Annotated in this window: 26 protein-coding genes (1 of these 26 running past the window's edge); 17 read left to right on the forward strand and 9 right to left on the reverse strand. The window is 51.1% G+C overall.

From position 1 onward, the window contains the following. Positions 1-617 precede the first annotated feature (617 nt). From glmU to TW77_RS06230, 8 genes are all read left to right on the forward strand, one after another. Positions 618-1979: a bifunctional UDP-N-acetylglucosamine diphosphorylase/glucosamine-1-phosphate N-acetyltransferase GlmU gene (glmU, locus tag TW77_RS06195; RefSeq protein ID WP_046004169.1), complete on the forward strand. Its 1362-nt coding sequence runs from the start codon at positions 618-620 to the stop codon at positions 1977-1979. 157 nt (positions 1980-2136) lie between these two features. Beyond that, positions 2137-3381 (forward strand): HlyD family secretion protein, encoded by a 1245-nt coding sequence (locus TW77_RS06200; RefSeq protein ID WP_046004105.1) that lies wholly within the window; start codon positions 2137-2139, stop codon positions 3379-3381. A 30-nt stretch (positions 3382-3411) separates the two neighbouring features. Beyond that, positions 3412-5556, forward strand: coding sequence for a peptidase domain-containing ABC transporter (locus TW77_RS06205; protein ID WP_046004106.1), 2145 nt, complete (start codon positions 3412-3414; stop codon positions 5554-5556). Positions 5557-5739: 183 nt separating this feature from the next. Beyond that, positions 5740-6954, forward strand: coding sequence for a lanthionine synthetase C family protein (locus tag TW77_RS06210; RefSeq protein WP_046004107.1), 1215 nt, complete (start codon positions 5740-5742; stop codon positions 6952-6954). A 10-nt stretch (positions 6955-6964) separates the two neighbouring features. Next, on the forward strand, positions 6965-10111 hold the full coding sequence (locus tag TW77_RS06215; protein WP_046004108.1) for a lantibiotic dehydratase: 3147 nt from the start codon (positions 6965-6967) through the stop codon (positions 10109-10111). 97 nt (positions 10112-10208) lie between these two features. Further along, the gene (locus tag TW77_RS06220) at positions 10209-10751 is read left to right on the forward strand and encodes a hypothetical protein (protein ID WP_205623849.1); all 543 of its coding nucleotides are present in this window, start codon (positions 10209-10211) and stop codon (positions 10749-10751) included. Positions 10752-10802: 51 nt separating this feature from the next. Further along, a complete protein-coding gene (locus TW77_RS06225) occupies positions 10803-11849 on the forward strand; it encodes a helix-turn-helix domain-containing protein (RefSeq protein WP_046004109.1) in 1047 nt (348 codons plus the stop codon). A gap of 94 nt (positions 11850-11943) precedes the next feature. After that, on the forward strand, positions 11944-13710 hold the full coding sequence (locus TW77_RS06230) for a hypothetical protein (RefSeq protein ID WP_052713067.1): 1767 nt from the start codon (positions 11944-11946) through the stop codon (positions 13708-13710). Here the strand turns inward: TW77_RS06230 and TW77_RS06235 are convergent. Continuing rightward, a complete protein-coding gene (locus TW77_RS06235) occupies positions 13644-14948 on the reverse strand; it encodes a serine hydrolase domain-containing protein (RefSeq protein ID WP_046004110.1) in 1305 nt (434 codons plus the stop codon). The two genes, TW77_RS06230 and TW77_RS06235, sit on opposite strands and share 67 nt — an antisense overlap. Before the next feature lie 162 nt (positions 14949-15110). Here TW77_RS06235 and thpR point away from each other — a divergent pair, with 162 nt between their 5' ends. Then, positions 15111-15632, forward strand: coding sequence for an RNA 2',3'-cyclic phosphodiesterase (thpR, locus tag TW77_RS06240; RefSeq protein WP_046004111.1), 522 nt, complete (start codon positions 15111-15113; stop codon positions 15630-15632). Here thpR and TW77_RS24160 read toward each other — a convergent pair. From TW77_RS24160 to TW77_RS06260, 4 genes are read right to left on the reverse strand one after another with little or no spacing between them, the layout of a single operon-like run. Further along, a complete protein-coding gene (locus TW77_RS24160; protein WP_052713068.1) occupies positions 15599-16666 on the reverse strand; it encodes an AraC family transcriptional regulator in 1068 nt (355 codons plus the stop codon). The genes thpR and TW77_RS24160 overlap by 34 nt on opposite strands. Beyond that, positions 16657-17310, reverse strand: coding sequence for a glycoside hydrolase family protein (locus TW77_RS06250; protein WP_052713069.1), 654 nt, complete (start codon positions 17308-17310; stop codon positions 16657-16659). The genes TW77_RS24160 and TW77_RS06250 overlap by 10 nt, the downstream gene beginning before the upstream one ends. 5 nt (positions 17311-17315) lie before the next feature. Continuing rightward, a complete protein-coding gene (locus TW77_RS06255; protein WP_046004112.1) occupies positions 17316-18110 on the reverse strand; it encodes a hypothetical protein in 795 nt (264 codons plus the stop codon). A gap of 24 nt (positions 18111-18134) precedes the next feature. Next, positions 18135-19403, reverse strand: a complete 1269-nt coding sequence (locus TW77_RS06260) for a LysM peptidoglycan-binding domain-containing protein (RefSeq protein WP_046004113.1) — start codon at positions 19401-19403, stop codon at positions 18135-18137. A 174-nt stretch (positions 19404-19577) separates the two neighbouring features. Here TW77_RS06260 and TW77_RS06265 point away from each other — a divergent pair, with 174 nt between their 5' ends. After that, complete coding sequence (locus tag TW77_RS06265) at positions 19578-19883, forward strand: DUF6482 family protein (RefSeq protein WP_046004114.1); 306 nt, start codon at positions 19578-19580, stop codon at positions 19881-19883. A gap of 133 nt (positions 19884-20016) precedes the next feature. Here TW77_RS06265 and TW77_RS06270 read toward each other — a convergent pair whose 3' ends face one another. From TW77_RS06270 to TW77_RS06285, 4 genes are all read right to left on the reverse strand, one after another. Continuing rightward, on the reverse strand, positions 20017-20490 hold the full coding sequence (locus TW77_RS06270) for an aminoacyl-tRNA deacylase (RefSeq protein WP_046004115.1): 474 nt from the start codon (positions 20488-20490) through the stop codon (positions 20017-20019). A 73-nt stretch (positions 20491-20563) separates the two neighbouring features. Continuing rightward, positions 20564-21460 carry an aspartyl protease family protein gene (locus tag TW77_RS06275; protein WP_046004116.1) on the reverse strand — a complete coding sequence of 299 codons (897 nt, stop codon included), beginning with the start codon at positions 21458-21460 and terminating at the stop codon, positions 20564-20566. An 86-nt stretch (positions 21461-21546) separates the two neighbouring features. Continuing rightward, on the reverse strand, positions 21547-23514 hold the full coding sequence (locus TW77_RS06280; protein ID WP_046004117.1) for a TonB-dependent receptor plug domain-containing protein: 1968 nt from the start codon (positions 23512-23514) through the stop codon (positions 21547-21549). A 147-nt stretch (positions 23515-23661) separates the two neighbouring features. Continuing rightward, a complete protein-coding gene (locus TW77_RS06285) occupies positions 23662-24414 on the reverse strand; it encodes a LytTR family DNA-binding domain-containing protein (RefSeq protein WP_240479462.1) in 753 nt (250 codons plus the stop codon). A 587-nt stretch (positions 24415-25001) separates the two neighbouring features. Between TW77_RS06285 and TW77_RS06290 the strand changes: the two genes are divergently transcribed. The 7 genes from TW77_RS06290 to TW77_RS06325 form a co-directional block, all read left to right on the forward strand. Then, positions 25002-25772, forward strand: a complete 771-nt coding sequence (locus TW77_RS06290) for a DeoR/GlpR family DNA-binding transcription regulator (protein WP_046004119.1) — start codon at positions 25002-25004, stop codon at positions 25770-25772. A gap of 31 nt (positions 25773-25803) precedes the next feature. Beyond that, a complete protein-coding gene (glmS, locus tag TW77_RS06295) occupies positions 25804-27624 on the forward strand; it encodes a glutamine--fructose-6-phosphate transaminase (isomerizing) (RefSeq protein WP_046004120.1) in 1821 nt (606 codons plus the stop codon). Positions 27625-29086: 1462 nt separating this feature from the next. Further along, positions 29087-32281 carry a non-ribosomal peptide synthetase gene (locus TW77_RS06305; protein WP_046004122.1) on the forward strand — a complete coding sequence of 1065 codons (3195 nt, stop codon included), beginning with the start codon at positions 29087-29089 and terminating at the stop codon, positions 32279-32281. Further along, positions 32278-40308: a non-ribosomal peptide synthetase gene (locus TW77_RS06310; protein ID WP_046004123.1), complete on the forward strand. Its 8031-nt coding sequence runs from the start codon at positions 32278-32280 to the stop codon at positions 40306-40308. The genes TW77_RS06305 and TW77_RS06310 overlap by 4 nt, the downstream gene beginning before the upstream one ends. Positions 40309-40347: 39 nt before the next feature. Then, positions 40348-46998, forward strand: a complete 6651-nt coding sequence (locus TW77_RS06315) for a non-ribosomal peptide synthetase (RefSeq protein WP_046004124.1) — start codon at positions 40348-40350, stop codon at positions 46996-46998. Next, entirely contained in the window at positions 46995-53654 is a 6660-nt protein-coding gene (locus TW77_RS06320) for a non-ribosomal peptide synthetase (RefSeq protein WP_052713070.1), read from the forward strand. Before TW77_RS06315 ends, TW77_RS06320 begins: the two co-directional genes overlap by 4 nt. Beyond that, positions 53655-57671, forward strand: the 5' portion of a protein-coding gene (locus TW77_RS06325; RefSeq protein ID WP_046004125.1) for a non-ribosomal peptide synthetase. 717 nt of this gene lie beyond the right edge of the window; the window shows 4017 of its 4734 coding nt (coding positions 1-4017); its start codon is at positions 53655-53657; its stop codon lies off the right edge, out of view. It abuts the gene before it with no gap.

Raw genomic sequence — 57671 nt, forward strand, 5'->3', positions numbered from 1 at the left:
GTGGTTAGAAATAGTGCTCCAGTCCTGGATTTCACCGTTGTTGTTGCCAGACTGAACTGCTTGAAGTTTTAATACGTTATTCATAATGATTCTCCGTTTATTAAATTGCTCTGTTTACTCTGGTTTCACAAAAATGGCTTGATAATGTTGCTGTTTTATCAAAGCTCAAGCCGTCATTAATTGTTTCATCTTTTTTAATGTTGCTTGATATATTCATCTTTATCTCCAGGGTGATGTTTTGTAACAAACTAGGTTTTATCTTCTTGGCGTTGGCCAGTGATTAAACAATAGCAATAATCGGTTTTTTTATAAGCTGGCTTTTATTACAGGTTTCATTTGTTTGTTAGTTTTTTATTTGCTACCCATATAATACTTTTTCCTAGCTGTATAGTATGACAGGTCGCATTGTCTTAATTCTGTGGGAAGGGAGATGTGTACCTGCTATCGTATGCTGGACACTCTGGCACTGTCACAATAAGAAAGAGCGCATTCGTTACTGACAATACGCAGAGTTAAGCGTTACAATATAGCCACTTAAATGGAGCGGGTTGCCCACGCAATGGAAAGGCACTCCTATGCTCTTCGTGGTAGACAACAGATTAGAAGAGAATAATGTTATGGCACTGACTACAGTTATACTTGCCGCGGGTAAAGGCACTCGCATGCGTTCAAAATTACCTAAGGTATTGCACCCTGTTGCAGGTCGCCCGATGGTACAGCATGTGATTGACAATGCGAGTGCGTTAGGTGCCAGTACCACAAACCTTGTTTACGGTCACGGTGCGGAGCAATTACAGGCAGCATTGCAGCATAATCAAGTAAACTGGGTACATCAGGCAGAGCAGCTGGGTACCGGCCATGCGGTTGCCGTTGCAAAAGAACACATCGCTGACGATGATACTGTGTTGATTCTATATGGTGATGTACCGTTAACGCGCTTATCCACCTTGCAGCGCTTGCTGGATGTAACGCCTGACCACGGGCTGGCTGTACTAACCGTAAACCTTGATAACCCTATGGGCTATGGCCGCATGTTGCGTGACAATGGCAAACTGGTCGGCATCGTTGAACAAAAGGATGCAACAGCCGAGCAGCTGGCAATCCAGGAGATCAACACAGGTATCATGGCGGCTAATGGTGGCTTGTTAAAAAAATGGCTGGGTCAGCTGTCCAATAATAACGCACAGGGCGAGTACTACCTTACCGATATCGTTGCGATGGCACACCACGATGGCGTTGAGATAACCTCTGCACAGCCGGATGACGCGATGGAAGTGGAAGGGGCTAACAACCGTGTCCAGCTTGCCGGTTTAGAACGTGCCTATCAGGCGTGGCAGGCAGAAACCCTGATGCTCAATGGTGCCAGCCTGGCTGATCCGCAACGTATTGATGTGCGTGGTGAAGTGACAACCGGTCAGGACGTTCAGATAGATGTGAACGTGATTTTTGAAGGCCAGGTCGAATTGGGTGATGATGTGGTGATTGGTCCAAACTGCGTCCTGAAAAACTGTAAGATTGGCAATGGGGTGATGATTAAAGCCAACACCCTGATAGAAGAAGCGACCGTCGGTGATGCTTGTACTTTGGGTCCATTTGCCAGACTGCGCCCTGGGGCCGTGATGGAAACTGATTCGCACATAGGTAACTTTGTTGAGATGAAAAAGTCGCGTCTGGGTAAAGGGTCTAAAGCGAATCACTTAACTTACCTGGGCGATGCTGAGATTGGTGAAAAAGTGAATATTGGCGCAGGTACCATCACCTGTAATTATGATGGCGTCAATAAATCCAAAACCATTATCGGGGATGGCGCTTTTATCGGGTCAAACTCGTCGCTGGTAGCACCGGTTGAAATTGGCAAAACAGCGACTGTGGGCGCCGGGTCGGTGATCACCACCACTGTGGACGATGCAACGCTGGCGGTTGCCAGAGGCAAGCAGCGAAACATTGGTAATTGGCAACGGCCGACAAAGAAAAATTAATTAAAACGGGAGCTTGCGCTCCCGTTTTTCATTCTGATGCGAGGGAAATTTGCGCTACCATCTCGTGAGTTCCTTTCTGCACGTCAAAGTGGTACATTACTCGGGGTTAATTAAAATTTAACAATAAAAAACGCAACCAATCGGGTGTTAGGAAATTATGGAAAATCTCTTTAGAAAAGAAGTATTAGAGAGTAAAAGACACCGACTAGAAGGAGCTGTAAGTTTAGTTCAACCACCGGTGTTCAGGACACTGGCTTTACTTATCCTAATCGTCGTTGTTATTAGTATCATCTTTCTGGCAAGTGGCAGTTACGCGCGCAAAGAGCGCGTCTCTGGTGTTATTGAACCTAATACCGGCGTGTTAAAGCTGGTTGCCCCACAAACGGGGATCATTGCTGAGGTGCTGGTGTCTGAGGGGGACTATGTCGAAGCCGATCAGCCCCTGTTGCGCGTTGCTTCCGCCAAGCACAGTACCCAGTCACTGGAATTAAACCAGGCGTTGCTCAATCAATATGGTTTTCAGCTGCGTAATTTGCAGCAACAAATTAGCCAACAAAAACGCCAGCATATCCTTGAGCTGACAGAGCTGCGGCAGCAAAAAGCCACCGCAAAAGCACGCCTGAAAGAGCTAGATAACCAGGCCAGCACGTTCGAAAAGCGACTTAAGTTAAATCAGCAAATGGTGGGGCAGATCAGCACGCTCAAAGGGACCGGCTATATTTCTGAACTCGAATTGCAACGTCAAAAAGACACCCTGCTGTCTTTGCAGCAACAGGCGTCCAGTATTCAGTCGGAACGGCTGACGCTGGCTTCGCAAATTCAGCAATACGACACTGAGCTGGAAAAACTGCCACTGCAACACGATGACCGCCTCAGTCAGCTGGAATCTCAGCAGGCCGATCTGCAGATCCAGCTATCTTCTGTGGAGCAACAACGTCTTGGGGAATTGCGCGCACCAAAAGCGGGTGTGGTGACCGGGCTACTGGGCAAGGTTGGTAAAAGCGTGAATGCGGGGCAAAACCTGCTGAGTATCTTGCCGCAGGGCAGTCAGATGCAGGCGATTATCTATGTACCGACCTCTTCGTTTGGGTTTATCAACCTCGGTCAGGAAACCAAGTTGCGCTACCACGCTTTCCCTTATGAGAAATTTGGTATTTATAACGGCACCATAGAGCAGGTCAGTAACAGTGTGATCCTGCCAGACGAAACCAGCACCCCAGGGGTCATTCAGGAACCTGCTTATCGGGTCGTCGTGGCGCTGCAGGAGCAGCAGATCTCCGCCTATGGCAAAGCAACGCCGCTGCGCGCCGGGATGAGGCTGGATGCCGATATTATTGTCGAAGAACGCTCTTTATTGCGTTGGTTATTTGATCCCGTGTTTAGTATTAAAGGACAGCTGTAGGCTGCAACTACAAGAATAAAAAGGCTTTTTATGCACGTTGAAGACGAATCTCCGGTACAGCAGTTACAGTTCTGGTCAACAAAGTCACTGCCTGTTATTTTGCAATCTGAGGCCGCCGAATGTGGCCTTGCCAGTCTCGCCATGGTGGCGGCTTATCATGGTTATCACAGTGATCTCACCACGCTAAGGCAAAAGTTCAGTATTTCCATCGAAGGGGCAACCTTGCTGGATATTATGCACTTTGCCGAGAAACTGGAAATGAGCTCACGGCCATTGCGCATTGAATTAGAAGATCTCGATGCCCTGCAAACACCCTGTATCCTGCATTGGGATATGAATCACTTTGTGGTGCTGAAAAAGGCCAATGAAAAACGCATCGTGATCCACGACCCGGCGTCGGGCGAGAAAACCTTCACCATGGCGGAGGCCTCCAAACACTTTACCGGGGTGGCGCTTGAGCTGACCCCCACCAAGAGCTTTGAAAAGAAAGAAAAGAAACCCAGCTTACATTTCTCGGATTTCTGGAGCCGCATTACCGGGCTGAAACGCTCGCTGACCCTGATTTTTCTGCTATCTATCATATTGCAGGTGTTTACCCTCGCCGCGCCCTATTATATTCAGTTGGTGATCGACGATGTGATCCTGACCGGGGATACCAACCTGTTGACGGTGCTCGCCACCGGCTTCTTCCTGGTGCTGGTGTTTGAAATCGCCACCAATGCGCTGCGGGGCTTTACCTTGCTGCACTTTGGTAACCAGATGAACATTCAGCTCGGCGCCAACTTATTCCATCATCTGGTGCGTTTGCCCATCTCTTATTTTGAAAAACGCCACATGGGTGACGTGGTATCCCGCTTTGGCTCACTCCAGCAGGTCAAGCAAATTCTCACCACCGGGGTGATTGAAGCAATCATTGACGGGCTGATGGCGGTGATCACTTTGGCGATGATCTTCTTTTACAGCCCCACGCTGTCGGCCGTGGTGTTAGCGGCGGTGGTGGCCTACGCCATTGTCCGGATTGCGATGTACAGACCATTTCGCAATATCAGTGAGCAGGAGATCATGGCGCGTGCGGAGGAGAATTCCAACTTTATGGAAACCGTGCGGGGCATTCAGACCATTAAACTGTTTGGTTCAGAAGTAAAGCGCGAAGGCCAGTGGCAAAACCGCTACGCCAATGCTATCAACCAGAGTATTCGCCTTGGTAACTTTCAGATTGGCTATGACGCCATCAACCGTGCGCTGTTTGGCATTGAGAATATTTTGGTGGTGTATCTGGCGGCGCACTTAGTGCTCGATGGTGGTTTTAGTACCGGGATGCTGTTTGCCTTTATGTCGTATAAACGCCAGTTTATGGACAAAACAGCCAATCTGATCGAAAAGCTAATTGAATTTAAAATGGTGGGGCTGCACTTTGATCGTATTGCCGACATTGCATTGACCGACAAAGAGACTTTGCAACCGGATCAGGTGAAGCAGCATCAGGTGAAGGGTCAGATTGAGCTACGCAATATTAGCTTTGCTTACTCAGATGCCACACCTAACGTACTGAATGAGCTGAACCTGACTATCGAAGCGGGTGAGTCTGTGGCGATCACCGGGCCTTCTGGCTGTGGTAAGTCGACCTTGCTGAAAATTATGCTGGGTCTGAACCAGCCAAAAAGCGGTGAAGTGCTGATCGACGGTGTACCTATGGAGCAGATAGGTGCGCGTCAGTATCGTCAGCAAATTGCCGCGGTGATGCAGGATGATGAGTTACTGTCTGGCTCCGTGGCCGATAATATCGCCTTTTTTGACACCCCGATTGATATGGAGCGAGTCGTCTACTGTGCACAGCTGGCCGCCATTCACGATGACATCAGTCAGATGCCGATGAATTACGACAGCCTGATAGGCGACATGGGCTCGAGCCTGTCTGGTGGTCAGAAGCAGCGTATTATTCTGGCGCGTGCCTTGTATAAACAGCCCAAAATTTTATTTATGGATGAGGCAACCAGCCACCTGGATACCAACCTGGAGTCAGATATCAATGAGGCGGTATCGCGTCTTGATATCACCCGGGTGATCATTGCACACCGTAAAGAGACCATCGCGTCGGCGGACAGGGAAGTGCGTCTGAAAAAAGCGGATGTGCCTGACCCATATACGCAAGAGGAAGAATCTGTGTGTGAATAACGCCTCAGCCCATTGTTTTAATTTTGTAAAGTTTGTGACTTTTTGCGGTTGAGTCAGTAGGTGTTTTAGGTTAACGTCAATTTAGATCATTCAGGTACAGATAACACAGCGTGCATCAGTGATGCACGCGAGTCGCCAATATTATGATAACAATAACGAAAGACGATTAGATTAAGGATGAACATGCCAGAGCAAATTTCATTGTCGACGCAGCAGCGTGACACCATCAGGACTCTTCTGAAGATTATCACTGACAAGGTCAGTACCAATATACAAGATGCCCAGTTACCCAATGGGCTGCTAAGTGGGTTAGCAGGTCAGCTGCTGTTTTTATATAAAGCCTATGAATACGATGCGAGTCTGGTCGACGAGGCCCTGTTCAGTGAGAAACTTGAAGCCTTGCAGGAGGGCTTGGATCAGCAAACCTTTGAGCTGAGCAATGGCCTGGCCGGGCAAGCCTGGATGCTGGAGTATCTGAATCAGGCGGACCCCGAAAACTACGACCCTGAACTGCTAGAAGAAGTAGACGAGTTGTTCCGCGCCTCTCTGGATATTCAGCCCTGGCAGGGTGAAATCGAAATGGTACTGGGGTTGTCCGGGTTTGCACCCTATGCGTCTCGCCGTGCCAAACAATCTGATCAGGCTGCTTTGTATGAGGTCATTGTCAGCGGCCTGGAAAGTACCGCCACGCGCTTGGATAATGGCCATATAACCTGGTCGCAACCACAAGAGTCGGTTTACCGGTTTAATAAAGATGAGCCCACAGAGCCCGAGTATAACCTGGGTCTGGCCCATGGTGTGCCAGGTATCATCGCCGCCCTGCTGCCTGCGGTACATATTCCAAGCTTGCAGGCGCGTGTGACCACCTTGTTATTGGGCGCGTGTGACTGGCTGTTAGCGCAGCAGAGTCCCGACAGCACATCGCAAGCGTGTTTTGGTTCTTGCGCCGGAGGTGAACACCATTCGCGGCTGGGGTGGTGTTATGGCGACCTGACGATTGCCATGACGCTGGCACGTGTTGGTCAGCAGCTGGACCGTCCAAGTTATATCGAGCGGGCATTAGACATTGCGCTGCATGCGGCCGAGCGCGATGAACAGTCCGGTCACATTACGGATGCCGGTCTGTGCCACGGCTTTTATGGTATGGCACTGATTTACCAAATTCTTAACCAGTTAATGCCCCACCCACGTCTTGTTCAGGCGATGCAATACTGGGTCGATTATTCGCTACAGCAGTATACCGAGCGGGGTGTCGAGTCCCTGTATGCGTACAATGGGTTAGACAAAGACTATCACGAAGACTTTGGCTTTCTAATGGGGTATGCCGGGATTGGCCTGGCTTTGACCACCTTGTTTGATGATGATACCGGCTGGGTTGATTGTTTGTTAATGGCATAGGGAGTAAGTGATGTCTAAACAGCTAAAAAATGAAGACTTTTTTGTAATTCGTACGCCTCGCCTCGGGCTTGAGCAACTGGCGCAATTTGGCGAGGACAATGCCGATACCAATGTCGTGCTGGCTGCCTGGCTGGCCACACCGGGTGTTGAAGAAGCCATTTACCTTGCCAGCCCGTCGTTACTGGAGCGGATCGAGCAGTGGCGCACCAAGCCCGACTCAAAGCAAGGCAAAAAGGTTGCCCATGCGCTCATCAAATATATGGTTCGAATGTGCTCCCGGCCCACGCCATTTGGTTTGTTTTCCGGCATTCATCAGGGCCGCATTGAGCAGCACACCGAGCTGAATGTCGCCGAGCTGACTCAGGATAGCCGTAAAACCCGGCTCGATATGTTTTATCTGAACGCGCTAAAAGAGCACTTTATCAAGCACGCTTCACGTTCAGATACACTGACCTACAAACCCAACTCCTCACATTACTTTATTGCCGAGCAGTGTCGCTACATAGAAACGTATTTGTCTGAAGAGACCATGCAGTATCGCCTCAGCGCCGTGGAAAGTGACGAGTACTTCCGCTTTGTGCTGGAAGCTGCGCGGGAAGGCAAAAGCTTTAATGCACTGGTTGCTCAGTTTTGCGCCCAGTATGACGAAGCGGATCAGGAAGAGGTAGAAGCCTATATCCAGGACCTGATTGATGAAGGGGTGCTGCTGGCAGATATTCCCTTGCCACTGACGGGTGAGTCGCCAGACAGGGCACTACTGAAGTCCATTACGGCCATAGAGGAGTTTGAGACTGCCGACAAACTGGCCACGGCACTGGCGCAAATTGATAGCCTGGATGAACAAAAAACGGGTGACATCAAACCTTATAAACAGCTGCTGGAGCATCTGCAAAGTTTGCCGGTGAAGGTACAGGAGAACAAGCTGTTCCAGAGTGATATTTATCGCCACTTTAACGACTGCCAGCTGGCAGCGCAGGACGTATTGCGACTGCAAAAACAACTGGAACTGCTCGCCGGACTGAGTGTGTCCGATCAGGGCAATGCGTTGAGCCAGTTTATGACCAAGTTTAATGCCCGTTTTGAAGGCCAGTTTGTCGCACTCGATAAAATCCTCGACGATGAGTCTGGGATCGGCATTTCCACCGAAACCGGCTATGAAGCCCCGCTGGTGGCCGGACTAAATCTGGCGCGCAGTGGAGCGGGCCAACAGACTATGCCTGAAGTCAGCGTGCTGGATGGCATTGTGGAAGATGCGCTGAGTCAGCCACAAAACCGCGGTAAAGACTGTGTGGTGCTGCGTGCTAAAACTCTTAAGCAAAAAGTCACGAACAAAGACGCGGTAGCCAAGTTCCCTTACTCCTTTGCGGCCATGGTGAGCCTGCATCAGGATGACAAAGGCAATGCGGTCCATAAGTTTAATGGCTGTTATGGCCCGTCTGCGGCCAATCTGCTGGGACGTTTTTGCCACCTGGATGACGGCCTGAAAGACAATGTGGTGACACATCTGGCTCGTGAGCAGGCGCACAGCAGCGACGTGATTTTTGCTGAAGTGGTGCACATGCCAGAAGGGCGTCCGGGCAATGTGATTGCACGCCCGCATTTACGCCAGTATGAAATTGTTTTCCTCGCTGACAGTGCGTTGGATGATGAGTATCAGATCCCATTAAGTGATTTGTATGTCTGGGTGGAAGGTCAGAAGGTCAAGCTATGGAGCAAGCGGCTTAATAAGCAAGTGGTGCCACGCTTGTCCAGTGCCCATAACTATTCTGCACGCAGCCTCAGTGCCTATAAGTTTTTGTGTATGCTGCAACATCAGGATGGCAGAGCTCCACAGTTTAAGTTGCCTGCGAGTCTGGAGCGCGCTGCCTTTGTGCCCCGTCTGATGCTGGACAATCTTATCCTGAGTGAAAAAACCTGGCGTATCGACCGAACTGAGCTGGAAGCGGTGAGTAAAAAAGGCCAGTTTGATCGTGCTAAATTGGATGCGCTGCTGGATACCTATCAGCTCGACCCGCAAGTAAGCTTTGCCATGTCTGATAACGTATTGCAGCTGGATTTACGTAATCCGGACATGTTTGCGATTTTACTTGCCGAAACCAAGGGCCATCGCCGGGTTGAGCTCAAAGAAGTGCTCAGCCAGCACTATCCGTCCAGGGTGGTCGATGCGCAGGGTAACCGCTACAGCAACGAAGTGATTATTCCATTTATCAATGAACATGCCGCGGTGCATCAGCACTTTAGCGATGATCCTTTGGGTAACATCACCGCAGCGCCATTGAAGCGCCGCTTTAGTGCCGGCTCTGAGTGGTTAAGCCTGAAGATTTACTCGGGTAACTCGCTGGTTGAGCAGCTCCTGACCGACGAGCTGCTGCCTCTGATCGAGCAAAGTGGCGACCTGTACGACAAGTGGTTCTTTATCCGTTACGGCGATCCTGACTGGCACCTGCGTTTGCGTTTTCATGGCGATCCCGGGTTGCTGTGCGGTCAGCTGCTGCCCAAACTGAATGCACTTCTCGACCCGAAAGTAGAGAGTGGAGAGCTGCACAAGGTCGAGCTGATGACCTATGAGCGGGAAGTTGAGCGCTACGGCGGACCTGAGTCGATGGCACTAGTGGAGTCGCTGTTTATGTACGACAGTGAGCTGATAGCGAAAACCTGTGCGCTGATCGACGAACACGGTGAGGATGTGCGCTGGCGCATGGCGCTGGCACAGACGCATAAGTTACTGGACTTGTTCGAATATGACGAGACAACGCGTTTCACCCTGATCAGCCAATTGCGTGACGGGTTTGGCAGAGAGTTTAATGAGACCAGTGTGCTGCGCAAACAGCTGGGTAACCGGTATCGCGATTACGAAGCCCAGCTGGATAAAGACTTTGCCTTGCTCACCAAGCAGACGGACGAGCCTGCGGATGAGGTGCAACAGGCCTTGTTTGCTATCCTGTCTCAGTGGTATCAGGCGGCCGAGCCGGTGGTGACTGTGCTTAATCGTATGCTTGATGAGGGCAAACTCAACTGTAGCAAAGATACTTTGCTGGGCTCTTTGCTGCATATGCACAATAACCGCATGTTCAAGGCCTATGGCCGGGAGCAGGAGCTGGTGATCCACGATATGCTGCGCCGTAAGTACTTCTCGGCAGATAAAAAAGCCGACTAAGTAACAGAGCCGTAAAAAGCGCACTTTGCAGTGCGCTTTTTGTGTTTATGGGGCCCATTGGCTACCCTTGAGTAAAAACAAAATGAAGGATGGCATCATGGCCCGAGTATTGACCCTATGGCTCAGTGCGTTGACTTTGCTGGCGCTAAGCGCAGAGGCGCGTTCAGATGACAACAAACCTGCGCAGCTTGCCAAAGAGCTGGCTGTGTTTCAGTCGTTTTTGGGCACCTGGCAGGCGGATTTTGATGTGCCGGCAGGCAAGCCGCCAATGCGTGATGTCAGTCGCTGGGAGCGTGCACTCAACGGCACTGCGGTGCGCACTTTGCATTCTATCAATGCTGGCATGTACGGCGGAGAGTCGCTGATATTTTGGGATAAAAGCAAAAATGCGCTGGTGTTTTACTACTTCACCACCGCCGGCTTTTATACCCAGGGCACCATAGAGGTGCTCAGCCCCAGTGAGTTTGTGGCCTTTGAAGACGTGACCGGTAATCAGGATGGCATTACTCAGGTGAAATCCATCAGTCGTTTTAAAGATGGCCGCTTTACGGTATCGACCCAGTACCTGAAGCAGGGCAAATGGACTGAACCCGAGTCGCGTACCTATGTGCGCAGCAATGAAGCGGTACAGTTTAAATAACCGCTGCGGTCAATCATTGCGGTCAATATTAACCATAATAAAGAGTTAAACGTGTTCACCTCGCTCAGTATTTCAGGGCTGACTGTGTTTCAGCTGATCTTTGCCTGGCAGATGTGCTTTGCCGCGATCCTGGTGTGGCAAAATCCTCACAGTCGCTGTCTGGTGTTATTTTTTGTTTTTCAGACCTTACTCTGCCTTGCCAATGTGCTTGAAAGTGCAGGCTTTACGCTGGTAGGGTATGTCATCACACCGGCTTTTACCCTGGCCATGGGGCCAGTCTGGTATCTCAGTGTCCGCAACCTGGTCGGGGCATCAACAGGTGGCTTGCAGTCTGCCCGTCATCTGCTGTTACCTCTGGTGTCGCTGGGTTTGACCCAGTATGTGCAGCTGCTGATTGCGCTGGGCAGCATCATGCTGTTGGGCTATCTGGTGGCGTCTTTAAAACTGCTGCGTGACTATCGCGATACAGTGTATCAGGTACATGCCGATGCGGCGACGATGGATCTCAGCTGGCTGACCAGATTGCTCGGCGTGTATGCCGTGCTGAGTGTGACGGATTTTGTGCGCATGAATGTGCAGCCCATTACGCCGATGCCCTGGAAAGCCTACTGGTATCTAGCCCATGAAGTGGGCTTCTTTGGTATTCTCTCGGTGTTGCTGATTGGCGTGATAAAGCAACCGCAGGTATTTAATCGCCTGGCCCAGTATCAAACCCTCAGTCAGCGTGATGATGCTGTACAGGACACCCAGCTGGCGCAGTCGATATTTGCAGCGGTAGACGCACAGGTTCGGCAGCAGGGGCTGTTTTGTCAGCCCCGACTGAGTATTCAGCATATTGCAGATCAGCTGTCACTGGGAGTGAAACAGGTTTCGTGGGCCATTAATTCGGTGTCTGGAAATAACTTCTCTAACTATATCAATGAAGTAAGGCTTGAGCAGATTGAAAAACAATTGGCTGATCCAGCCTACGGCGAGGTATCGGTGCTCGATATTGCGATGAACAATGGCTTTAATGCCAAGTCGACCTTCAATCAGGCCTTTAAAACCCGCACGGGAATGACACCGACGCGTTTTCGACATGGTACGCTGAAAAACTAACCAAATACCCCTTTTATTCGTTCAGGATCCGGAATCTGGACGAATAAAAGTAGTTTATTCAATACATTGGTTCTTAACTTAAGAGGAGAACCAAATGTATAAAGCCGTTTTTGGACTACTCGGACTCATTATTTTGAGCTGTCAGCAGTCACATGCAACCCCATCCCGTGGCACACCCGGGTATCATAACGATGCATATCAAATCCCTGTATTGCCAGGTCAGGTGCGTGACCCACTGGGCTATTACCACAGCAAAGAGCAGCTGTTTACCCTGGTTGAACGTGAAGACTGGCCTGCGGTGGTTAAACTGGCAAGCAAGCTGACCACAGACTATCAAAACGATGGTGTTACCTGGTATCTGCTGAGCCTGGGGTATCGTCAGCAACAACAGTGGCAGGCAGCCATTGCGCCTCTTAAACGGGCGTTGCGGTTGGGCGTGCGGTTAAAGCGTTTGCCGAAATGGCATGACAACCCAAACGATATGATGGTGACCTTAGCTGAGTTGTATGGTGCGCTCAAAGATAAGCGCAATGCCATGGTGTGGCTTGAGCGGGCACTTGATGCGCGCTGGGATGACAAACCGGCACTGACGGGCCGCAGCCTGTTTAGCCGCAAGCCTAATCCACACTTTGCAGCGTTTGCTCAGGATGCCGATTATCGTCGGCTAGTGGGCGCAGAGCCAGTTGCTGAGTTCGACAGAGAGGCACGCTGGCGTCATGATCTGCATTATCTGGCTGAAGAGATCAGGCGTTTACATGTGTCGGCCTTTCACCGCATGAGCGAGCAGGACTTTGAGCACAAGGTCGTACAGATTGATAAGCGCATTCCCGCTTTGAGTGACCAGCAGGTCGTGTTTGAACTGATGCAGTTGCTCGGCATGCTGGAAAATGGTCACAACTTCATTATTCCGGCCTGGGGTAAGGCGGGCAACACTCAGCAGTTACCCGTGCAGTTTTATCTGTTTGAAGAAGGGCTGTTTATTGTGGCGGCCGACTCCGACTATCAACACCTCATTGGCAAACAGGTTTTGACGATAGGCAATACCCCGGCATTACAGGCACTGGAGAAAACCGGGGAGGTAAACCCGCGCGATAATAATATGCAGCAAGCGTGGCTGGGGCCTTACTATTTGAGCCTGACTCAGGTATTGCAGGGACTTGGGGTGGTTGAAGACGCAAGCAAAGTCACGCTGACGGTCCGTGGAGATGATTTGCAAACACAGCAGCTGACGCTGACGCCGCGCGCTATGCAGTTTAATGGCTTTCCAAAGTTGCCACGCCAGCACCCACAGTCAGCGCCTTACTGGTCCAAATTGCTGCCTGAACACAAGGCACTCTATGTGAACTTTAATGCCGTACGTGAGCGCAAGGATATGTCGCTGGATGCTTTTAACCAGCAGCTGCGCGATACCCTGCTGGCCGGGCAGGCGGAGCACTTTATTTTAGACCTGCGTGACAACAGCGGCGGAAATGGCTTCCTGCTGCCCAGTACCATTGCCACCGCAGTGTTGTTTGAGGCTTTGGTACCTAAGGGCAAGCTGATCATCCTGGTTGGACGCAATACCTTCTCGGCTGGTCACGACCTGCTGATGAGGATCAGTAAGCTGACCAGCCCTGTTCTGGTCGGCGAGCCTTCGGGGACCCGACCAAACGCCATCGGTGAGGCGGGCTGGTTCACCTTGCCCTTCAGTGGCCAGATTGGGGTGATCTCATCCCAGTTTCATCAGCAGGGCGCTGCGGAAGACAGCCGGGTGTGGCTGGCACCAGACTTGCCGGTTGCCCTGACGGCCAAGGATTACTTTGCCAATAAAGATGCCGTGCTGGATGCGGCGCTGACCTTAGTGTCCAGCGGTTCGCGCTGAGCCTGCTCTGTCAGCTGCACATAAGCATGCGCCAGCTTGAGTGCAGCTTCGCCGAAGATCCAAAACGGTTTGGTTTTACTGTTGATATTCACCGCCACGCTAAGCTGGTGGTGAGGCACCACAATTAACATACTTTGCGATCCTCGCGATACGCCGCCATGGTGGTAGTAAGTAAACGCGGGCTGACCGTTATGCTGGTACTCATGACGACGCCATCCCAGTGCATAGTTTTGCGGGTTGACCTCGCCATGATTCAGGCGCTGTGGTGTCCAGATCTGTTTGCGCACCGCCGGGTGCAAATAATGGGGGTCGAGATAACCACTGCCGAGCCGCACAAGATCACTGGGTGTGCTGATCAGGCCGCCACCGGCCAGGCGGTGGCTGAGGTTTACCGGGCGCCAGGGAATGTACCGGGCATCTTGTCCGCGACGACTAAAATAAAAGGTTGCCAGCTTATTGCCCTGTGACTCCGTGCCACTGTGGCGCATCCCCAGCGGCGTCAGCACATGCTGCTTGAGCAAGTCGAGATAGGGGCGCTGAGCATGCTGCGCCAGAACCGCACTCAGCAGCACAGTGCCATAGCTGGAGTAATAAAATGCATCGCCCGGCTTGGCACGCAGCGGTCCTTCATCAAACTGCGCAACGGCATCCTGCACCCGATCAAACTGGGTATTTAGGCTGAGCGAGCGATACAGCCCGATGCGATCCTGGTTGCCTTTGTAATGGGGCAGACCGGCGCTGTGCGATGCCAGCTGGCGCGGGGTAATATCCCGCCACGCCGGGTTGGGCAGCGGTGTCAGGCTGTCTTGTAGCGGCGTATCCAGGTTAAAGTTTTGTTCCTGCATGAGTTTTGCCATGAGTGTGGCGGTCACGGCTTTGGAAGTACTGCCAATGCGAAACTGATGCTTGGGTGTGAGCGCCGTTTTGGTTTTGATGTCGGCATACCCGAGCGTACCCTGCCAGACAAGCTCACCACGATGGGCAATGGCGGCAGAAATACCGGGCGCGTTACTTGTCGCTCTGGTGGTTTTAAGAATATCAGCGGCCCGGGTATTGAATGCACCGAGCGCCGGTCCGTGATGTGACTGGTGTGGCAAAGGCCCCTGGGGGAGCGGCGCAGCGCTGGCCAGCACCGGCACTTTTTCCAGGTTGAAGGCATAAAACTGATAGACGGGCCAGCCAAAATAGGCCAGCGCGGTTAAGAGCAGTAATGTCAGCAGACTGAGCAGGCGTTTCATTGTTGATCCTTAATTCGCGATAAACAGATTTAACTATCTGAGAATTAAGCTTTTAAATCTTGTCTAAAGTGAAAAATGCTGGCCGATTGTGAAAAGGTGGCCAATTTAAGCAAAAACTCATGGTGCGCGATATACTCAGCGTATCAGTAGCAGGAGTGAGTTATGGGCAGGCGCTTATTTTTTGGCATAGGGTTGGATGCACACAGCCAGGCGCATATTAATGCCTGGCTGTGCACTGAAGTGCGTGCCCGCAAAGCACCGACTAAAATGGAGAACTGGCATCTGACGCTGGCTTTTCTTGGTCAGGTGACTGAGTCGCAGGAGGCGGACATGGTGGCGTTTGCCCGTCAGCTTAAGGTATCCGGCTTTACGCTGAACTTTGCACACACCGGTTACTGGTCGGGTAACGGGATTTTCTTTTTACGCCCGGAGCCTGAACCTGCGCAGTTAAGTGCGCTGGCTGAGCCGTTACGTGATATGGGGGCCAAACTGGGGTTGCATTGTAACCGCTTGCCTTTTGCACCGCATATTACCTTACTGAGAGGACACAAGGGCGAGCCGGAGGTGCGCTCATCGATTACCCCCTTCACGCTGACTGTCACCCGGTTTCACCTTTATCATTCTTATCGATGCGACACGCGTGGGCTCGTTTATGAGCCCGTGCAATCTTTTGAACTGCTCTGAACAGCGCTCAGGTGTTGTCTGCGGTAGTCCCCTGGTGTCAGGGCATAAGCTTGTTTAAAGGCGCGGTTGAATGGGCCGATGGAATTAAATCCGGCATCGTAAGCTATGCTCAGAATGGCCGTGCGGGCATGGGCCAGGTCGCGTAATTGCTCGGCAGCATAGGCCAGTCGATACTGGTTGATAAAATGAGAGAAGTTTTTGCAGCCAAGCTGCTGGTTGATCAGGGTGCGCAGCTGGTGAGTGGGTATATCAAGGCGCTCGGCCAGCAGACCAATGGTGAGCTCGGGCTCACGATAAATGCCCTGTGCCAGCAGGGTTTGCAAAGCCTCATAAGAGGTTAGCCAGTGGGCAGGCACTGGCAGTGTTTGTTGGGCGGCCTGACTGGGGTTGCCGTTGTCTTTTACGGCTGGTCGGGACAATCCGCTGAGCAGTAACAACAGGCAAAAAATAAACACCGCATTGGCCAGCAGATAAATGGGATCCCGTCGAATAAGGCTGTCACTGAGCTCAAACCCAACCAGCACCAGGCAGTGCAGCAGGGCAAAGGCGGCCAGGATCAGCCGCATGCGACGACGGCTATGCACCAGGTCGTCATTAAAATTCGCCAAACAATAATACAAGGCGGCACACATGGCGAATGCTGAAAGCAGGTGCATCAGTGTATGCCAGTGGGTATTGCCTCCATAAACCAAAAACACACTGCTACTGGCCAGTACAGCACACCCCAGCAGCCAGCGTCCCCAACTCAGCGTCAGCCAGTGCGGTACACGCAGGGTGATCAGATACCAGGCACAGGCACATAAGATCAGAGGCAGCAGCTCAGTACCTGCAAGAAACAGGTTGCGTAATGGGTTAAAGCGCCACTCAGGCAAAGGCTGGGTAAGCAGCAGAAAACACGCCAGGCTGGTGGCCAGGGCTACGCTCAGCAGGCGCTCAAAGCCAGTCAGACGAGGCCAGTTAAACAGCACCAGCGCAATGAGTAAGCCGAGGGCACTAAAGCGAAAGAACAGATCCGCGAGCGTGACTAGCGCCATAATTTACGCCACAGTCGCCTGAGCAATCGAGCTACCAGGCTGTCATTTTTTGACGCTTGCATAAATAGCTGCCGGGTGGCCTGATTGCGGGCTTTGCTGACATGTTTGCGGGCACATTCGTTTGCCGCCTGTTGCCAGTCTTCGCGTTTCAGGGCAGTTAAGAGCTTAGGCCAGCGACTACTCAAATTGGTGGTGCCCAGGTTGTAGGCCAGGTCTAACAGCGCAAGCCGGGCGTTCTCCGGCAGCTGGTGGTATGCCCGGGTGTAACCATTGGCGGGGCAGATCAGACGGGCCAGCTCTTGCTCAAAGGCCCGTATCTGCTCCTCAAGCAGGCGCATACTTTCGCTGTGGGGTAAGTGTAAGGTGCAGTGCTGTTCATACCAGCGAGCCGTTTTCCCGGCTGGCAGTCGTTTTAATGTCGTGTACTCTTGCTGTTTTTGTGCCCGACTGGCGGGCTTGTTGGTGCGCTTGTCGCGCAGGCTCAGGCGGGTAAAGGCATCCTGACTGGCGACATGAAAGCCCACGCCTATGGTGGGATTGCCCCGGGTATCCAGATATAAGTGATCGATTACGCCCTCAAAATGGCAAATATGCCGGACGGCGGGCGATGATGTGCGATGTTTTGATAAAAGGCGTTTCAGCAAACCCGCTAATGCTCCTCTGTGGTCGTGTTATCTTGTTGCGCCAGGGTCAGTTTGCCCTGAGTGCAATCTTCGACGGGTGACACGTGCGACTCGACGGAAGAAATATAACATTGTTTGAGCAGCGAGCAATAACAGGTAAAGACCTCTACCTGCTCCGATATATCGTCAATTTTGTCCCATAAGCGATTGTTAAAATTGCTTTTTTGCATGGTGAAAAGCGGCAGCGTGGCGCCGTCGGCAAGCAATGAGTGTTCGGCCCGGCTGGTAATATACCAGCCAAACTTGGCCAGCACGTTGACCTCGTTGTCGTCCTGCTGCGCAGTATCAAGGGCTTCGCGATACGCGCTGATGTTACAGCAGGCATCGAACAGCGCTGTGAGCGAGTCATAGGCCTGGCCGCGGTAGTGGTATTGCACCCATTCAATCAGGGCGGGGCCGGTGCCCGAGTTCAGGATGCCAATGGTTATCCTGGGCCTTTCTGCCTCAAGGTCAAAGTTACTGTAGCTAAATTGCAGCCAGGGCCAGGTTTCGGCTTCCAGCTGTCGCTCTGCTGCGGCCACTTGCTCCTGTGCGGCCTTGGCCTGCATATAGGTGGCATAAAAAGACGCGGCCGAGATCAGCATGGCGCACAGTGCCAGCACAGTATTCATTTTGGAGCGTGACAGGCGCAATTGCTTACCCCGGAAAAACCGCTTGGGTTTGGCCTGTTGTGTCTCGTCAGGCTGATGAGGGTCGTCCTGTACCGGGGTTATGTGGTGCGTGTTATCCACCTCGCTTGAGGTGGTTTGCTGTTGCGTCATGGGGCGAGTCCTGTCGAAGTACGTTTAAGGGGCCGAAAGATGAATGGCAAGGGTTTCTCCCAGCCTCAGCCGGTTGGTGTCGCGTCGGTTCCAGCGTTTCAGGTCCTTGACCGAGACACCAAACTGCCTGGCGATCCGCCACAAACTGTCGCCGCGTTTAACCACGTAATCCAGTGTTTCTGAGCGCGATGGCAACAGCAAAGTCTGGCCGATGCGGATCATATCGTTGCTGAGCTGGTTAAACTGGCGCAGTTCAGCGACCGACAAACCATGCTGTTTTGCTATCCTGCTCAGGCTGTCGCCACGGCGCACCTCCACCTTTTGCCAGCGAGTATCTGGTAATGCCTGAAAATCAGCGGCTGCCAGCTGCCACTCCTGCGTGCGGGTTGTTGGCACCAGCACGTGGCCTGGCCCGTTGAGTAGCACCGGGAAGCGGCGAAAGCCCGGGTTGAGCACTTCCAGCTCTGCCCAGTTGTGTTGCTCGGGTAAGATCACGGCTTTATCCAGGGCCAGTTGAGTGAAGGCTGGCTGGTTGTCGATGGCCGGAAAATGCATGCGCTGTTGTTTTAGCAGGGCGGCAGCGGCCAGTAGCTTGGGCACATAATGGCGGGTTTGTTTTGGTAATTTAAGCGAAAAAAAGTCGGTCGGCTTACCGGCTTTGCGATTGCGTGCAATGGCATTGGCAACCCGGCCTTCGCCGGTGTTATAGGCGGCAATGGCGTGATACCAGTCGCCATCAAAACGCTTGTTCAGATAGAGCAAAAAATCCAGCGCCGCTTGAGTGGATTGGATCAGATCCTGTCGCCCGTCAAACCAGGGATTAATGGTAACGCCGTAATGTTTTGCGATTAACGGAGTGAGCTGCCACAGCCCGGAGGCGTGTTTTTCCGAATAGGCCTGAGCGTTGAAGTCGCTTTCGATCAGCGGCATCAGCGCCAGCTCAATGGGCAGGCCACGGCGCTCCACCTCAGTCACCAGATAATACAGGTAGGGTTGAGCCCGCTCGCTGATGGTGTGCATATAATTCGGGTGTTGCAGATACCAGTTAACCCGCGCCAGCACTCTGGGGTGGGTAGAAGGGGCAAAGCTCAGCTGCATGCGAATACGCTGCCAGACATCATCGCTGGTATGGGGCGTTGGCAGTGCGGGTAATGGCCTGTCCGGCTCGAATGAGACCTCGGGAGTATGGTGGCTGGTCGCCAGACTATCATCAACGCGGCTATCTGAGCGGGTAGACTGACATCCACTGAGTGTTATCAGGGTTATCAGCAGGGCAAGGATTCTGGCTGGCATCGGACTGTTTGGCATTATTATTATTGGTTTTGATTGTATATAAGTTGGGAATTTTTGCCACTCTTGTTGGTTGTGGTTGATCGCACTGGCCGAACTGTACGTAAATTGAGCTACACTCAAATTTCAGGGTAAACCGCGTTTTGCCTGAATAGTTTGCACCGTCAGGGGGTAGTTATGTTACGTTCCGAGCTAAAAAATGAACTGGATCAAAACCATATGGATGCCGTGATCCTCAGTTATGCCGACTCCAACCATTATTTGGCCGGCGGGCTTGATGCGCTGGGCAATTATCATTTGCTGACCGACCGCGATGGCAAAACCCAGACTTACAATTCCCTGCGCGAAGCCGAGCTGGTGCTCAGTGAACTGGGTGCCACTCAGGCCACCTTTGATATGGAAACCGCTTACGACGAAATGATCGGCAATGTCAGCGATGGCCACTGCCGCTTTGTTATGCCGCTCAATAAGGCCTCACTATAGCAATATTGCGCCTCATCCGGATGATGGGGCGCACGCCAGTGGCGCATGCTAGTGGCGCATGCTAGTGGCGCATGCTAGTGGCGCATGCTAGTGGCGCACGCTAGTGGCGCACGCCGCTTAAAACAACCTCCGGTTAATGGAAGGTTTCGTGGCTAAAGCGTAAATGCTTAGCGTCTTCCATCAGCTGTCGAAAGTCCGACTGATCCAGTTGTAGCAAGTGTCTGTGGTCGCCCGACTCAATATACACATGGGGCAGATTGAGCAACAGGTCGTCATAGACGATATCCAGGTGATAGGCTTCAGCAATCGGTGGTACAGCTCCCGGGCTACAGTCTGCAAACAGTCGATAAACCTGGCGCTCTTTCATCAGGTGAAAGCGCCTTTTCAGGGCGTCGTTCAGTCTGCTCAGGCTGATCTTGTAGTTGGCGGGCAACACCGCCATCAGGCGTTTGCTTTCGTGATCTTCCAGCATCACAGCCTTTGCCAGCTGAGGCAAAGGGATTTGGCTAAAATAAGCCGAACCAAGGGATGACTGGCTCTCAACGTGTTCGATAACACGGTAGGGGATGAGATGTGTGTCTAAGTAGGCACTGATACGATGAGTCATGGGACCTCCTCGCGTTTACTTACAGTGCAACTAAGTATAGACGAGCAGGCCCTGATTGGGTGGAAAATTCGACTCAGAGTTTTTCTGGTACGCTCAGGTGCATATGACCGCGCGCATAATCCAGTGTCACCAGAAAGTGCTTAAGCACATCAAAGCCTACTATCCCTCGGACTTTCCTGCCTTTTATCATGCTGGAGGTGTGGGAGTATTGAGGTAACTTAATCAGTTTTTGGCCTTTTTCAGGGTAAGTTAGTTTGACGTTAGACAGAGTAAATGGGCCAAAGGTCAGCTCGCCGAGCGTGGTGCTGCGTAGCTTGGCAATGGTGTTTGCACCACTCGCCAGGATCAGTTCATCATCCGGATTGATCAGATCCAGCCCATCGGCCAGGCGGCGGCCGATCGTAATGCCACCACTGCTGCCGGTGTCCAGCAGCAGCCAAACTTTCTTGCCTGCCATTTCTACCTGAACGATAGGGTAGCCAGTGCCTTTTTGCGCCTGCGTTTTGATGTTTTCGTGTTTACCCACGTCAATGACATCGCGCGTTGTCATTCGCATGCGACGATTTGGGTAGTCTATCTGGATCACAAACTTGTTGAAAAAACCGGCCCCAATCAACAGGCTATACCCAGGGGTTCCCAGCCTGAAGTTACTTACGTTGAGTGCAGTCTTCATGCCGAATAGTTCAACGTCAACGTTGTTATAAACCGCTTGTCGGGCGCGCCCGAAAGCCCCCTCAACCTCGACATTGCCGCTTTGGGTTAACTGCAATTTATGATGCTCGATAAAATGCTGGTTTATTGCATTGGCGTTCGCGCCGGTGTCCAGTATTGCTTTGCTTTTGATACCAGCAACAGTGACAGGTATCGTGATATTGCCATGGTCCAGTTCGAATGGGATCCAGGGCGTAACGCCGGCATGGGCAAAGCCAGAAACCAAAACCGTTATTAAAAAATAAATGAACCTTGCCATATTAGAGTGTCTTACGTGTGTTTAGCGATAATGAAGGGCGCATTATCGCTGATTTTTTCTGCAATGGGTAGTGCCCGGACGCCAAACTAAAGCTGACCACTGAGCGTCAGGCTCAGCTGAGGCTGTATGGTTTCATCCAGCACGGCGCTGTGCGCCGGGGAGTGGCTGCGATCAGGTTCGAACAGGACTCGGGTATAGCGGTATTTTGCCTTATTAAGCGTGTTCATTTCGGCCCGCAATGATAATCCATCGCCAACCTGAGTCTGGATAAAGGCACTAAGCTCCGTGCCTGCCCGCTCGGTCAACACCTCATTGTGATAGTACTCGCGCAGGCGGGTAGGCAAAAAGGCCTCCACCCCCCAGGATAAAGTTGCCTGATCGCGACGAAACCCGACGATGAATTCGTGTGGGGTCAGATCCGTGATTGGACGCACTCCACTGAGTGGATCGTCAAATCGCGCATCCCGCCAGGTGTAGCTCAGCTCGATACGGCTGGCACTGAGCAGGCGGTCGGTATTGATGCTCCATTCGCTGTCCAGGCCAAAGTAACGGGCGCGTCCGGCATTATTGATGGCGCCATTACCGTCGCTTTGTAGCTGATATTCCTGAATATCTTTTTGCCACTGGTAGAGCGGGCTGAAGGTGAATTCAAACCAGCCGGGCCGCTCATATTGCCAGGTGAGCATCAGCTCAGTGTATTGCATGGGCTTTAACTGAGTGGCACCACTTTGGGTGCGTGAGAAACCGCTGCTCTGAGAGGCCTGAAACAGTGCAAAGTCGAGCTGTTCAACCTGGTGTTGTGCGCTGAAGGTCAGCTGTGAATGTTCGCTGAGGTCATGGCCCAGCTTAAGCTGCGGCTTGAGTAAACGATGTTTCAGCGACTGCTCGGTGTCGATACCCGCGGTCAGAGTCGCCTGCTCCAGCGCGAGTTTGCCCGACAGCTGCCAGTTAGGCGCAATAGGCCAGCTGGCCGCCACAAAGGGCTCAAAGCGCGCTTCGGTGACTTTGCTGTGTTCAATATCGCCCCCATCCCGGGTGTTGGCCGTCACTGAGTTGTAACTGCCTTCAATACCCATACTGGGTTGCAGAGTGAGCGTCGGATTACCATACGCCAGCCTGAGCACCTGCTCGCGCTCGCGCTCATCTTGCTCAAAGGTAATAAATGCCGGTTCCGGGCTTTGCCACTCTTGTATAGACAAGTCGGTTTGTGCTTGTCTGGCAAGGCCTGTGAGCTGCCATTGCCAGTCATCGGGCATGACCGTGAGCCAGTCAAAGCCCAGCTCATATTCGTCTACCTGTTCGTTGTCTGTGGTGCCATCCACCGGGGCAGGCTCAGCAGGTGTCCAGCGATAGCGCGTGCGCCAGTCGGTTTGTTGCGCTGTGGCATTCAGTTGCAGGCTGCCATGGCTCAGTTGGGTTCTGCTGATCAAAGCCAGCTGCACGCCCTGCTCGCGTTCTGCAAAATGCTCCTGCTCGATACTGGCCGGCTGCTGCGACTGAGCATCGGTATACTGGGTGAGCACACCGGATGAATACGCATGGTTGTTTAGCCACTTCACGCTTGCAGTATGTTGCCAGTCAGCGTGGTTGGTTTGCAGACTTAACATGGCTTCGTTCAGTGTGTGGTCGCTATGCTGAGATTGCATGCTGGCACGCCAATCTATAGAGCCAGCCTGCTCTTTTTTAATGATATTTACCACTTGAGTGTATTCACTAAGCTGGCTGAACGGATGCTGGCCACTGTACAACTCCAGCGCGGCTATCTGGCCGACAGGCAGCTGACGCAGCAGGGTTTCGATGGAGTCGGATTTGGACAAGGGCACCGCGCCATCGATCAAGACATTACTGCTGGCCCCGCTGAGGCCGCGTTCATTGTTACCTTCACTCAGTACAAAGGTGGGCAACTGATTGAGCAGATCCAGTGCATGCTGGGCATTAAACTTAGCCAGCGCATTGTGATCAAACACTTTGTCGGCTGGTTGCTGGCCATAGGCAGGAGCCAGCAAAGTACACAGCAGCAACGAAGGTAGCAATACAGGTTTCATCAGGTTCATACAACACTCCTTGAAAGTTGACACCATATTATGACATTCAAACCAAAGGAAACAAAAGCTTAGGGGCAAGTTGTGGCTTTCCGGGATGAGTCGACCGGGGTCGTTTTCTCGTCCCGGATAATGTGGGACGAATGGTGTGTGTGTTTTTTAGGCACTTTGGGTGAAGCGTGCTTTTACTTCCTGCTTGTAGCCTTTACTCAGGGCAACCTGTGCGCCACCGCACAGCTGAATAATGGCGCTGCCAGAGGGCTTGTTTTGGATCCGCTTTATGGCCGACAGGTTAACCGCATGCGAGCGATGGGTGCGAACAAATTGCGGTGGCAGTTGCGCCATTAGCTCTTTCAGGGTGCCGCGCTTTAGGTATTGCTGCGTGCGGGTGTGGATCTCCATATAATTGCTGGCTGCGCTAATATGAGTGATGTCGTTGTAAGCCACCAGGGCTTTATCTCTGCCCTGATCTACCCATAACGCTTGCTGATCCTGCTGAAGGTCGGCAATGGTGCGCAGCTGGGTGTGCCATAAAATAGTGATCACGAACAGCACCAGCAGATGGGAGGGGGCAAAGTAGTAGAGTGTATAGGCAATCGGGTCATCCAGCGCGACCAGATCGAATAAGGCCTGTAACAGCATAGCGATGAAGTAGGCGGCTGTCATGATTTTCAAAAATGTACTGGTGTCTACTCTTGGTGCCGGTTCAAGTCGGGCCAGCGCACGAAATAACGCAGGCGTTAACAGATACCACAAGCCCCATTCCTGCACTGCCCACCACAACGGGTTGTTGAGCCGCTCGCCTTCGGGCACCGACCAGTCGTGCAGCAAGTCAATAAAGGTCAAAAAGCCAATCACCAGCGTCCAGCCACACAGCGACAGTAACCATTCTTGTCTAATCCGAGCCGACACGAAATTTTCCCATATTTGATACACCGGCATATTTTAGCATTCTGCTAACGGATGTGAAGCCAAACAAAACAGCGATCACTCAAGCGTCATAAACATCAGCCCGCACAGCAGGTAGCGTTAGTACGTCTATCCCACAACCGTCTTCCGAGATCCCAGCCGACAGCTATTTCCATCATCCCGGTCAACGAGCCATCTCCGTCATCCCGGCCAATGAGCCGTCCTCCGTCATCCCAACCCGCAGCCGCCTTCCGTCATCCCGGCCAACGAGCCGGGAACCACTTACATCCCGCACGATAGTTAGGTTTTATACGCCCAACCCGCAATCGTCTTCCGTCATCCCGGCCAACGAGCCGGGAACCATTTACAGCCCACATCGCAGATAGGTTTTATACGCCCAACCCGCTGCTGCCCTCCGTCATCCCGGCCAACGAGCCGGGAACCATTCACAGCCCGCACCAAAAGTGCCTAATTCACACCCAAACCCACACCGTCCAACGTGATTAAAATTTAACTTGTTTCGAACCGTAAGTTTCGACTATAATTCCGCAACGTTCGAAACGAAACTTATGACTTAATATAAAACCACGATGACCAAACGCAATACACAGCAACGCAGACACACAATCCTTGCCATGGTAAACGAGCAAGGCGAAGTCAGCGTGGAAGCCTTAGCCAGTGAATTTGCCACATCGGAAGTTACGATTCGAAAGGATTTAACCGCATTGGAAAAAAGCGGCCTGTTATTACGTCGCTACGGGGGCGCTGTGGCGCTGCCGCAAGAGATTGTTGCCAAAGGCAATGATGAGCGCGATACGCTGCGTAAAGTGGCCATTGCCAAAGCCGCCGCAGCGCTGATAAAAGATCACCATCGCATTATCATCGACAGCGGCCGAACTACCGCTGCCATGATCCCGGAGCTGGCGCAAAAGCGCGGGCTGGTGGTGATGACCAATGCCATTAATATTGCCAACCGCTTGTTGGCACTGGAAAACGAGCCTACCTTATTGATGACCGGTGGCACCTGGGACCCCCATTCGGAGTCGTTTCAGGGGCAGGTTGCCGAACAGGTTTTGCGCTCCTATGATTTTGATACCTTGTTCATTGGTGCCGACGGCATAGATGTGGCAAGGGGCACCACCACGTTCAACGAGCTGGTGGGGTTAAGCCAGGTCATGGCCGAAGCGGCCCGTGACGTGGTTGTACTGGTCGAATCTGAAAAGATCGGCCGCAGAATACCGAATTTAGAATTGCCCTGGGATCAGGTCACGACCTTGATCACCGACAACAACCTGGCTGCCGACTTGCGCCAGGCGATCGAGGCCCGTGGCGTGCAGTTGATCTGTGCAGAGGTAGAATGACAACACACAACGTGCAATTAATGGAGAGTTTATGTGTGGTATAGTTGGTGCGGTAGCAGAACGTCCTGTTAACCGTATTTTGATCGAAGGTTTAAAGCGTCTTGAGTACCGTGGATACGATTCAGCCGGTGTCGCACTAAGCGAAGCAGGCACTTTGAATACGGTTAAGGCTGTGGGTAAAGTGGTAAACCTGGAAGCGGCTGTGGCCGAAGCTGGCGTCAGCGGACACACAGGTATTGCGCACACACGTTGGGCTACACATGGTGGTGTAACCGAAGTGAATGCCCACCCACATATTTCAAACAGCGAAATCGCGCTGGTTCACAACGGCATCATCGAGAACCACGAATCGCTGCGCTCAGTACTTAAAGACGATGGCTACACCTTCCTGTCTGATACTGACACCGAAGTCATGGTTCACCTGATCCACCAACTGCGTCAGCAGCACGACTCTCTGCTGGACTCTGTTAAAGCCGCGGTTAAGCAGCTTGAAGGTGCTTACGGCACTGTGGTATTCGACAAAGCCAACGACAACGAAATCATCGTGGCCCGTTCAGGCAGCCCGCTGGTGATCGGTTTAGGTCTGGGCGAAAACTTTATCGCGTCTGATCAGCTGGCACTGCTTGCGGTAACACGCAATTTTATTTTCTTAGAAGAAGGCGATGTAGCACGCATCACCCGCGATACGGTCGAAATTTACGACATCAACGGCGAACCTGTTGAGCGTGAAGTGGTTGAATCCAACATTTCTCAGGATGTCTCGGGCAAAGGCGAATACCGCCACTACATGCTTAAAGAAATCTACGAGCAGCCAATGGCCGTGCGTAACACACTGGAAGGTCGTTTAGATGGCGACAAAGTATCGGTAGATGCGTTTGGCGACCAGGCAAACCAGATCTTCAAAGACGTTAAACACGTTCAGATCATTGCTTGTGGTACGTCTTACCACTCAGGCATGGTGGCGCGTTACTGGCTAGAGCAATACGCAGGCGTAAGCTGTAATGTCGAGATTGCCTCTGAATTCCGCTATCGTGAGTCGTTCGTGCACGAAAACAGCTTACTTGTAACCATTTCTCAGTCTGGCGAAACCGCCGATACGCTGGCGGCATTGCGCCTGGCTAAAGAGCAGGGTTACATGGCCTCTATGACCATCTGTAACGTGCCAGGTTCTTCATTGGTGCGCGAATCCGATCTGGCCTTTATGACCAAAGCCGGTGCCGAAATTGGTGTAGCGTCAACCAAAGCGTTTACCACGCAATTAGTCGGCTTACTGATGCTAACTGCTTCAATCGCACAGGAAAAAGGCCGTGACCAGAGCGTGATCGTGAATGCCATCAAGACGTTGCCAAATAAACTGGAAGAGTCACTGAACATGGCCGACGGCATTGAAGCGCTGGCAGAAGAATTCGCCGACAAGCACCACTCATTGTTCCTGGGTCGTGGTTCACAGTACCCAATCGCAATGGAAGGCGCACTTAAGCTTAAAGAAATCTCGTACATTCACGCCGAAGCCTACGCCGCAGGCGAGCTGAAGCACGGCCCACTGGCCCTGATCGACGCCGATATGCCAATCATAGTCGTCGCGCCAAACAACGAGCTACTTGAAAAGCTGAAGTCAAACGTGGAAGAAGTCCGCGCCCGCGGCGGCATAATCTACGTCTTCGCCGACAAAGACTCCAACTTTGCATCAGACGACACCATGCGCGTAATGAACGTGAATCACGTTGAAGACATCATCGCACCAGTTGTCTATACAATCCCGCTACAGCTACTGTCGTACTACGTTGCCGTGATCAAAGGCACTGACGTCGACCAGCCACGTAACCTGGCCAAGTCAGTTACGGTAGAGTAAGTTGAGTTAGGTTGAGTGAACGAAAAAAGGCGCGAAAGCGCCTTTTTTAATGGGCGGACAATAAAGTTTCACCCCATACAATAAAGTATCATCCAAAAAATCAATTTTACTACTCGAGTTAATGAAAGCTTCTTCTATTTCTTCGTATCCGACCCCAATTTAATGAGTGGCTGTATACTTAAAATTATGAATCTAGTTGATGTTAGGGTTAAAGCAGTTTTACATGTCAAAAATAATCAGGAGTGCCGTTGTTAGGGTTAAATTGACTTGGTCTATTTATATTTGCTTTTTTCAAGAAATTTTGCCAGCCACTCGGTATGAAATGGATAAGCCATACCGGTATTTTTGTAAGCCATCCACGCTGATATTTAACTTTAACCTTACTGTTTTTGGTTATTCTAAAAGGGTTTGGTTGTGTGGTTTTGGGAGCCAGATGGGGGTTAATTGTTGTTTTCAGGTATTAATATAATTAGCTTCTGAAAAGCATACTAAGCACTTTCGCCTGACTATCTGTATTGAGATAAGTGAAGCTAGATTTTTTGTATGGTGGTGTTTGCTATTTTTTGATTTGGATATCAAAACAAGATTCTTTGATATTTTCAGGAAAGTTAGTATTTGTGTTCTTGAGCAGGTAGGGAGCCCTCTTTACACACAGCCCAACCAAAGAGCTGTCCCGTACTAAAATCACCACCTTAAACCGCTTCTTTTCGTTTTTTGTAGTGCCATTATTATTCAAGAAGTGGTGCTGTCTGAGTTTCTTCAGTTGCGGCTTACCATACTGAAACCTGCTGCCAATCATCAGCGCTACTATAGTGTCGCAATCACTGCTAAAAACAAGGCGTCGACAGGATAGTGTTTGATATTGACATCGGCTTTTGGATCTTCAAAGCACGCCAAATGCGTGATTATGCTAATTGCAACGACCCAAAAATTGCGTGGCGCAATCAATACATCAAAGACATCAATTCTCGCCAATCTTAAGTTCTAACTCACCGCTCTTGTAATCCCTAAGTCCTTTATTATTGGACGTAAATTGTACATTTGCTTGCTCGGCGTACCCAAATGTAAGTGTATGTAAATAGTGGGCAAACTTCTTATGGCAAAAAGTTTTAGCATTGGCTAGAATGCGCGTGCCCAAAATGGGGATATGTGATCACTCTAATAAAGAAGCACTGTGATTTTTCTGGTTTCTAGTTAAGCAGCGCCAGCAGCATCAGCTATCGGGCAAGCTCGATATCATTGCTATACAGCAAGATACCCGGCCATGAATTTGGTCAATAAAGTGATGATAATGACTTTCTGGTTACGGAAGTCGCTGAAGGTTTAGTGTAACGCAGTGAAAGAGACTCAGCTGTCCATTAGCAATCGATTCCAACGGTTGTTGACAGGTTAAACGCGGTGGTTGGCCTGAGCAACGAGTGATAGCGAAGAATAGGAATAAGAAATAGGCCTAAGGAGTTTTATGTCACACAGGCAATTAAAATCAGAAACCTTCCCCTTAAATCGTCAGCAGGAAGAAATTTATATAGATTTTACAAATAGTGATAACAAGGCTCTTTTTAATATCGGTGGTTATGTAGATATTAGGAATAGTATCAATGAGAAGTTACTTGAAATTGCGATTGGCCTGAGCATCGAAGAAAACCCGATACTTAAATCGGCCATCACTTTGAAGGGATTGAAGCCTGTACACATAATTAAGGAATCAAACTTTCAGCTGCAAGTTTTTGATTATTCCTCAGGTAATCCGGAAGAAAAGTCAAAAATTCATATAGATAATGAGTTCTGTAAAGAGTTCTGTTTAGATGAGGGACAGCTTTATAAGGTGGGGTTAATTAAAATCTCTGAGGAGAGGTTTTGGCTATATTTCATATCTCACCATATTATTATTGATGGGGCGGGTTATGCAAATTGGATAAGGAAAATATTTGAACTATATCAGCAACTAAGTTTAGGGAAAACTCCCTTAGATTCTAGAGATAAAACGTTTCTACATATTGCGGGAGAACATGCTACTAAAACCAACGCTAAGCGCGCCTCAAAATCAAGCCTATACTGGAATCAAATTTTTCACCAACTTCCCGATGTTCCTTTTCATCCGCTGAATAATTCGACTTGCCCGAGAAAGTCCAGTAGTAAGATAGTACTTACTATACCGCCTCTGGAGTATAGCAGTTTACTGGAGAAGGCCGCTGATAAGAACTTAGCTGTGCTGCCGTTGTTTTTAACTGCTATTTCCACACTTGTGAATCGTATTAATGACACGGATGCACTGGTCATTGGCACGCCTTTACACAATCGTACTTCAAAGGAACAGCGCGGTATGATTGGAGCCTTTATGTCCATGATGCCTGTGAAGCTAAGTTACAGCGGTGACCAGCTGATATCTGATGCGGTGAAACAAACATCACAGTTGCTGAAGTCTGGGTTTAGGAATAGGGAATACCCTTTAAGCGCGCTTTATCGGGATTTAGGTTTGCTTCGGCAAGGCAGAAAACGCTTATATGACGTTGCATTTAACTACCAACAAATAGACTTCGACTTCAGTGAATACGGTGTAAATGCACGCACACATTATCTCAGTCATGGGCAAGAAGAGGTGCCCTTAACCGTCACCTTGTGTGAATACGGGGATAAACAGCCCACCGAGCTGCAGCTGGATTACCGACATGACTTTTTCAGTGCTGCGCATGCGCAGGGGCTATTGGACTCAATCTTTGTGCTGGTTCAGGGGATGATAGAACAGCCGGATATAAGTCTTAATTCACTCAACCTGGTTGGTCAGGAGCAGGCAAAGAAATTAATCGAGCTGGGTCAATCTAAAACTACTGTAGAACAGCCGTTTATTAGCGCTTGTGAGATGTTTGAGCATCAGGTTGTCGCTAACCCAGATGCAACCGCCGTTATCAGTGGTGAGTATTCGCTCACCTATGAAGCCTTAAATGCGCGTGCGAACCAGTTGGCGCGGCGACTCAGAACATTAGGGGCGGGCGCAGATTCCCTTGTTGCGATTTGCCTGCCTCGCTCGATCGACATGATAGTGTCAATTTTAGCCGTGCTTAAGTCCGGCGCCGCCTATTTACCTATAGATACGAGTTATCCTAAGCAACGGATACATTATATGCTCAGTGATGCCGCGCCGCGTGTGGTGATCAGCAGTAAAACGCTTCAGGCCGACTTAGCGCTAGACAGTGAAAATCTGCTGCTGACTGAACACTGGATCGACGGCTTGGTGCAGTACAGTGATCAAAACTTGAGTTGTGAGCAATCGGGCAATGCAAAGCGGGCTCTGGCTTATGTTATCTATACCTCAGGCACCACAGGTGAGCCCAAAGGGGTCATGGTCGAGCATGGACAATTGAGTAGCTTTGTCAATCAAATTAAACACTCATACAAGCTCTCTCCATCTGACCGCATGTTGCAGTTTTCATCCATAGGCTTTGATATCGCGGTAGAAGAGTGTTTCGGCGCTTTGTGTCACGGTGCGGCTCTGGTGCTCAGAAATGAAGAAATTGTCAATGATATCGGAGCGTTTTGGCAGTTCTGCCAACAGAATATGATCTCGGTGATCAGCCTGCCTACAGCTTTCTGGCATCAGTTGATGGAAGTGGGCAAAGCGCCGATAAGTACATCGCTCAGGTTGGTTATCCTAGGCGGCGAAGCGCTTAAATACGCAAAAGCGTGTCAGTGGTTTGAACTGACGCAATCGATTGAACTGCTCAATACCTACGGACCGACCGAAACCACAGTCACCGCCTGTAGTTACAGTATGCGTGGTGCGCCACAGGGAGGGCAGTCGGTACCCATCGGACAAGCGAATATAAATACGCAGTTGTATGTCTTAGACAAGCATATGCAGATGGTGCCCTATGGCGCCAAGGGCGAACTTTACATCGGGGGAGATGGAGTTGCCCGGGGGTATTTAAATCGGCCCCAGCAGACCCGTCAAGTCTTTGTCGAGGATCCGATAAAACCGGGCCGCTTATATCGAACCGGGGATATTGTTCGCTTTCAATTTGACAATAATCTGGAATTTATCAGTCGCAATGACGACCAGGTCAAAATCCGGGGATTTCGCGTTGAGCCTCAGGAAGTCAGTGAGCAGTTGTTAAAACTGCCTGAAATTTCCGATGCCATAGTTCACCCGAGAAAGCTTGAAAATGAACAGCTGCAATTGATCGCCTATGTCACCGGCGAAAAGCCGATTAAGTCCACCGAGATCATAGCGCAGTTAAAGCTGTCGCTGGCCGACTATATGACCCCGGCTGCTGTGGTGCAGGTACCGGAGTTTCCGTTTACACAAAATGGAAAAATTGCGTATGACCAGCTGCCAGTGCCTAAAGCCGAAGATTTTTACGTCAGAGAATACATTGCGCCTCAAGGCGAAATAGAAACATTACTAGCCAACAGCTGGAGTCGCTTGCTGGGGATCGACCTTGCCGGTCGACTGGACAACTTTTTTGAGCTGGGGGGGCACTCCTTGCTGGTGTCCCGCCTGGTGCTTGAGCTCAACCGGGAGTGTGGCATTGAGCTGACAGTCAGCGATGTTTTTAAAGCCAAAACTCTGAGCCAGCTGGCGCAAACAATCGAACAAAAATTGTTAAGTAAAACAATCGCCGATGAAATTAACGAATTGGATAACGGGGGCTGGTTATGAGCATAAGTCATTTGGTAAAAGACGCATATGAACAGGGTGTCTTATTATTTTGCAGCGACGGGAAACTGGGTTTTAAGCTCAAAAATGACAATTTCCCAGACGCGCTTAAAGAGAAAATTGTCAGCCACAAAGAAGAGTTGATAGCGTTTCTCTCTGAACATAATACGACTTCGCAGGCGGGCGTCTCAGATGCAATCGCTGCAATCGCCAGAGACCAAGACAAATACCCCCTATCTTATTCTCAGCAGCGTATGTGGTTTATGGACAGGTTATCGGATGAAAACCAGGCCTATCATATTTTCAGTGCTTTTGAAGTAGAGGGAGAGTTTGATATCCGGGCGGCCGAACTGGCGGTGACCGAAATCATAAAACGGCATGAAATATTGCGTAGTGTGTATTGCGAAGATGATTCCGGCTCCTGGCAGTCCGTATTGTCGGATTTCGAATTCAAAATTGCTCAATTCGACTTAAGTGCAGCGCCTCAAGACCAAACGAAGTCCTGCATAGAAGCCCGCTTAGGGGATGAAATAAGCAGACCTTTCGATCTGAAATCTGAACTTATGCTGCGTACCAGTTATTTCCGCACGGGTTCGAAGCGCGGAGTTTTGCTGTTTAATGTGCATCATATTGCCGCTGATGGCTGGTCAATGCAGCTGCTGGTCAAAGAGTTTGTCGAATACTATCAAACGGTGCGAGGAGGAGGGCAAATTGTTCCGGCGCCTCAGGCAATCCAGTATATCGACTTTTCCAGCTGGCAAAGACAAACACTTACCTTATCGGAGCACAATGTTTCACTGCAATACTGGCTTGAGCAGTTGGCTGATGCGCCGGATGTGCATGAATTGCCATTGGACCACACCCGTGCATCTTTATCGGGCAATAAAGGCGCGGTGCTTCACTTTAATATCGACACTGAAGAACTGGTCGGGTTAAAAAATCTTGCCCGAGACAATCACAGCACTTTATTTATGGTGCTGCACGCCGCATTTGCTTTACTGCTGGCCAGATTGAGCAACAACACAGACATTTTGATAGGTACACCGGTTGCTAATCGCATGTCCGGGCCATTGGAAGAGCTGGTCGGTTGTTTTGTCAATACGCTGGTGTTAAGGGTTGACTGCGACTTACGCCAGAGCACGGAAGCGTACTTGGCGGCCGTGCGAGAAGTCAATATTAATGCGCAGCAACATCAGGCTATTCCGTTTGAATGGCTGGTCGATCAATTACAGGTAACACGCAGTGCCAGCTATCCCCCGTTATTTCAAATTATGTTTGCCATGGACACCAATGAGCGGCAGCCTTTTGAACTAGATGGTCTGCGGTTAACACCTTATAACGGCGACAAACGGCACGCTATGTTTGAGTTGTCGTTGGACGCCCAGGAAACTCCGCAGGGCATCGCATTCAGCTTTGAATATAATACGGATCTATTTGATCGTGGCAGCATAGAATTGATGGCCGACCGCCTGCAACGTCTGCTTGCGCAGATGGTGGCTTCGCCAAAGCAGCCGATAGGGCGACTGGCACTGGTTTCAGACACCGAGCGGCAAGCCTTGTTGGGGATGAATGAGCAAAACCGCATGGCGTATCCTTCGGATCGCTTTATCCCTCAGATTATCGAACAGGGCATGGCGCATTGGTCGGCCAATACTGCCGTCAAGGAGCTGGATAAAAGCCTGACCTATGGCGAGCTGGATCGGCGCGCTAATTTCTTGGCGCATAAGTTGATCACTTCGGGCATTAAAAAGGGAGACATGGTCGGGGTATTGCTGCCGCGCAGCGCAGATATGGTGATCAGCTTTCTGGCTGTATTGCGGGCCGGTGCCGTCTATGTTCCACTCAACCCGGAACAACCAGCACAAAGAACGCACAGTGTGCTGGACGAAGCACAGATTGCAACCCTGCTCAGCCATACTGGACTCATCAAAACAGAGACAACGCAGATCATAGCGTTAGATCAGATCAACTGGCGCGATGAAGCCGTGCAAACGGCGCAGGCTCCGTGTGTTGAGGTCTGTCCTCAGGATCGGGCCTATTGCATCTTTACCTCGGGCAGCACGGGCAAACCCAAAGGCGTACTGGTCAATCACAGGGCCATCGCCAGTCAGTTTTACGCCTGGCGCGAAATGTATCGGCTGGGTCCTCAGGTATCGCAACACTTGCAAATGGCGGGTATCGGCTTTGACGTATCTGTAGGAGACATGGTGCGCGCCCTTTGCTCGGGCGGCACCTTGCATATCTGTCCTAAAGACGTGCTGTTAGAGCCCGCTGCGCTGCTTCGCACCCTGGTAGAAAATAAGATTGATATTGCTGAGTTTGTGCCGGCTACTGTACGCAGTTTGATCGGACATCTGCGCGATTTGGGCCAGACCTTGGATCAGATGAAGTACCTTATTGTAGGCTCCGATGCCTGGAGCCTGACCGATCATCGGCAAACACAAGCTAGTTTGTCTGCCGATACTCGGTTAATAAACAGCTATGGTTTGACCGAATGCACAGTCGATAGCACCTATTTCAGTTGTGAAAACAGCATTACAGATCATTCGGGCATTGCAAATATAGGTAAAGCGATGCCTAACGTGAAAATCTACGTATTAAACGAGTATCAGCAGTTACAGCCCCAAGGGAGCGTTGGTGAGCTATATATAGGAGGCGAGTCTGTCGCCGAAGGTTACCTTAATCTGCCTCAGCTAAATGCCGAACGCTTTTTGGCCGATCCATTTTCCGATGATACAGACACAAAAGTGTTTAAAACCGGTGATCTGGTCCGTTACTTGCCCGATGGTCAGCTAGCCTTGGTCGGACGAAAAGACGAGCAGGTTAAAATTCGCGGCTTTCGAATTGAGCTGGGGGAAATTGAATATCACTTATCCGAATTGCCTCAAATCAAGTCTTGCCGTATTCATATTCATCAGGATGAGGCTGGCGTAAAACGCATTGTCGCCTATGCGATTACCGATGACAATGGGCTGTACGATGCGTTAGAAGCTAACTGCAGGGCTGCGCTGACCGAAAAACTGCCCGAGTATATGGTGCCCGCCGCATTTGTTTTTTTAGATAAGTGGCCATTGTCTATAAACGGCAAGTTGGATCTGAAAAAACTGCCAGCACCCGAGTTCGGCAATGCGCAGTACACAGCACCAGAAACCGAGCAAGAGGCTTTGTTGGCGAGTATTTGGGCAGAGCTTTTACAGTTGAACAGCAACACCTTGAGCGTGACGGAAAGCTTTTTCTCTCTTGGTGGGGATTCTATTTTATCGATCCAGCTGGTTTCTCGGGCGGCTAAACAGGGGCTGCACTTTAAAGTCAAAGACCTGTTTGAGCATCAGACTATCAGAGAACTGAGCAAATGCATTCAGGCTGGAAATACCCCTGAAATCTCACAGGCGCCAGTGACGGGCTCACTTGAGCTGCTGCCGATACAGCGCGATTTCTTTGCCAACCCTCAGGCTATCGATCACTACAACCAGTCGATCATGTTGACAGCGCCGTCGGATATGAACCTGGATCTGCTGACGACCATGATGGAAAAAATATTGTCCCGTCACGATGCCTTGCGGCTGCGTTTTTTCAAGGCGCAGGGTAAATGGCTGGGCGAGCATCAGGCGCTAACGGCGGCTAAGGTGGCGTCGGCCGCAACAACATACGCCTGGCAGGAGCGCGATTATGCACAGTTGGGTGCGTTTGCAGACACAGTGCAGGCGTCTTTATCGATTGAAAAGGGTGAGCTGATTAAAGCGGTCTTAATCCGGCCCGAACATTCTCAGTTGGAATCGGGACGGTTGCTGTTAGTGATCCATCACTTAGTGGTTGACGGCGTGTCCTGGCGCATTCTACTGGAGGATTTAGAAACACTTTACAGTCAATACAGCCAGGGCGAACCACTTGCGCTTGGACCTAAAACGTCGTCCTATCAAAGCTGGGCGACCTTTTTGAGCGAGTATGCAAAAAGCGAACAGCTGGCTGCAGAAGCGCCACACTGGCAGCAAGTTTTCGCAGCACCGGTTGACCGCTTCGAACAGATCGCCGGTCGGGTCCGCAATGGGCAGCAGGCTGTTGCGAGCGAACGCGTCGGGTTTCGTTTAAGCAAGGTCGACACACAGCGCTTACTGAATCTTAGCCATGAAGCCTATGGTACCAATGTCAATGATTTACTGATGGCTGGCCTGATGCTGGGTGCACATCGTTTTGGCCAAATAAAGACGTTAAGGGTTGACTTGGAAAGTCATGGTCGCGATGTCTTGTACAGCGAACTTGCGCTGCACCAGACGGTCGGTTGGTTCACCGCCGTCGTGCCTAAACTGCTGCATATGCCACAGCAGATGGACAACCTGGGCGATGTTATTTGTGCTGTGAAAGAACAGTTGCGTGCAACCCCCAATGAAGGCCTGGGGTTTGGAGTTTTGAAACACCTGGCATGCAGTGAGCTGCTGGAAAACTGTCAGGCCAGCGAGCTGGAGTTTAACTATTTAGGGCAATTTGATCAGGTGCTGAATCAGCAGGCGGCGTTTAAAGTAGCGTCGGAATCAAGTGGTCGGGACGTCAGTGAAGCGCGCGCTGCCAGCCATGCCTTGTCTATGACCGGCGTGGTAATGCAGGGCGAACTGGCATTTAATTTGTCCTTTGATGCCCGTGTTTATCAAAAACAGATGTTGCAAAATCTGATGGATAGCATAGCCGAAGCTTTGACAGATATCGCAGTGCATTGCACACAGGCGCAGGTCAGGCGTTTTACTCCCTCTGATTTTCCACTGGCCAGCGTCAGTCAGGCGGAGCTCGATCTGTGGAGTGAAGATAAAATCGATGATCTGTATCCGGCGACCGCTATGCAGCAGGGCCTGTTATTTTACAGTGAGCTCGAAAAAGACAGTTATGTCGAACAGGTTATGATGCAGTTTGAAGGGCTGGATTTGGCGCGCTTTAAGTCTGCCTGGACTGCGGTCGTTGATAAGCACGTTATTTTCAGAACGGCCTTCAAAGGCGGTATGAGTCAAGCCTATCACCAGGTTGTGTACTCTGACGTCGAGCTGCCGTGGTTCGTGCATGACCTGAGTACACATACTGATTGTGAGCAGGTAAACCAAATCGAGCAAACGCGCTCAGACATCAAACTGCGGGGCCTGGACCTGCAGTGCGCACCTTTGATGCAATTTGATCTCTTTATACTGGGTGATGGCAGCTGCCAGGTCTTGTGGACACACCATCATGCTTTATTGGATGGCTGGTCAATTCCGGTTGTGTACGGCGATGTTATGGCGAACTATAAAGCGTTGAGCGCGGGCGGATGCCTTACACGCGACGTCGACTTGTCTTATCGGCATTACGTCGCCTGGCTGGCGCAGCAAAATACGACTCAAGCCCTGACTTACTGGCGTGAGACCTTGAGTCTGGTAGACGTTGCGACACCCCTGCCGCTGATCACTCAGGCTGACGCTAACCAAGTGTCTGCCCAGGTCCACACCTATCCGATTGAGCTAGACCCGGAGCAGACCCGTCAGCTGAATACTCTGGCGAACGCTTCATGTACAACACTTAGTACTCTGCTTAACGCCGCCTGGGCGTTGTTATTGTCGCGTTATAGTCAGGAACAGACTGTTGTATTCGGCTCGACGGTATCTGGACGACCAGCCGAGCTGGTCGATGTTGAAACAACCGTTGGCCTGTTCATTAACACTCTGCCAGCTGTGGTAGTTGTGGAGGATGATGTACCCGTGGTCGATTGGCTACAGCGCTTACATCGTGAACATAATGTGCGCGACGAATTCGGGTATTTACCCCTGACAGAAATACAGAGGCAGAGCGATTTGGCGGCCAGTCTGTTTGACAGCCTGGTTGTATTTGAAAATTACCCCGCCAGTGATGCGATGGCCGACGCCGTCGCCGACAGCGATATTCGCCTGGTCGATACACGTTTTTATGACGGAACCAACTACAGTGTGAATGTGACTGCTGCGTTGTCATCAACGTTAGCCGTGACCTTAGAAGTCCAGCAACATCTGCTGTGTCGGGATCAGGTGGCGCAAATTGCCGGCCACCTGAAAAACCTGCTGTTGAATCTCGCCGCCGGCGCAGCGCTCACTGTAGGCGAAATCGATATGCTGTCCGAAACTGATAAAGCCCACCAGATAGATGAGTTGAACGACAGGCACATTGCATATCGTACGGATACCTTGATCCATACATTGTTTGAAGAGCAGGTCGCTCAGAGACCAGATGCTACGGCCGTATTCGATAAAGAGCAGACCAGCTATGCGCAGTTGAATCGAGACGCCGAAATGGTGGCGACGTATTTAGCTGGAAAAGGCGTGAAAGCAAGGGATCGCGTGGCGATTTGCATGGATCGCAGCGTTACAACGGTCGCTGTTGTGTTAGGCATTTTAAAAGTCGGCGCCGCCTATGTGCCGCTCGACCCGGAGCTGCCCTCGGAACGCAAGGCGTATATGCTGAAAGATTCGGGTGCGGTATTGCTGTTGACTGATCAGCCCCAGTCGGGGGTTGAGTTTGCGGGTGAGATTGAAACCTGCCAGGTCGAGGTGATCTTGAGCGTGCCTGGCACAGAACTGGTGCACGCACGCGCAAACATAACACCGTCCGATCTGGCCTACATAGTCTATACATCAGGTACGTCCGGTCGCCCCAAAGGTGTAATGGTGGAGCACGGCGCTATGCTGGCCCGCTATGAAGGCTGGCGACAAGCGTTCAACCTGACCAAAACACCGCCCCGTATTTTGCAGATGGCCGGCGTCGCGGTTGATATTTTTCTAGGCGATATAGTTAAGAGCCTGGGCAGCGGTGGTGCCCTGGTGATGTGTAACAAGGAAACCATCATTTCTGCCCCGGCCATGTATACGTTGATCGAGCAGCACCGGGTGACCTTCGGTGATTTTGTACCTTCGGTACTGCGAAACCTGATCGAACACGCGGAAAACAACCAGGTTTTGCTGGACTCTTTTAAACATATATTAGTCGGTTCGGAAGCCTGGCACGGCCATGAGTTATCTCGTTTGCAGAAACTGATCGCGGCTGACGCACAAGTCTTCAATATCTACGGACAAACGGAAAGTGTGATTGACGTCAGTTGCTGCGACGTCAGCCAGATGAGTATTGAGGCGAAACACGTGGTGCCTTTGGGTACGGCGCTGGCCAATACCAGCCTGTTTATCTTAGACGCCCAAAACCGCCTGGTGGCTAAGGGCGCAACCGGAGAGCTATGCATTGGTGGCAGCGGGTTGGCTCGCGGTTATATGAACCTGCCAGACCTCAGCGCACAAAAATTCACCTTAGATCCCTTCTCGGCTGATGGCGGTAAATTATATCGAACCGGTGATTTAGTGAGATACAACCGCAGCAATATTCTTGAGTTTGTCGGGCGCAACGACAATCAGGTGAAGATCCGCGGATTCAGAATCGAACTGTCCGAAGTCGAAGCCAAAATAAGTGCCTTCCCCGGCGTGGAGCATTGCGTAGTTAAGGTACTTGAAAGCCAGCCGGGTCAGAAAAAACTAGTGGCTTATATAGAATCGCCGCGCAGTGAAGAGTTCACTGCATTGTGTAAAAACCTGAAAAACTACCTGCCCAGCTATATGGTGCCGAGCAACTTTATATGCTTGGAGTCTTTCCCTATTTCAGTCACAGGTAAAGTCGATCGTGCGGCCTTACCCGATGTCGATGAGCATGTTTGGAGCAGCAATGAATACAAAGCCCCTGAAGGTGAAACGGAGCAGCAGTTGGCGGCTGTCTGGGCGCATTTGCTTGAGCTGCCTCAGGAGACGATCAGCCGGGAAGATGACTTCTTTGAGCGAGGCGGACATTCCTTGTTGATCATCAAGCTGATCAATGCGGTGAAGGAGCGCTTGTGCTGCGAGTTGTCTGTTAGAGATGTCTTTGAACATAAAACTTTAGATTCTATGGCCGCGTTAATAACAGAGCGGAGCGTCCCGGACGACGCATTGCTCGCTAGCCTGGCTTCTGATGTTGAACACATGACGGATGAAGAAGTTGAAGCCATGTTGGCTGAATTGGCTTAACCGGCTTACCTGGCCGATAGAACCACTGGAAGAATACCCATGAAAAATAATAATGTGTCTAACGCAAGTGATAAAAGACAACAACTAATACAACTGCTTGCCCAAAAGAAGAAAAAGGAACTAGCGGAAAGTAAGAAAATCAAAGTGGCCGCGCAAAGCGCTGCATATCCTTTATCTTATTCACAGCAGCGTCTGTGGTTTATGGATAAACTGCAGGGCAGCTCCGCAGAATACAATGTACAGTCTGTTTTTAGAGTTCGGGGCGTGCTGGATCTGGAGCAGGTCGAGTGGGCGATCGCTGAAATTGTAAAGCGTCACGCTATTTTACGTACCAATTATATTGAGACCGGGGAGGGTGTATTCCAGGCCCCTGCGCACACCTTTAACTTTAAAATTGCCCGGCACGATTTGACCGACTGCGATCGAGATACGCAGTCGGTCAGATTAGCACAGCTTGTGCAAGCCGATCTGAACATGCCTTTTAATTTGCAGCAGGATCTGATGATCCGGGCCATGTATGTGCATTGCGATGCCGTTGAGCCTGGTGGGGTCTTGATCTTTAATCTGCACCACATCGCCTGCGACGGCTGGTCAATGGACATTTTGACAAAAGAGTTCTTTGCCTTGTATCAGGCGTTCGACGATAAAGCGGCCGGTGAGTTTGAACCCCTGGCAATCCAATATACGGATTATGCCTGTTGGCAAAAAGACTGGCTGGATAGCGACAAGCTGGAACAACAGCTGGCTTATTGGCAGAAGCAACTTGCCGATGTTACACCAGTTCACAGTTTGCCACTCGATCGGCCCAGACCCGAGACAAAAAGCCACGAAGGGGCTAAGGTGACGCAAACCTTGTCGGCGACGGTCGGCACCGGGCTAAATAAGCTTGCAAATAAGCTCAACTTAACGCCATTTATGCTGGTGCACGGGGCGCTGGCGCTGGTTTTTGCCCGTCATAGCCGCAACACTGATGTAGTGATTGGCACGCCTCTGGCTAACCGAAGCCAGCCAGAACTGAACAACTTGATCGGGTTTTTTGTCAACACCCTGGTACTAAGGGTCAACACAGATCATGCCAGATTAAGTGACTATTTTGAACACGTCAGACAGACCCATATCGCCGGCCAGGCCAATCAGGACGTTCCATTTGATCAGCTGATTGAATCTTTGAACATTCCCAGAACCTTATCTCATCACCCTTTGGTTGAGATTGTTATGACCTTTGACAGTGCAGGACCTGCGTCAGAGAGCATTTGCGTCGGTGACGTAGAGTTCGAGTATATGCCGGGCAATTTTACTTTGGCCCAGTCAGACTTTGAAATAGACGTCAGACTGAACGAAGCCGGGGTTGATGTTAACTGGACGTATGACAAGGCCTTGTTTTCGTCCGAGCGGGTCGCCCAGTTAAATGCGCACTATTGCCATGTGTTGAGCCAATTGGCACTGCTGGCTGATGCAGCGCAAATCGATGCCGTTGAACTTAATGCCGTGACCTTGTCGTCGCAGGATGAGACCGAGTACCTGTTAACGGCGCACAATCAAACACAGGCTGAAGTCCCGGCGACGAAGTGTATTCATCAACTGTTTGAGCAACAGGTCAAGCTGACTCCAAACAATCTGGCTGCACAGCATCAGCACAGCGAAATCTCATACCGGACGTTGAATGAAAAAGCGAACCGTTTTGCCGATTGTCTGATCAATATGGAAATCGGTGCAGGTGATTACATTGGCATTTATTTGAACAATTCGATAGAAATGCTGATTGCTGTATTGGGCGTGCTTAAGTCGGGGGCGGCGTATGTTGCATTGGATCCGAGTAATCCGGCAGCCAGGATCAAATCCATAATGCAGGATACGGATCTCGAGCTTGTGGTGCTGACTTCGGATCTGTTGGCGGACTTTTCGATTAAAGGCGCAGATATTCTGTTGATGGACGAGGCGCTGACCGACGCCGACTGGTTTGATGAATATGATACCCACGATCCCCAGCAGACGCAGGATCCCGCAGAGACGGCATATGTATTGTACACTTCAGGCTCAACGGGCAAACCCAAAGGCGTAGTGGTTTCCCACGCCAATGTGGTGAACTACCTAGACTACGCGGCGAAACAGTACCTGGAAGCTGAGCTGCTGGGGGCTGTGGTTACTACGCCGCTGAGCTTTGACGCGACCATTACCTCTTTGTTGACGCCTTTGTGTAAGGGAAAAACGGTCGCCCTGTTAGCGCCGTTAAAAGAGGATCTGACACCCGTTCTCAACTACCTGACTTCAACACAGCCCTGGTTGTTTAAACTGACGCCAGCGCATCTTAACCTATTGAATTTCAGGCTGGTCGAGCATCAGGCCGTCGATACGAGGCACGTGATGGTGCTGGGCGGAGAAAAGCTGCCGGTCGCTTGTGTACATCAGTGGAAAACCGCGTTTTTCCCTCGTGCGGTATTTATCAATGAATATGGTCCGACCGAAGCTACGGTGGGTTGTAGTGTTTTCAGAGTTGAAGCGTTAGGCGATTTAGACTTGAGTCGCGACAGCGTGCCGATTGGCAAGCCGATTCAGAATGCACAACTTTACGTGTTGGACGGCGACGCCCGGCTGGCGCCTAAATTTGCAGTCGGCGAACTCTACATCGGGGGAGATGGCCTGGCCGATAAATATCTGGGTCAGGCGACGCTGACGGCACAGCGCTTTATTCAGAATCCATATTTTGATCCGTCAGATCCCAACAGCAGCGAGCGTTTGTATAAAACCGGCGATCTGGTCAGGTATTTGGCCGATGAAAATCTAGAATTTATCGGACGTATCGATGAGCAGGTCAAAGTCCGTGGTTACCGCATCGAATTAGGTGAGATAGAGCACCATATAAACCAGATCGCGACGGTGGATTCGGCAGTAGTGTCAGTAAAAGGCAAAGAGACGGGTGACGAAAAGCTAGTTGCCTACATCCGGCTAGCGGATCCGGTTCAAGGGGAATCGGAGCAAGCACAGCAGCTCAAAGCCATCAAACAGGCGGTGAGTCAGCAGTTGCCAGATTATATGACGCCGTCGGCATTTGTCGTGATCGACAGCTGGCCGGTGACTTCGAACGGCAAGTTAAACAGAGCTGCACTGCCCGAGCCTGACGGCGCCATTTTGCAGGGGCAGTATCACGCGCCTGAAACTGAACTCGAACGGCAACTGGTCGCACTTTGGGCCGATGTACTTAAACTGGCGCCCCAGACACTCAGTGCAACGGCCAATTTCTTCGACTTGGGCGGGCATTCTTTATTAGTGATCAAGATGATCACTGCTGTGCGGGCACAGTTTGGTGTCGAATTGACGGTTAAATCCGTGTTCGATCATCAGGAGCTGCGCCAGCTTGCGGCTTTTATCGAGAAAAGCGCCCCAATCGATCAACGACCCGAGATCACGCGGATAGACAGAGACAGTGGGCCTTTACCTTTGTCCTTTGCTCAGCAGCGATTGTGGTTTATCGATCAACTGCAAGGGGGCAGCCCAGAATACAATATGCCAATGGCGTTTGAGGTAGACGCGCAGTTTGATGCCGATGCAGCCGAGCTGGCGCTGATCCGCGTCATTGCGCGTCATGAGCCTTTGCGCACCGTATTTTCTGAAGGCGCTGATGGCGCTTATCAGGACGTCAGACATGATTTCAACTTCACCCTGGAGCGGGTCGATTTGCGTCATTTAGATGCAGCAGCGCAGCAGCAAGAGATCGAACGGGCGCTGCGTGAGGACAGTGAACAGGCATTTGATTTGAGCCGGGATCTAATGGTGCGCGCCCGGTATCTGATGTGCAGCGAGCGACGCAGCATCTTGATGTTTAATATGCATCATATCGCCTCCGATGGCTGGTCTTTGGGCATATTAGCCGAAGAGTTTGTGCTTCAGTACCAGGCCGCCAGAGCCGGCCAGGCGGATCCGCTACCGGCACTGGCCGTTCAATACGCCGATTTTGCCCATTGGCAGCGCCTGTATCTGAGTGGTGAAAAGCTGAAAACTCAGGAAGAATACTGGCGCAAACAGCTGGCGGGTGTGCCCGCAATGCATAGTCTGCCGTTAAGCAGACCGCGTCCCCAGCACAGCAGCAACGAATGCGGCCTACTCAGCAAACCACTGGCGCCGGCCTTGGTCGAAGCCATTGAAGCGTGCGCTGCAGCCAACAAAATGACCCCTTTTATGCTGATGCACAGTGCATTGGCCCTTGTTTTGTCACGTCATAGCAATAACAAAGACATAGTGATAGGTACCCCTGTAGCAAACCGCTTGCAGGCGGAACTGGAGCCCTTAATAGGATTTTTCGTTAATACACTAGTCCTGAGAGTGAACACCGGACATGGAGATGTCGCCGGTTATCTGGCGCACGTGCGGGATGTACATTTGGGCGCACAGGCTAATCAGGATATTCCGTTTGAGCAAGTGGTTGAGTTGTCGAATTTGCCCAGAAATACACAGCACACGCCCCTGTTTCAGATCATGTTCAGCATGGATCTGAGCACAGAGTCGGATGTGCAGCATCGTGATGCAGGCTTAACGCCTCTGAATACGCAAAACAGCGGGGTGCAGTTTGATCTCGATATTACCCTGAGTCAGACAAACGGGCACATGCAATTGACCTGGATGTACGATCGGGATCTATTCGACAAGGTGTATATTCAAAGTCTGCACACCCATCTGGAGACGTTGTTGGAGGGGCTGAGTAGTCAACAGAATACATCTCTGGGCGCAGTTAACATGCTGCCGAAAGCGGAAGTGGCGCAACTGACGAAGATGTCGGCAAGCGCCTGGGTGGCGTATCCGCAGGATGTGCAAATCCATCACTTGATAGAGCATTATGCGCAGAGCACGCCGGATGCGACCGCAGTCGTTTTCGAGCAGGACAGGCTCAGTTATAGGCAGTTAAATGAGCGGGCCAACCAGCTGGCCCGATTGATTTGTCAATGTTGCGATCAGCCGCAGGGAGTGACGAAAGATACCCTGGTCGCGCTCTATCTGGAGAAGAGCACGGACATGGTGATCAGTATGCTGGCCGTATTGAAATCGGGCGCCGCTTATGTGCCGATTTCTACTGATTATCCGGTTGAAAGGGTGCAATTTATCCTTCGCGATACGGCGGCGCCTTTGTTGATCACCCACAACCGTTATGCTTTGGAAGAGCTGGCGCCCGGGCTGGTGTTGCCCGAGGTTTTATACTTGGACAGTTCGCAGTCGCTACAGGAGTTAGACAAGGCGAACTTGGCTCTGGACATTGAGCACAGCGCCCTGGCGTATGTGAATTATACCTCGGGCACCACAGGTCAGCCCAAGGGGGTGATGGTTGAACACCAGCATATTGCGGGCCGATATTTCGCCTGGCAACAAGCGTATCGGTTGAAAGACCAGCCCGGTGTGCACTTGCAAATGGCCGGTTTCGGTTTCGACGTGTGCACCGGAGATTTTGTGCGCGCCCTGTGCTCGGGTGGGTGTTTGGTGTTATGTGCGAAAGACTGCTTGCTTGACCCTGAGCGCCTGTGGGGGCTGATGCTGGAACATGAGGTGAATTTCGCCGAATTTGTGCCTGCCACCTTATTGAGTTTATGTAACTATCTGAACGAAGTGGCGCTCCCATTCCCGCCGCTCACACACCTGGTGGTGGGGTCGGATAGTTGGAATATGGATGATCACAGCCGGGTTCAGCAGATCTTGCCAGCTGACTGTCGTTTGATTAACTCCTACGGTTTGACCGAGTGTACGGTCGACAGTAGTTACTTCGTTTCTGAGCAACAGGTCGAGCCGGGGGCCAAGGCCAATATCGGCGTCGCATTTGACAATGTGCACCTCTATGTACTGAATGAAGCGATGCAGTTGGCGCCGCTTGGCGTGGAAGGCGAACTTTACGTGGGCGGTGTGGGTGTGGCAAGGGGGTACCTGAATCGACCTGAACTGACAGAAAAAGCCTTTTTAGCCAATGCATTATGCTCAGACGAAGGTGTTCTCAGTTTGTGTCCGACACTCTACAAAACCGGTGATTTGGTCAAGCGCAACGCACAGGGTCAGCTTGAATTGATCGGCCGCAAAGACGAGCAGGTCAAGATCAGAGGGCACAGAGTTGAATTGGGTGAAATAGAGCAGACCTTGCTGGGTTCAAATAAGGTACAGTCTTGTGTAGTTAAGGTACAAGGGGATGAAAGGGGGCATAAGCACCTGGTGGCCTATATTCGCCCCGCTCACAATCCGGCATTTGATCAAGCTCAGTGCAGCAAAGCGTTAAAACACCAGCTTTCCCAGGTTTTGCCCGATTACATGACGCCGACGTTTTATGTGTTTGTCGAGCAGTGGCCGCTGTCGCCTAACGGCAAGATAGATAAAGCCGCACTGCCGGCCACCTCACTGGATTTGACTACGCAGACATATATCGCGCCTGTCGGTGAGGTTGAGCAAAAACTGACGCAGATCTGGAGTAATGTTCTGGGCCTGGCACCGGCACAGATCAGCACAGCGTCTAACTTCTTTGAGCTGGGTGGCCACTCGTTATTGATTATGAAACTGGCGACTGAGATTCAGTTACAGTTTTCGAACAAGATGTCTGTTAAATCCCTATTTCTAATGAATTCACTGTCAGAAATGGCAGATGAAATTGAACGTTTGGAAGCCATCCGCTTGCTTGACTCAAAAATTGAAGCCAGCGCAGACGTAGAGGAGTTCTCATTTTGAGCCAAATTAAAACCCTGCTGGATGACTTCATCAGCAGAAGCATTTTATTGAAAAACAAAAATGGCGAACTTAAGGTCTCGGCCCCCACTGGGGTGATCACCGAGCAGGATAAGCAAGCGATCATGCGCAATAAGGCGGCGATCCTTGAGTATCTTAGCCTGAACCTGAATGAAACCTCTTTGGCCTCTCACGGCAGTGAAACCATACCGCGTAATATGCAATCGGGTCCAATCCCTCTGTCATTTTCGCAGCAACGTCTGTGGTTTATCGATCGGTTGCAAGGCGGCAGCGCACAGTACAATATGCCGATGGTGCTTAGGGTGACAGGTCAGTTCGATATTGATGTGGCCGAACAGGCCGTCAACCGTATCATACAGCGCCATGAATCGCTCAGAACCCTTTTTAACGAGGGCACGTCAGGCGCTTATCAATATGTGCGAGAAAGCTTTGATTTTCGAATCAAGCAGCTTGACCTGAGCCATTTTCAGCACGAAGAGCAGCAGCAGCAACTGTCCGACCTGCTGCGCCAGGACAGTGAAGCCATTTTTGATTTAAGAGCGGACCTGATGCTCAGGGCGTCCTGCCTGAAGCTCAATGGGAATGAAAGCATTTTGCTGTTCAATATGCATCATATCGTCTCAGACGGTTGGTCTATGGCAGTGCTGGGCGAGGAATTCTTTAGCCAGTATCGTGCTGTGTTAGCCGGTCAACCCGATCCGCTGGCGCCGCTTCCGATCCAGTATTCGGATTACGCACACTGGCAGCACAGGCACATGAGTGCAGAAAAACTCAAGCAACAGGAAGCATATTGGCGACAGCAACTGGCCGGAGTGCCGTCTGTGCACGGCCTGCCATTGGAGCAATCGCGCAGTCAAGACCATGACAATAAACTGGCTGTCGTAACCGGACACTTAGACCAGGCTTTGTCTGCCGCTCTGGAGCACTTGGCCGTCGAACGCAATATGACTCCCTTTATGCTGGTCCACAGTGCTCTGGCGCTAGTCTTATCCAGACACAGCAACAGCACTGATATAGTGATAGGTACGCCAGTGGCCAACCGCGCCCAGGCTGAACTGGCGCCCCTGATCGGCCTTTTTGTTAATACCACAGTATTGAGGGCCAATACGGCACACACGGAATTAGACGCTTATTTAGCGCATATCCGGGAAATTCACATCGATGCGCAGGCGAATCAGGATCTGCCTTTTGAGCAGCTGCTCGAAGTCGCCAACGTCCCGCGCAATGCCTCGCACACGCCGCTGTTTCAGATCATGCTGAGCATGGATGTGGAGTCCGGGCGCGATACCTGCCAACAGTTAAATTCAGACGTGTGCTTTGAACTGATTGACAGTCAGGGCGGATTGGCGAAGTTTGACCTAGATATCTCACTGGAACGCAGCAAGGGCGGTTTTGAAGTGTCCTGGGGCTACAATGCCTCGCTATTTGCACGGGACGATATCGCCAGGTTGAATACCCACTTTCAGCGCCTGTTGACTGTTCTGGTGAGCGACCAGGATCTGCGCCGTGCGCATGAGGCCATGTTGCCGAGCCAGGAAGTGCCTTGCCTCTTGCCAGATCCCGATGGGGCATCTGTAGTGGCTGAACACCTGTGCTTCCATACTCTGTTTGAGCACCAGGCAGAACAGACGCCACAAAAAGCCGCCTTGGTGTGCAACGGCAATAGCCTGAGCTATCGAGAGTTGAATGAAAAAGCGGATCAGCTGGCTGCTTATTTGACTCAAAATTACGATATTCAAGCGGATACGCTGATCGGTCTGTGTGCTGTTAAGTCCAGTGATCTTGTCATTGCTATTCTGGGAATACTAAAAGCCGGCGCGGCGTATGTGCCACTTGATCCAGATTATCCCGAGCAGAGACTGGCGTATATTATCGAAGACGGCGGGCTGAACATCGTACTGACTCAGCAAGCTCTGGCAGAAAATCTGGCCTTTAGCCCGGCTAACGTGATCGCGTTCGATAAATTGGATCTGACTGGGTATACGGCTTGTGCGACGCCGGTTGCCGCTGACCCTGCTCAGTTGATGTACGTCATTTATACATCCGGCTCATCCGGCGCGCCAAAAGGCGTTTTGATAGAACACAAAGCTGTCTGTAATTTAGCTCTATATATGCACCAGTTAGAGCTGGGACAAAGCGGAAGTTGGGGCTGGTGTGCGCCTTGTGTATTCGATGCATCAGTGCAAGGCCTGACGCAACTGGCGATGGGGCAAACTTTGGTCATCGTGAGCGACGAAGATAAAAAAGATCTGAATAGCCTTCGCAACTTAATCGAGACATGTGATATCGGTGTACTCGACTGTACGCCTAGTCTGCTGGCGCTGTGGCAGGCGCAGGGAACGGTCGACCAGCTGCCGGAACTGGTGATCGGCGGTGAAGCAATTAAACCCGAGGTGTGGCGGGAGTTGGCTATGCGTCAGGCCCGTGCCTTTAACATGTATGGCCCGACTGAGTGTACCGTAAACAGCACGGTCGCCCGGATCGTCGGTGAGCAGAGCCAGCTAGGTCATATGGTGGCCAATGCCCGAGGGGTGATCCTGGATGCAATGGGACGCCCGGTGCCAACCGGCTGTCCCGGAGAGTTATACATTGGCGGCGCCGGACTTGCCCGAGGTTATTTAAACCGAGAGGCACTGAATAAATCCAGCTTTATTCAGAATAAGGCCTTTCCTCAGGCCGGATTGCGTTTGTATAAAACCGGGGACTTGGTGCGTCTGAACAAAACGGGCGCTCTTGAATATTTAGGACGTAATGACGGCCAAGTAAAATTTTACGGCTATCGTATCGAGCTCGGTGAAATTGAATCGCAGATCTGTGTACTGGATCAGGTGGACTCGGCGCAGGTTCTGATCCACAAAGAAAATGAAAATGCTGCATATCTGCATGCCTTCATCAAACTGGCACTGGCACACAGCGAAGATTCGACCCCTGTGCTGACGCAAATCAAATCACATCTGCAACGGGCGCTGCCTGATTTTATGACGCCGAAGCATTTTAGTGTGGTGACGGACTGGCCTTTGACCTTGAATGGCAAAATTGATCAGGCGGCCCTATTTAAGTGCTCCGCTCAGAGCCAGGTTAGGGAGTACCTTGAGCCCAATACCGAGACTGAAAAGAAACTGGTCTCTCTGGTTGCCCAAGTGCTGAATCTGGGTGAGCAGCGCACAAGTCTGGATGCAAGCTTTTTTGAGCTGGGTGGCAATTCCCTGTTGTGTATCCGGTTAGCTGCGCATATCGAAGAGACGTTTGGCTTAAAGCTGGCGCTGCAGATCATTTTTGACAACCCGACCCTGTTGCTGCTGGCGGGTGAAATAGACAAAAGGGTACAGCAGCGCGGGACGCAAGTGCTACAGCAAAGGAAGATAGCCAAGCGCTCTGAGCGCAGCCAGGCGCCTCTGTCCTTTGCTCAGCAGCGTCTGTGGTTTATTGACCAGCTACAAGGTAGTTCAGCTGAGTACAATATACCGCTTGCATTCGAGGTAACAGGTGCATTCGATACCCGGATCGCAGAGCGGGTCTTGCGTACCCTGATCGAGCGCCACGAAATACTGAGAACTGTGTATTCGAATGAAGGCGAACAGGCGCTGCAGTACATCTGCGAGCGCTGTGATTTTGCGCTCAAACACCTTGATTTAACCGCGTTGACACCCGAACAGCAACAAGCGCAGGTCCAGCAACTAATCGATCAGGATACGCAGACGGCGTTTGACCTGCAATCGGATTTGATGATCCGAGCCAGTTATATTTGGCTACGCAACATCGATCACGAACAGGGTGCTAAAGGCGTGCTTATGTTCAATATGCACCATATTGCGTCGGATGGGTGGTCGATGGAAGTGTTGCTCAAAGAGTTCTGCGCCTTGTACCGTGCGTTCGCTGATGGCCTGCCCAGTCCTTTGCCTGAACTGGCTATCCAATATGCCGATTATGCCACCTGGCAGCACTGCGGATTGCAAGATGACCTGCTCGAATCTCAGTTGCGCTACTGGCAGATGCAGCTGGACCAGGTGCCGCCGCTACATGCGCTGCCGCTAGACAAGGCCAGACCTGAACTCAAAAAACACCAAGGGCAGGCGGTGGTGGGGGTTTTACCTGCCGAGGTCAGTCAGTCTTTGCTTGCGCTTGCTGAGCGTCACAAGCTGACCCCCTTTATGTTGCTGCACGGCGCATTTGCCTTGTTGCTGGCGCGTCATAGTAACTGTTCGGATATTCTGGTAGGTACACCGGTTGCGAACCGCTTACAGGCCGAACTTGAACCTTTGATCGGCTTTTTTATTAATACACTTGTGCTTAGAGTCGATACGGCTTATCAACACTTGAGCGACTATTTGGCCCATGTGCGCCAGGTGCATATAGAAGCGCAGTCCAACCAGGACATTCCTTTCGAATACTTACTAGAAGCACTGCAAGTGCCCAGAACGACGGCGCACAACCCTTTGTTTCAGATCATGCTGACAACGAATACGGACTACGGCCTGAACAGCCATGAGCTGGCGGCGGAGCTTGCTATGCCCGGGCTGAAGTTTGCGGAGCTTGATTCGGATTCGGTACAGGCTAAATTCGATTTGGAGCTTGATTTGAGCATAAGTGAACAGGGTGCACGTCTGAACTGGACCTATGACGTTAGTCTATTTGAGCATACCCGTATTGAGCAACTGAATGACCACTTATGCCGTTTATTAGGTGCATTGGCGCAGATTGAGCCAAAGCGGGACACACCTTTGAACCATCTGCCTATGCTGTCTGACTCGGAAATAGAACATTTAGTATATGAGAGAAACCAGACGCAGGCGCAGCACCCCAAAGACAGGTGCATACATACCTTGTTTGAGCATTGTGCAGCGGCGCACCCGCACCGTACGGCGTTACTGTTTGAAAACACACAATTGACCTATGGTCAGGTCAATGAAAAAGCGAATCAGCTTGCCCGTTACCTGCGCAGTCAACATGGTGTTTTGCCCGATACCCTGGTGGGCTTATGTGTTGAACGCTCGGCAGAAATGGTTATTGCCATACTAGCGATTCTAAAGGCTGGCGGCGCGTATGTGCCCCTGGATCCCGACTATCCGCAAGACCGCCTGCAGTATATTGCAAAAGATACGGGGATTTCCCTGTTATTGACTCAATCCCATTTATCAGAGCCGCTGATACAGTTCAGCGGCAGCCGGGTGATGCTTGACGGATTGGCTGCGACCGAGTCTACCTTGCAGGTTTGCGCGGAGATGAGTCCGGACAACATACCGCAAGCAGAGACAGGCGTGACAGCGCGCCACCTGGCATATGTGATCTATACCTCGGACTCCACTGATCAGCCGAAAGGCGTCATGGTTGAACACTATGGCGTTACTAATCTCTTGTACGCCCAGCACAAGAACTACGGACTGGGACAGGGTGAGGTGGGGCTGCTATTGGCTAGTTTCGCATTCGATGTTTCCGTTGAGCAGATGTTTATCATGCTGAGCAAATCGGGTGCCTTGTTGATCCCCGACCAAGACATGCTGTTATCTGTCGAAAAATTAGGCGGTGCGATTGAACGCCATGGAGTGACGCATATCCACAGCACCCCTTCTTATTTGCTGTCTTTCGCTCAGGTATTGAGTTTGCCTTCGATCAGGCGGGTCGTGTCCGGCGGGGAAGCTATGTTGCCCGGTCTACTCGATTATGTGCACGCCGACTTGTTCTATGTATATGGGCCGTCCGGGGCAAGCGTAACCACAAGTGTCCTGAAAGTGAAGTCGGGCGCAGGCAATCATATTGCCGGGCCGATAGACAACACCCAATTCTATTTGTTAGGGCAGGCGCAGGAGCTGTTGCCGCTGGGGGCGGTAGGTGAGTTATACATCGGCGGAGACGCCTTGGCGCGGGGGTATTTGAATCAACCCCAACTGACAGCGCAGCGCTTTATTAAAAACCCCTACTTTGATCCGACCCGGGCGAACAGCCCACAGCGCCTTTATCGCACCGGTGATCGGGTGCGTTACCTTGCGCACGGACAGCTTGAGTTCATCGGTCGCGCCGATGAACAGATCAAAATGCGCGGTTTTCGTATCGAGCCGGGCGAAGTGGAAGCACAGATCAACCGGTTGCCCGCTGTGGAGTCTGCCCTGGTACTGACAAGTGAAAGGGCTGGCCGCAATCAGCTACTGGCCTATGTCAAAGTGCAGTCGGTTTCCGACAAAGCAGAATTGGTGCAGACACTAAAAGCGACGCTTGCTGAAAGCCTGCCTCATTATATGGTGCCGGCGCAGTTTGTTGTGATCGATGAATGGCCTTTGACACCGAGTGGAAAAATTGACAGACGGGCCTTGCCTCAGCCAGATGTAAGCCTCCTGCAAGCAGAGCACATTTTTCCGGAAACGGAGACGGAAAAAGCACTGGTGGCGATTTGGTCTGAGCTGTTGAATATCGACAAGCAGGCTATCAGCGTCACGGCGGACTTTTTCGACTTGGGTGGCAATTCGCTGTTGGTGATCCGGCTTAAGTCGTCGATTCAGTCGCAGTTCAATGTTGAATTTCAAGTAAAAGATTTATTTAGTCGTTGCAATATCAAAACGCTGGCTAGCCTGTTGTCTGCGCATTTCTTAAAAGCAGAGTTAGATAACGCATCAAGTGAAGAATTGGAAGAGGTTGAGTTCTAAATGGAAAATGTAGTAAGTGTGATCAACCGTCTGGTTGAGCAGGGTGTTGAAGTGTATTTGTCGCAAGGCAAATTAAAAGCCCGTTCGGTGAAGGGGGGGATAGGCCCGCAAAACCTTGAGTTGATAAAGCAGCATAAATTTGCCCTGATCGAATACTTGGAGGGACGTTCTGGCTTAATTAACAACGAAACCGGATGCCAGGCCATTACCCGTGCCGAGTCAAAAGACAGCTTGTCCTTTGCCCAGCAAAGGCTGTGGTTTATCGATGAACTTCAGGGGGGTTCACCTGAGTACAACATGTCTTTTATGTTTGACGTCAGAGGCATGCTGGACATTGAGTTGGTTGAAAAGTCACTGACTGAAATTGTTCGGCGCCATGAAATACTGCGCACTGTATATGTCAATTGTGATGGGGAGGCAAAACAATGCACTCTGGAAGATGTGCAGTTCAAGCTCCGTCTGCACGATTTGAGCTTGCTCGGTGAAGAAGAAAAAGCGTCGCAGCTAAAGCATTTGCTTGATCTGGATGTCGAAACTCCGTACGACTTGAGTGCGGACTTAATGGTGAGAGCCAGTTATATCCAGCTGGTTCAGCAAGATGCAAGCGCACAGCAAGCGCAGCAGGGGTTATTGCTGTTCAACATGCATCATATTGCGTCGGATGGCTGGTCGATGGAGGTGTTGTACAAAGAATTTTTCGCCCTGTACCATGCCTTTTCCGAAGGCAAGCCGACACCGCTGAGCGAACTGGACATTCAGTATTCAGATTATGCGCACTGGCAACGCCAGTGGTTGCAGGGAGAGCGGCTGGAGGCGCAGTTGAATTATTGGGATAAGCAACTGGCCGCAGTGCCGTGCGAGCACGGACTGAAATTGGATTTCCCGCGCCCTGAACCGGGGCCGCGCATTGGCGGGGAAGTATACGGGCAGCTGTCGGCACAGACGGCGGTTGCGTTACAGAATCTGAGCAAAAAGTTCCGCCTGACGCCTTTTATGTTGCTGCACAGTATGCTGGCTTTAGTGCTATCGCGTCATAGTAACAGCAGCGATATAGTAATTGGCACGCCTGTTGCTAATCGTATGCAAACCGAACTTGAGCCGCTGATCGGCTTTTTCGTCAATACCCTGGTGTTGCGCGCCGATACGGACTGGAGCAGTTTAGGTGAGTATTTACAGCATATACGTCAGCTGCATTTAGACGCGCAATCCAATCAGGATGTGCCATTCGAACAGTTGGTTGAACGCCTTAAAGTACCCAGGAATACGGGCAGTACGCCCGTATTTCAGGTGATGTTGACCACAAATACAGATTTTTCCATCAACAGTCAGCAAGACAAATCCGCTTTCGCCTTGCCCGGCATCTGCTTTTCTCCGGTTATTCCCGATACGTCGATCGCCAAGTTTGATTTGGATATCAGTATCGAGATCAATGCCTCTGGGGTGAGCACCAACTGGACCTATGATACGGCGCTGTTTACGGAGCAGCATGTACAACAGCTCAAGGATCATTTATGCCGTTTACTTGAAGGTCTGGCGACATTGGAAGAGACTGGTCTGATTGCCAAGCACACACCACTTAAATCTCTACCGCTGCTGTCGTCACAAGAAACGCACCAGTTACTCAACGAGATCAATACACCTTTGCCTAAGTATGATACGCAGGCGTGCATCCATGAATTGTTTGAAAAACAGGTGCTCCTGCATGGTGATAAAGTAGCCGTCAGGTATTTAGATAGCGCGCTGACATATCAGGCGCTGAATGAGCGGGCGAATAAGCTGGCGCATTATCTGATAGACAAGTATGAGATCAAACCGGATACCCTGGTCGGGATATGCGTTGATCGCTCGCTGGATATGATCCTGGCTATCCTGGCTGTGCTTAAAGCCGGTGCTGCCTATGTGCCACTCGATCCCAGTTACCCCAAATCCCGCCTCGATTATATGCTGGCGGATGCCGAGCTGAGCTTAGTACTGACCCAGAGCCAGGTTACGCAAGAAATCGATTTCAAAGGCCGCGATTTAGTGGTGATCGATGACCAGTCTCACCTGAATACGCTACAGCGTTATTCCTCTGATAATGTTGCCAAGCAAGCTTTGGAGCTTAACTCGGAACATCTGGCCTACGTCATTTATACTTCCGGCTCGACTGGGCAGCCCAAAGGGGTGTTGCAAACCCACACCAATGTAAACCGGTTGTTTACAGCGACCGCCGAGCAATTTAATTTCAGTGATGCGGACATCTGGACGCTGTTCCATTCATTTTCATTCGACTTTAGCGTTTGGGAAATCTGGGGGGCGCTATTGCACGGCGGTACGCTTATTATTCCGACTAAGGACTGCACTCTGGATACCCGGCAATTCATACAACTGTGTCAAACCCACGGTGTCACCGTGTTGAACCAAACGCCCAGCGCGTTCAATGTGTTCTCGGAACAGGTGTTGAATGAATCGCGGACATTGCATGACTTGCGCTACATAGTGTTTGGCGGCGAGCAGTTGAGCCGCAGCCATATTGAGAACTGGGTGGACGAGTTCGGTTACGATACGCCTAAACTGGTCAATATGTACGGCATCACCGAAACCACAGTACATGTCACCTTCAATCTGTTAAACGAACATAATCTGGGCTCCATAGGCAAGCCCCTTGCTGATCAAAGCATCTTGATCCTCGATAACCAAATGAACCTGACACCGGTGGGCTGTGTTGGGGAAATGTACGTGTCCGGAAACGGTCTGGCCCGGGGGTATTTAAACAAACCGGACGTGACCGCTGAACGCTTCTTAACAAACCCATATTTCGAGCTGGCCGAACCCGGCAGGTACAGTGGCAGAGTCTATAAAACCGGCGATCTGGCCCGCTACCTTGCCGATGGCAGCATAGAGTTTGTTGGGCGCGTCGACGAGCAAGTTAAGATCCGGGGGTTCAGAATCGAGCTGGGTGAAATTGAGTCGGCGGTCGGCCGTTATGAGGCGGTGGATAAAGTCAAAGTGGTTCAGCAAACCCAGAGTGCGCTGGAAAAGAATCTGGTGGCTTATTTTTCACTCAACACGGATGAAATCGAACAGCGAACCCGGGCGATCGATAAAAGTGAAGTCAGTCAATGGGAAGAAGTGTTTGACAATACCTATTCTTCTGAAGCCGACTGGGTGCAACCGGGCAGCGATTCGAATGACATGAATAATATTGTCGGCTGGGACTGTAGTTATCGAAAAAGCCCTATAGGGGCACCGGAAATGCTGGAGTGGGTCGAGGGCACGGTAGCGCAGATCAACGCGCTTGCGCCTAAAAATGTGCTTGAGATCGGCGTCGGTACTGGCATGCTGCTGACCCGATATGCGGGTCGCTGTGATTCGGTCACCGGCTTAGATATATCGCAGAATGCGCTCGATTATCTCGAAGGGGTACTGGCGCGAAGAGACATTAATAATGTGGCGCTAATCAAAGGCGATGCAACGTATCTGAGCCAATTTGAAAACACGCGCTTTGACTGCATTATTCTCAACTCGGTCGCCCAGTATTTTTCAAGTGATCTGTATTTCAATCAGGTGCTGGATAACATGTTGTCTTGTCTGGACGATGGCGGAAAACTCTTCATCGGGGATGTCCGCAACCTAGACTTATTGGCCAGTTTCAAGCATTCGATCACTGTTTTCCAGGCCGACGGTGAAGTGAGCAAAGAAAAGCTTTATGACAATGCCAATGCTGCTATACACAGAGAGAACGAACTCTTAATCAGTCCCTGCTATTTTTACAATCTGGTTGAATCTAACTCAGCTGTTTCCAGCGTCGACATCAAGGTCAAAAAAGGCTGTGCGACCAATGAAATGATGCGCTATCGCTATGATGTGGTGATCTATAAAAATGCTCGTAAGGCAGATAGGCTCAGTCAGTGGCAGGAGTGGATCGGCGTAACTGAATTAAGCCGGTTACTGCAACAGGGGGCGGCTTGCTTTGGGGTATCGAATGCCCCGAACAAACGCATCGAAGCTGATGTTAGATTGGAAAACCAACTGACC

Source organism: Pseudoalteromonas rubra, assembly GCF_000967655.1.
Lineage (GTDB): Bacteria > Pseudomonadota > Gammaproteobacteria > Enterobacterales > Alteromonadaceae > Pseudoalteromonas > Pseudoalteromonas rubra_A.

Coding starts and splice junctions, on each gene's coding strand:
- glmU (WP_046004169.1), top strand. CDS start 618: ATGGCACTGACTACAGTTATACTTGCCGCGGGTAAAGGCACTCGCATG.
- TW77_RS06200 (WP_046004105.1), top strand. CDS start 2,137: ATGGAAAATCTCTTTAGAAAAGAAGTATTAGAGAGTAAAAGACACCGA.
- TW77_RS06205 (WP_046004106.1), top strand. CDS start 3,412: ATGCACGTTGAAGACGAATCTCCGGTACAGCAGTTACAGTTCTGGTCA.
- TW77_RS06210 (WP_046004107.1), top strand. CDS start 5,740: ATGCCAGAGCAAATTTCATTGTCGACGCAGCAGCGTGACACCATCAGG.
- TW77_RS06215 (WP_046004108.1), top strand. CDS start 6,965: ATGTCTAAACAGCTAAAAAATGAAGACTTTTTTGTAATTCGTACGCCT.
- TW77_RS06220 (WP_205623849.1), top strand. CDS start 10,209: ATGGCCCGAGTATTGACCCTATGGCTCAGTGCGTTGACTTTGCTGGCG.
- TW77_RS06230 (WP_052713067.1), top strand. CDS start 11,944: ATGTATAAAGCCGTTTTTGGACTACTCGGACTCATTATTTTGAGCTGT.
- TW77_RS06235 (WP_046004110.1), bottom strand. CDS start 14,948: ATGAAACGCCTGCTCAGTCTGCTGACATTACTGCTCTTAACCGCGCTG.
- thpR (WP_046004111.1), top strand. CDS start 15,111: ATGGGCAGGCGCTTATTTTTTGGCATAGGGTTGGATGCACACAGCCAG.
- TW77_RS24160 (WP_052713068.1), bottom strand. CDS start 16,666: ATGGCGCTAGTCACGCTCGCGGATCTGTTCTTTCGCTTTAGTGCCCTC.
- TW77_RS06255 (WP_046004112.1), bottom strand. CDS start 18,110: ATGACGCAACAGCAAACCACCTCAAGCGAGGTGGATAACACGCACCAC.
- TW77_RS06260 (WP_046004113.1), bottom strand. CDS start 19,403: ATGCCAGCCAGAATCCTTGCCCTGCTGATAACCCTGATAACACTCAGT.
- TW77_RS06265 (WP_046004114.1), top strand. CDS start 19,578: ATGTTACGTTCCGAGCTAAAAAATGAACTGGATCAAAACCATATGGAT.
- TW77_RS06270 (WP_046004115.1), bottom strand. CDS start 20,490: ATGACTCATCGTATCAGTGCCTACTTAGACACACATCTCATCCCCTAC.
- TW77_RS06275 (WP_046004116.1), bottom strand. CDS start 21,460: ATGGCAAGGTTCATTTATTTTTTAATAACGGTTTTGGTTTCTGGCTTT.
- TW77_RS06280 (WP_046004117.1), bottom strand. CDS start 23,514: ATGAACCTGATGAAACCTGTATTGCTACCTTCGTTGCTGCTGTGTACT.
- TW77_RS06290 (WP_046004119.1), top strand. CDS start 25,002: ATGACCAAACGCAATACACAGCAACGCAGACACACAATCCTTGCCATG.
- glmS (WP_046004120.1), top strand. CDS start 25,804: ATGTGTGGTATAGTTGGTGCGGTAGCAGAACGTCCTGTTAACCGTATT.
- TW77_RS06305 (WP_046004122.1), top strand. CDS start 29,087: ATGTCACACAGGCAATTAAAATCAGAAACCTTCCCCTTAAATCGTCAG.
- TW77_RS06310 (WP_046004123.1), top strand. CDS start 32,278: ATGAGCATAAGTCATTTGGTAAAAGACGCATATGAACAGGGTGTCTTA.
- TW77_RS06315 (WP_046004124.1), top strand. CDS start 40,348: ATGAAAAATAATAATGTGTCTAACGCAAGTGATAAAAGACAACAACTA.